We start from the raw sequence: 56,224 nt of genomic DNA, 5'->3' as shown, positions 1-56,224 counted from the left end.
GGGGCGGGTGGATCAAGAGCAAGAGCAAGAGCAAAAGCAAAAGCAAAAGCAAAAGCAAAAGCAAAAGCAAAAGCAAAAGCAAAAGCCGGACAGAGCCAACCCTTCAGCCCTTACTCTTTAACGTGCATGAACTCCTCCGCCCAACGGATGTATTCCTCCGGCTGGGTGTAGGTATGCGTCAGTTCGGTAGCGCTGAGATCTGCCGCCTGGGTAAATATCTGGCGCTGTTCGCGCAGGCTGTCGTACGTCGCCTTGATGGCGGCGAAGTAGGCGCCGTGGCCATCGATGACGACTCGCACGCCCAGCTCGGCGAGGCGTTTGTCGTCACGCAACAACGGATTGCCGTAGGTCACCAGCATCAGGGGCACGCTCAGGTGTTCGGCAATCTGCTCCAGGTGGTCGAAATCCTTTACCCCCACCATGCAGATGCCGTCCGCGCCGGCGGCCTGGTACTGCTTGGTGCGGCTGATGATTTCCTGGACCGGCAGGATGCCTGCATGGGTGCGGGCGATGATTGCCATTTCCGAGTCGCACCGGGCTTCCAGTGCCGCGCGAATCTTGCCGACTCCTTCGGCGACCGTGATCAGGTCCGTGGATTTTCGGCCAAATTGTGCTGGCAGCAAGGTGTCTTCGATGGTCAGTGCAGCCACGCCGGCACGTTCCAGCTCAACGATGGTGCGCATGACATTGAGCGCGTTGCCGTAACCGTGGTCGGCGTCGGCAATCACCGGCAATTGGGCAACGCGGCCGATACGGGTGGCCTGTTCGGCGAATTCGCTGAGGCTGATCAACGCAAAGTCCGGGGCGCCAAGGACCTGCAACGACGCGACCGAGCCACCAAGGATCCCCACCTCGAACCCGAGGTCAGCGGCGATGCGGGCCGACATCGGGTCGAAGACCGACGCGGTGTGATAGCAAGTGTTGGAGGCGAACAGTTGGCGAAAATTGCGGCGCAAATCTTGATGAGAAAGCCTGGACATATGAGTTCCACCAATGGAAATGGAAAGGCTTGAGCAAAAGTGTCAACGCCGAAGAAGTGGAAGGCTATCACGTGGGCCGGTCTGAAATGATGACGAATTTGCAGGTTTTCCGGCCAAGACATCAACTTTCTGGCGAGTCGGGGCTCTCCCGCATCGAAAAAAATGAAGCCCCCCTGGCGATCTGTCTTACGGCACAATTGTGCAATGACTGACGACCAGGCACTGATTTTTCCTATTTACCGCGTAGAGTGATTTTCTCGTGCAGGCAACCCGTTTGACCTTGATCTGCCACGCTCGAACCCAGGCACAGAAACTGGCGCGTTTTCCTGTGGACGAACCCCTGGAGATGGATTGGCAATCGGCGCGTGGCTCTCGGGGCGCTCGATTCTCGCCGGCAACGCGCCTGCTGTGTGCTCCAGAGTTACGTACACGACAGACCGCCGAGCTGTTCGGTACGCCCGTTGAAATCGTCGACGCCCTGCGCGATTGCGACTTTGGTCATTGGCGCGGCATGCGAATCAGCGACCTGCAAAAAAACCAGGGCGAACGACTTCAGGCCTGGCTTGCCGACCCGCGCTCGGCACCCCACGGTGGCGAGTCGGTGGCGCAAGTCGGCAAACGCGTCGCCGCCTGGTTGAAAACCCTGGAAGCGCAGCCTGGCCATGTACTTGCCGTGACCCATCCATTCGTCATGCGTGCCGCATTGATGCACGTACTGCAGGGGGCGGCCTTCAACCTGATCGATGTAGAGCCGCTGTCGACCATAGACCTGCAGTTCCACGGTTGCTGGCGGCTGCGGCTGTCGTGCAACGATAATGAGAGAATGCCTCGATGAAAAAACTGCTGGTCATCGGCATCGGCGCCGGCAACCCTGACTACATCACCCTGCAGGCCGTGAAGGCGCTGAATCGGGTCGATGTTTTTTTTATCATGGACAAGGGCCAGAGCAAGGATAAGCTGATCGACCTGCGCCGCGAGCTCTGCGAGCGCCATATCACCGATCCCCACTATCGTTTTGTCGAAGCCTCGAGCCCGGAACGCGAGCGTGGTGACGTCGACTACAGAACCAGCGTCGATGCGTTGAACCTGGCCAAGCAGCGAACCTTCGAGCGGTTGATCAATGAAGAACTGGCCGATGGCCAGTGCGGCGGTTTTCTGGTGTGGGGCGACCCGGCGTTGTACGACAGCACCATTCGCATCCTGCAGGCGATCCTGGTTTCAGGCACCTGTGCCTTCGAGTTCGAGGTGATTCCCGGCATCACCAGCGTCCAGGCGCTGGCCGCGCAGCACAAGGTGGCGCTTAACCAAATAGGCCGCTCGGTTGAAATCACCACCGGCCGGCGCTTGGCCGCGGGGCAGGTGAGTGATGCCGACAGCCTGGTGGTGATGCTCGACGCCCAGGATGCTTATCAACATGTGGAGGATCGACAGACAGAGATTTACTGGGGCGCCTACCTCGGGACGCCGGATGAAATCCTCATCAGCGGCAAGCTCGAGGAGGTAGCGCAGCAGATCGAGCGGGTGCGCAAGGCGGCCCGGCAGGCCAATGGCTGGATCATGGACACCTATCTATTGCGCAAGCCCTGAAGCACGCCTCGGGAGAGGCGCTTGTCCGTTTGCCCAAACCGTTCCCGATACACTGACGGTGGCAGGCCGACCACATTGCGAAATGCCACGCGAAAGCTTTCCACTGAACGATAACCACACAGCTGGGCGATTTGCTCGGTGTGCTGGTCGGTGCTTTCCAGCAATTCCCGGGCACGCCCCAGGCGTTCATGTTGCAACCAGGTCTTGGGCGACTGGCCGCTGGCTTCGGTGAAACGGCGCAGGAAGGTGCGCTCGCTCATGGCGGCTTCGCTGGCCAGGTCGCGAACCTCCAGCGGTTCGTGCAAACGCTCGCGTGCCCACTGCATAACGCGCGAAAGATCGCTGCGCGGCGTAGGACTGACCGGTGCCGGAATGAACTGTGCCTGGCCCCCGGTGCGTTGCGGTGACATCACCAGGCGCCGCGCCACCGAGTTGGCGACCTGGGTACCGAAGTCCCGAGCCACCAGGTGCAGGCAGGCGTCGATACCGGCTGCGCTGCCGGCCGAGGTGATCAGCTGACCCGAGTCGACATAGAGCACGTCTGGGTCCACCAGGATATTCGGGAAGCGCTCGGCCAGTTCCGCGGTGTAGCGCCAGTGAGTGGTGGCGCCGCGACCGTCGAGCAAACCGGTGGCGGCCAGTACGAACACCCCCGAGCAGATTGATAATAACCGCGCGCCCCGCGCATGGGCCTGGCGCAGGGCCGCCAGCAATGCCTCAGGCACGGCTGCATGACGATCGCGCCAGCCGGGAATGATCACGGTCCGGGCTTGCTCCAGCAGCTCCAGGCCGCCATCGGCCAGTACCCGGATGCCGCCCATGGCGCGCATCGGGCCGTGATCGACGGCCGCGATCTGATGGCTGTACCAAGGGAAATCGAACTCTGGCCGCGCCAGCCCGAAGATCTCCACGGCGATGCCGAATTCGAAGGTACACAGGCCGTCGTAGGCCAGAATCGCGACCAGCCCTGGGGAAGCATGCATTTGGCGGAAAATTCCCGGTGAGTGTCTTGTGCGCCACTTTAGCCCCTGGCGCCGCGTAGATAAAGTCTGTTCACACCCACCGACCTTCCGGAGCTCTGCCCATGACCAGCCTCGTGCGTGAAATACCAGCCGCCCCTTCAGCCATTGCCTTGATGCATTTCAGCAACCGCCTGACATTCGAAACCGACTGTTCCGACGTCTATGCCAGCCAACAGGCCGGTGAAGTCGATTTTGTCCTGGTGGATGTGCGTGGACCGTTGGCGTTCGACCGGGGGCATGTACCGGGCGCGATCAATATTCCCGGGCGTCTGCTCACCGCCGATAATTTGCGTGACTACCCCAAATCCAGCCTGTTCGTGGTCTATTGCGCCGGCCCCCACTGCAACGGCGCGAACAAGGCGGCGGTGAAACTGGCGGCGCTGGGTTACCCGGTCAAGGAAATGATCGGCGGCGTGACCGGGTGGCTGGACGAAGGGTTCGCGTTGAGTACGGCGAGTGCCGTTGTCGGTTGTGCGTGCTGACCCCCCTGTAGGAGCGAGCATGCTCGCGATACACCTGAGAACGCCGCGGGGTGTCAGGTACCCCGCGTCATCGTTGACGACCATCGCGAGCCTGCTCGCTCCTACGTGTCGGTGGCGACAGCGGATCGACGTCTCGGCAAACCTCGTCCTTTGTAGGAGCGAGGTGGTTTTCTATCGGACGTTGCACCGCTTTAGCGCATACCGGATTCGCTTGCGCGTCGCTGGCCACTTTCCATAAATATTTGTCGCCTGCAAATAATTTACCCTGTGAAGGCCGCTCTAGACTGCCGGCCACTTCGGTTTCCCGGCCACAAGCTACCAACCGAAAGTTGCCAATAAAAGTCTCCGCACACAGGAGTTATAAATGAAAAAGCTAGTGATGTTCGGTGCCCTGGCACTGTCGATGTTGTCCCTGACCGCCGTGGCCGCGGATACCAAGCCCATCCGCATCGGTATCGAGGCCGGTTACCCGCCGTTCTCGATGAAAACCCCTGACGGCAAACTCACCGGTTTCGACGTGGACATCGGCGACGCACTGTGCGAGCAGATGAACGTCAAGTGCACTTGGGTCGAGCAAGAGTTCGACGGCCTGATTCCTGCGCTGAAGGTCAAGAAAATCGACGCCATCCTCTCGTCCATGACCATCACCGACGACCGCAAGAAAAACGTCGACTTCACCATCAAGTACTACCACACCCCGGCGCGTTTCGTGATGAAGGAAGGTTCCGACGTCAAAGACCCGTTGACCGAGCTCAAGGGCAAGAAAGTCGGTGTCCTGCGTGCCAGTACCCATGACCGTTTTGCCACCGAAGTGCTGCAACCGGCAGGGATTATCCTGGTGCGCTACGGTTCCCAGCAGGAAGCGAACCTGGACATGGTGTCCGGTCGCGTCGACGCACTGCTGGCCGATTCGGTCAACCTCGACGACGGTTTCCTGAAGACCGACGCCGGTAAAGGTTTCGCTTTCGTGGGGCCTGAGTACAACGACCCGAAATACTTCGGCGGTGGCGCCGGGATTGCCGTGCGCAAGGGCGATACCGCCCTGGCCGAGCAGTTCAACAAAGCCATTACCGAGATCCGCGCCAACGGCAAGTACAAGCAAGTGCAGGACAAGTACTTCAAGTTTGACGTTTACGGCGAGTAATCGAGCCGTTCAAAAAATGGCCCCGTTGACGCGGAGGCCATTTTTTTATGCTCATGATTTATCCTGCCAATCACATTGCTCAATGTAGGAGCTGCCGCAGGCTGCGATCTTTTGATCTTGCTTTTAAAAAATCAAAATCAAAAGATCGCAGCCTGCGGCAGCTCCTACAGAGAATCGGAGTCTTCCCATGCAACGCATCGACCATTCACTGCCCTGGAGCCACCTGGGGACCGAGCGCACCCTCAGCGTGTTTCGATATGGCGCAGGCACCCGCAAAGTCTATATCCAGGCCAGCCTGCACGCTGATGAACTGCCAGGCATGCGCACGGCGTGGGAGCTCAAGCAGCGCCTGGCGGAACTGGAAAGCCAGGGTCAACTGCAAGGCCTGATCGAACTGGTGCCGGTGGCCAACCCCATCGGTCTCGATCAGCACCTGCAAGGTAGCCACATGGGTCGCTTCGAACTGGGCAGCGGCAAGAACTTCAACCGCTCGTTCGTCGAACTCAGCGCACCGGTAGCGCAGCGCGTGGGCGATCGCCTGGGCAGCGATGCCGAGGCTAACATCGCCCTGATTCGCCAGGCCATGGGCCAGGTACTCGACGATCTGCCGGCCCCGGCGTCGCAACTCGAAGCAATGCACCGCCTGTTGCTGCGCCACGCCTGCGACGCCGACATCACCCTCGATCTGCATTGCGACTTCGACGCGGCGATCCACCTCTACGCCTTGCCGCAACACTGGCCGCAGTGGCAATCGCTGGCGGCGCGCCTGAAAGCCGGGGTGGCGTTACTTTGCGAAGATTCCGGCGGCAGTTCCTTCGACGAATCCTGCTCTTCGCCCTGGTTACGCCTGGCCAGGGCTTTCCCCGAAGCCGCCATCCCACCGGCCAACCTGGCAACCACGCTGGAGCTTGGCAGCATGGGCGATACCCGGGTCGATCAGGCCCGGGCCAATTGCGAGGCGATCCTGGGCTTTCTCGCCGAGCAGGGTTTCATCAAGGGCACCTGGCCCGTGGCACCGAGCGAGTGCTGTGAGGGCATGCCGTTCGAAGGCACTCAATACCTGTTCGCACCGCATCACGGCGTGGTCAGCTTCCTGCGCGATGCCGGTGAATGGGTGGAGCAGGGCGATGCGCTGTTTGAAGTGGTCGACCCGCTGAACGACAAGCTCACTACCGTGCGCGCGGGCACCAGTGGCGTGTTGTTCGCGATCGATCGTGGTCGCTATACGCAACCCGGCACCTGGCAGGCGAAAGTGGCGGGGCGCGAGCCGATTCGGGTTGGGAAGTTGATTAACGATTGAGGGGAGATTCATTGCACGCCTCGTGATCGATGGATGCACAGGGTGAGAGGGGAGGCGCCCGGGTCTGGTGCAGTCCGATTCCGCAATCGTGCCACTGTTGGGAGTCGCTCCAACGAAGGTGCTAGGCTCTGTCCTGAATCCTGCGCACGGTGAAGGAAGGTTTATGCTGAAGTTTCTCGCTCTGTTCACGCTGCTGGCATCCGCCACTGTCCACGCTCAACCCGCCCTGCAAACCGATCTGCCCCTCAAGTACATGGAACAGGTCAACCGCGATTCCCGCGGGCAGCCGCTGGTGATTTTTCTCCACGGCTATGGCAGTAACGAGCAGGACCTGTTCGGCATCAAGGATGAGTTACCCAGCGAATACAACTACCTGTCGGTGCGGGCGCCGATGGTGATGCAAGAGGGAAGTTACCAATGGTTTCGCAAGAAAGGCGAAGGGGCCTACAACGGCGAGACAGATGACCTGAAGTCCAGCGGCCAGTTGCTGCTGGAGTTCATCGCACAGGCGACGAACAAATATCACACACAACCGCATAAGGTTTTCCTGGTGGGTTTCAGCCAGGGGGCGATCATGTCCTACGAAGTCGCCCTGCGGCATCCCGAGGCGGTGGGCGGGATTGCCGCGTTGAGCGGGCGGATCCTGCCGGTGCTGCGATCCGAACTCAAACCGGATGAAAAGCGCCAGTCGCTGGCGATTTTCATTGGCCATGGCACGGCGGACCAGCGCCTTCCCTTGGGTGATGGCAACGAAGCCAACAGCCTGTTGCAAAGCGTATCACTGGAGCCCGAGTTCCACGCTTACCAGGGTGTCGGCCACAGCATCAGTGCCGAAGAATTGCAGGACTTGAGCGCCTGGCTGCAGCGCCTCAACCCCTGAGGCTTATTTGCCGCTGACGATCTGCTTGATCAGGGTTTCGTGGGCTGCCATGTCGCCGGGGCGGGAGATGACCTGAATCACGGTCATGTGATTGCCCGATGCCGCCATCAACGTGGTGTTGAGGGTCGTGCCGCCGCCCTGGGTGGCGGTGCTGTCGACCTGGCGCACGCCCAGGCCTGTTGCCTTCAGGGTCAGGCTTTTTTCGCTGAGTTTGTTGTAGTCCGGCAGGGCTTTGTGTTGCGCCGAGTCGAAATCGGCCGCGGTGTCGTCGAGAAACTCGCCGTCGTTGTCCTTGACCTTGACCCCCTCGGGCAGGCTGTTTTGCGCAGCGATCACCACGGTCTTGGTGGTTTCATTGGCGTACATGGTGCCGCTGGCGCCCGTGGGGCTGGCTGGCAACGGGTTGGCAATGAAACCCTTGGGCAGGGTGAAGGTGAACTTGCCGTCGAGCATCGAGACCTTCTGTCCCTGCACCGTCTCTTTGGCGGGGGCCTTGGCCGCCTGCACAGTCAAAGCCCCCAGGCTGGCAGCCGCTGCCAGCAACAGGACAACGGCTTTTTTACTCAACAGTGACATTCGAAAACTCCAGGGATGGTCGCGCGGTGGGGGGCGATCATCCCATGGAGGTCGTGACGCATTCCAGTGCGGGCTAACGGACGGTCACTCACTCCAAAGAGCAGGCGCGCGCCTTGATCCTTCATTTTCATCACCTTCGAATGTCGTGAACGTCTTACCGGGCCTGGTTCTGCGGGAACAGATTGCGGCGAGTTTCTTCGTCGAATTCGGCCTTGAGCACCAGCTTCTCTTTCAGGCCCAGGGCTCGCTGGGCCGCCGGGCGGACGCTGATTTCGTCAAACAGACGCTTGACGTTGGGGTAGGCCGCCAAGCCGTTTTCGCCAAGGATGTACGGCGCATAGTTGGCCCAGCCCCACAGTGCCATGTCGGCGATGCTGTAGCTGTCGCCAGCCAGGTACTGATGGTCGGCCAGACGCTGGTCGAGTACGCGATAGTGGCGTTCGACTTCCTTGAGGTAGCGATTTTTCGCGTAGGGCAGGTCCTCTGGGGCGTGATGCAGGAAGTGCACGGCCTGGCCGGAGAACGGCGACAGGCCGGTGGCAATGAACATCAACCATGACAGCAACTCGGCGTTGCCGGCAGCGCTGCTGGGCAGGAAACGCTCATGCTTTTGCGCCAGGTGCAGCAGGATGGCCTGGGAGTCGAAAACCGTCGCGTCGCCATCGACCAGGGCCGGAACCTTGGCGTTCGGGTTGATCGCGAGGAAGGCTGGCAAGTGTTGCTCGCCCTTGAAGGTGTCAACGCCGATCAACTCATAGGGCGTTTGCAATTCTTCGAGCAGCAGGGCGACTTTCATCGGGTTCGGCGAAGGATGGAAAAAGAATTTCATGGTGTAGGCCTCAGTCGGGAGTGGTTTGGAACTGAGGCTGATGGTGGAGCAAACCTGTTCGATTGACGTACGAGGATGTTGCGCTACTCGTTCGAAATGGTTGAACGTGTTGCCAGAGGAGCGGGTTTCGCCAGCAACCGCCTGGTGACGCCGAGCATGGCCACGGAGACGGCCACGCCCACACCAAAACCCATCATGCCCATGCTGGGCAAGGTCAGCGTCACGACCAGGCAAAAAGCGGAAAATGAATACATCCCGGTGGCCGTTGCCCGCAGTAACGCGGCGGTAAACGCCGGGCCTCGGGTTTGCTGGGAGAACACCGCCATTACACTGCCCAGCACCGGGAACACGGCGAGCAGGCCGCTCCAGCGGTCGCCAACGGTGCTGGCGAGCCAGGTGACGGCCAGGGTCAGCAAGGCGCCGGCAATCATGCGCAGCAGCAATTTATCGGACTTTGGCGCCGGTCCTGAAACGATTGGCTGCACGGCCGGGAATAAGTGCGGCGCGGCCAGCAGTGCAGTGGCGGCGGCAATCACCGAGAGGGGGAGCGACGGCGGGAGCAACGACAGGACCACGGCAACCAAGGCCCATACCAGGAGCGAAATCGTTAATGCGAGCGGCCATTTTGCGCGTTGCGCGACCTGCGCATAGGTCACGCAGAAGGCAATCATCGCGAACATCGCCGACAGTGCGGCCATGGCCGACTGGGCGGCGAATGCCTGGCCTTGCTCGATGGCAAGGAACAACAGGATAGGCCCGACCACCACCGGCAACCCCGACAACCAACCCGCCACGCTTGGCCCCCAGCGTTTGCCCGCCAGGGAGATCAGTAGCAGAAAGCCAGGAATGACCAGCAATTTGAGCATCAACACGCGCAGTTCTCCGACCTGTGTATGGGCGGCAACGTTAGCATCTGGCGGGGTGATTTGCTCTATGGTTGAGCACTTTTTGTATACAAAATGGAGTGCCCGCTGGCTCCTACACGGAGGACGAGCCGTTCAGCCAATAAAGAAACCCGGTACGACGTGAATCGCACCGGGTGTTTTGCCAGGCGGCGGCGGATCTTCGTGGGTCCCCGCGCCGTCTGTTAAACGCTGTCGTCTTAAGCCCGTTCGAGCGCCAAGGCCACGCCCTGACCACCACCGATGCACAGGGTGGCGAGGCCTTTCTTGGCGTCACGCTTGATCATTTCATGCAGCAGGGTCACCAGGACACGGCAACCCGAGGCACCGATCGGGTGGCCGAGGGCGATAGCGCCGCCGTTGACGTTGACCTTGTTCAAGTCCCATTCCAGGTCCTTGGCCACGGCCAGCGATTGCGCGGCGAAGGCTTCGTTGGCTTCGATCAGCTCAAGCTGGTCGATAGACCAGCCGGCCTTGTCCAGGCAGCGGCGAGTGGCCGACACCGGGCCGATGCCCATGATTGCCGGGTCCACGCCCGCGTTGGCGTAAGCGGCGATTTTTGCCAGTACCGGCAGGCCCAGGGCCTTGGCTTTTTCGGCACTCATCAGGATCACGGCCGCAGCGCCGTCGTTGAGCGACGAAGCGTTGCCAGCGGTCACCGAACCGTCTTTCTTGAAGGCCGGCTTGAGCTTGCCCAGGGACTCGGCGGTGGTGCCGGCCCGTGGCTGCTCGTCGGTGGCGAAGGACAGCGGATCGCCCTTGCGCTGTGGGATCAGGATCGGGGTGATCTCATCGACGAAACGCCCGGCTTCGATGGCGGCCACGGCTTTCTGCTGGGAAGCGGCAGCGAAGGCATCCTGCTGCTCGCGGCTGATGTCGTACTTCTGCACCAGATTCTCAGCGGTGATGCCCATGTGGTAATCGTTGAACGCATCCCACAGGCCATCGCTGATCATGGTGTCGACGATTTGCGCGTTACCCATGCGCAGGCCGGTGCGGGCACCGGGCATGACGTAGTTGGCCAGGCTCATGTTTTCCTGGCCGCCAGCGATGATCACCTCGGCGTCGCCGCAGCGGATCGCCTGGGCACCCAGGTGCAGGGCCTTGAGGCCCGAGCCGCAGACCTTGTTCAGGGTCATGGCCGGTACGGCAAACGGCAGGCCCGCCTTGACGGACGCCTGGCGCGCGGGGTTTTGCCCGGCACCGGCGGTCAACACCTGGCCCATGATCACTTCATCGACTTCGGCCGGGTCCAGACCAGTTTGTGCCAGCAATTGACGGATCACCGCCGCGCCCAGGTCAACGGCGGAAACACTGGCCAGGGAACCCTGGAAACTGCCGATCGCGGTGCGTGTGGCGGCAACAATGACGACTTCTTGCATGGAATGATTCCTCACTGGTCAGCGAACAGCATTTCCGGAACGTGGTCCGGGACGATCAGTTTACCAGCGGTTTTGGCGACGATTTCTTCAACGCTGACGCCAGGTGCGCGTTCCTTGAGGACAAATGCGCCATTCTCGATTTCCAGGTAAGCCAGGTCGGTCAGCACGCGCTTGATGCAACCGGCGCCGGTCAGCGGCAGGCTGCATTGGGACAGCAGCTTGGACTCACCGTCCTTGGACGCGTGGGTCATGATGACGATGATGTTGTCTGCGCCAGCCACCAGGTCCATGGCGCCGCCCATGCCCTTGACCAGTTTGCCGGGGATCATCCACGAGGCGATGTTGCCTTGCACGTCGACCTCGAAGGCGCCCAGCACGGTCAGGTCAACGTGGCCACCGCGGATCATTGCGAAGGACTCGGCCGAGGAAAAGATCGAGGCGCCGATACGGGCGGTCACGGTTTGCTTGCCGGCGTTGATCATGTCGGCATCGATGGTTTCTTCAGTTGGAAAAGGACCCATGCCCAGCAGGCCGTTTTCCGACTGCAGCATGACTTCCATGCCTTCGGGGATGTAGTTGGCGACCAGCGTCGGAATGCCGATGCCCAGGTTCACGTAGAAGCCGTCCTGCATTTCGCGGGCGACGCGTTGAGCCATTTGTTCGCGGGAAAGTGCCATTGTCGTTATTCCTTCATTCGGTCCGGGGGCAGGGGATCACTTACGTACGGTGCGCTGTTCGATGCGCTTCTCGAACGTGCCGCAGATGATCCGGTCGACGTAGATGCCAGGGGTGTGGATCTGCGACGGCTCCAGCTCGCCGGGTTCGACGATTTCTTCGACTTCGACCACGGTGATCTTGCCGGCGGTGGCAGCCAGCGGGTTGAAGTTCTGGGCGGTGTGGCGATAGATCACATTACCGAAATGGTCGGCTTTCCAGCCTTTGACGATGGCGAAGTCACCGGTGATGGATTCTTCCATCAGGTACTTGCGGCCATGGAATTCGCGCACTTCCTTGCCGTCGGCGACGGGAGTGCCGACGCCGGTGGCGGTGAAGAAGGCCGGGATGCCGGCACCGCCTGCGCGCATTTTTTCAGCGAGGGTGCCTTGGGGGGTCAGGATGACTTCGATTTCGCCCTTGAGCAGTTGCTCCTCGAACAGCTTGTTTTCGCCAACGTAGGAGGCCACCACTTTGCTGATCTGGCGGTCGGTGAGCAGCACGCCGAGGCCGAATCCGTCGACGCCGCAGTTGTTGGAAACGACGGTGAGGTCGCGAGTGCCTTTGCGCTTGATCTCGTTGATCAGGTTCTCCGGGATCCCGCACAGGCCGAAGCCACCGGCGATCACGGTCATACCGTCTTCAAGACCGGCCAGGGCTTCCTCGTAGGAACTCACGCGCTTGTCGAAACCTGCCATATGCACCTCTTTTATTCTTTGTGGGCGGCTGGCTAGCCGAATGGGAATGAGTGTCGCGCGACAAGATTAATTTGTTAAGTTGATTTTTAATGTTGATTAATGGATAAAACTCAACAATCTAATGCGTTGGAGACAGTGACCATGACAGTCAAGCAGATCCGCGCCTTCCTGGCTGTGGCCCAAAGCCTCAGTTTTGCCGTGGCCTGCGAGCGCCTGCACCTGTCGCAATCGGCCTTGAGCCTGACCATCAAGGCACTGGAGGAGGGCCTGGGCGGGCGATTGTTCACCCGCAACACACGCAATGTGGCGTTGACCGCCGAAGGCGAAACCCTGGTGCCGCTGGCGCGCCGCCTGATCGCCGATTGGGACAATGCCGAGGATGAGTTGCGCCAGCGCTTCACCCTGCAGCGTGGTCGAGTGACCCTGGCGGCCATGCCCTCGTTTGCCGGCAACCTGCTGCCGCCGATCCTCAAGACATTCCGCGTCCGCTATCCGAAAGTCAATGTCACGGTCAACGACGTGATCAACGAGCAGGTGCTGGAAATGGTTCGCGACCGCCAGGTGGAACTCGGCGTGGCGTTCGAGCCGACCATGAGCTCATCGCTGCAATTCACGCCGCTTTACATGGATCGCTTCGTGGCAGTGGTGCCCCAAGACTCACCGCTGGTCGAGCTCGAGGAAATCGACTGGCAGACCTTGCTCAAGGAGCCGTTCATTACCTTGCAGCGCCCGTCGACGGTGCGGGTGATGCTGGAGGAGCATTTGCAGCCCCGGGGCATGAAGCTGCCGGTGGAGTTTGAAAGCCATCAACTGGCGACGGTCGGGCGGATGGTTGCCAGTGGGCTGGGCGTGAGCGTGGTTCCGGCCTTGTGCGTGGGGCAGATGCGTGAACTCGGAGCGCATTGCATTACCTTGCGCGACCCGGTATTGGAGCGGGCCATTGGCGTGCTGACCTTGCAGGGAGGGGAGCTGTCTGCGGCGGCGCAGGCGTTGTTTGATGTGCTCAAGGAAGAAAATCTCGGCCAACAACTTTCCCCTGGGCTGAACAAACCCCTGTAGGAGCTGCCGCAGGCTGCGATCTTTTGATCTTGTTTTCTGGCGGTGCTGAAATTGCTGAGGATCAAGATCAAAAGATCGCAGCCTGCGGCAGCTCCTACAAGGGGGAGGTGTTTTGTCAGGCGGAGAGGCGCTGTGCCAGTAACGGCAGCAACTGCTCGCACGACCCCTCGATTTTCAGGTCCAGCATGTCATCCGCCCGTGTCTTGCCCAGGTTGATCGCCAGCAGTGGCTTGCCCTGATCCACCACCGCCCGGCACAGGCGAAACGCCGAGTACGCCATCAGCGACGAGCCAACCACCAGCAACCCGGCGGCCTTTTCCACCGTGGCCAGCGCTTTCGCCGCCGTGTGCTGCGCAACGTTCTCACCGAAGAAAACCACGTCCGGCTTCAACCGTTCGCCATTGCAATGCGGGCAGAGCGGAACCTGGAAGCGTGCCTCGAAGCCCGGGTCGAGCAAGGTGTCGCCGTCCGGCGCCTGCACTGCGTCCACGCCTGCGAGGTAGGGGTTCTGGGTTTCCATCAACTGCTGGATCGAATCGCGCTCGCTACGTCTTGCGCAGTCCAGGCACAGTACCCGGTGCAGGCTGCCGTGAAGTTCGATCACATCATGGCTGCCAGCCTGGTCGTGCAGGGTATCGACGTTCTGCGTGATCAAGCCGCCAATCCGTCCCGTGCTTTGCAAGCGGGCCAGGGTGTCGTGGGCCACGTTCGGTTGCGCCTGGCGCACCCGCGGCCAGCCAAGCATCGCCCGCGCCCAATAGCGCCGTCGGGATTCGGGCGCCGAGAGAAACTCCTGATACATCATGGGCTGGCGGCCACGGCGTACGCCCTGATTGTCTCGGTAGTCCGGAATGCCCGACGGGGTACTGATACCGGCACCGGTCAGGACCGCGAACGGCTCGTCGGCCATGAGCTGTTGGAGCTGGTCGAGTTGTTCCTGGAACTGGCTATCGAGCATCTCAATACCCCGCAAACCTGTAGGAGCGAGCACGCTCGCGATGGACGTCAACGATAACACTGGCGGCCTGACGCCCCGCGGTGTTTCGTCTTCAATCGTCGGAACGCCGCCCGGAACATGCTCGCTCCCACAGAAGGGGGGCTATTTACGTGCTTCGAGGATCAGGTTGAACGGCGTCTCCGTGGCCCGTCGGAATGTGCTGAACCCCGCCTCGCTGAACACCTTGCGCAACCGGGCTTCACCTGCTTGTGCGCCAAGGCCCAGGCCGACTTCCTGGGACAGCGAATTGGGCGTGCAGATGAAGGTGGAGGCGGCATAGAACAGCCGGCCGACCGGGGTGATGTTGTCGTCCAGCGAGTCGTTGGCGAACGGCTCCACGAGCAATACCGTGCCATCCGGCTTCAATGACTCGTACGCGTGCTTGGCCGCGCCCACCGGGTCGCCCATGTCGTGCAGGCAGTCGAAGTAGCAGACCAGGTCATAGTCGTTGCCGGGATAGCTCTTGGCCGTACCCTGGAAGAACCGTGCCCGGCCGGACACGCCACCTTCTTCGGCGCGCTGGGTGGCAACGGTGACGGACGGCGCGTGGTAATCGAAACCAACGAACCGCGAGTTCGGGTAGGCCTGGGCCATGATCACCGTCGACGCACCATGACCGCAGCCAATGTCAGCGACTTTGGCGCCTTCCTCCAGTTTGGCCACCACGCCGTCCAGGGCCGGTAACCACTCGGCGATCAGGTGCGCCTTGTAGCCGGGCCGGAAGAAACGTTCGGTGCCGCTGAACATGCATGGGTGGTGATCGCCCCACGCCAGGGCACCATCGCCGCGCATGGCCTTGACCAGTTTGTCCTTGTCATGAAAAAACGATGCAACTACGCCGATGCCACCCGCCACGTAGACCGGCGAGTCTTCCACGGCCAGTGCCAGGGCTTGTTCTTCGGGCAGGCGGAATTGACCGTCGCTGTGTTCCATATAGCCGGAAGCTGCGTGGGCGCTGAGCCATTCGCGCACCAGGCGAGGGTTGCAGCCGGTCTTCTCGGCGAGTGCTTCGGGCTTGACTGGCTGGCTGTCGGCCATGGCCCGGTACAGGCCGAGCTCTTCACCAAGGATGACGTTGGCCAGCATCGCCGCGCCGCCCATGTCGCCTACCAGTTTGCCCATGAAATCGTTGAGTTTGGCCTCGTCCATCACGTGTGCTCCTTTTGCAGGATCAGAGTCCAGTGGCGGTGTTTATCGAGGCGTTCGCCCCTGGGCGGTGGTCGTGGAATGGACAGGACGATCAACTCGTCCTGTGTGGATTAAGTTTAGTTCTCAGGGGCTGTGGCGCCGTCCCAAGCGACGAAAACCAATGTCCCTGATCGACGCGGCCCCTTGTGGGAGCGAGCCTGCTCGCGAAGGCGGTGAATCAGTCAAAATCTCTTGGACTGACAGATCGCCTTCGCGAGCAGGCTCGCTCCCACAGGGAGGGTATTTGGCAGTCCCTATGCATGTATCCCAATGTATCCAGACTGCTTCTCGATACAGTCCCCGCCAATTCAAGGCCACCCCCGAACACAGACCAGATACAAACCTGCGCTGAACTGTGAGGACCATTCGCTCCTGACTCCGATGGGGATCATCATGACAACGCTTGTGCCTCAACCCACTCTCAACGCCGCGCCGGTCGATCGCCTGCGAGTCGATCGCTACACCAACGGCATCATTGGCCCGAGCCAGCCGATGCTCGGCCCGCTGGCCGACGGCGGCACCCTGGTCACCGGGACGCCGCCAGGTTGCTGGGGGCCGATGATCACGCCCGCTTTCGAAGGTGGCCATGAAGTGACACAACCGGTGGCCATCGCCGGGGCGCAAATCGGCGATGCCGTGGCGATCAAGATCAACAGCATGCGCGTCACGTCGCTGGCCACTTCCTCCGGGGTCATGAGCTTTGTCGAGGGGCGCTACAACGGCGATCCGTTCGTCTCCAAGTTCTGCTCCAAATGTGGCACCGAGCACCCGGCCAGCCATGTCGAAGGTATCGGCGAGGACGCGATTCGCTGCAACCACTGTGACGCCGAGGTCAGCGCATTTCGCTTCAGCCATGGCTATGTGATCGTCTTTGACGCACAGAATCAGGTCAGCCTGACGGTCAACCAGGACATCGCCAACCGACTGGCCGGCAATGCCTCTGAGATGTCGGCGCTGCCGGAGTTCGCCGCACAGCATTCAATCCTGTCCCTGGCCCGCGCCGATATCCCCGGGGTTGCCGCGCCTATGCGGCCGTTCCTCGGAAACATCGGCACCCTGCCGTCCCGAGACATTCCCGACTCGCACAACTGTGCCGACTTCGGCCAGTACCTGATCAATGCGCCGCACCGTTTCGGCATGACCCGCGAAGAGCTGCACGCGGCCAAGACCGACGGCCACATGGACACCAATTCGGTCCGCGAAGGCTGTGTGTTGATCTGCCCGGTGAAAGTGCCGGGGGCCGGGGTTTACATGGGCGACATGCATGCGCAGCAGGGCAACGGCGAGATCGCCGGCCACGCAACCGACTGTTCCGGGGAAACCGAGGTGGTGGTGCAAGTGGTGAAAAACCTGACGCTGGAAGGGCCGATCCTTCTGCAAAACCTTGATGATCTGCCACCGATGGCGCGGCCGATGGATGCCGGACAGCGCGCGAAAGTCCGGGAGCTGGGAGAGCGTTGGGGCCAGCACGAGATCGAACAGAGTGGCCCGATCACCTTCATCGGCAGCGGCGAGAACCTCAACCTGGCGGTGGAAAACGGCTTGACCCGCGCCGCCACCGTCACCGGCCTGCCTTATGACGAAGTGCTCAATCGCGCCACCATCACCGGCTCCATCGACATCAGTCGCCTGCCAGGCACTGTGCGCGTGACCTTCCTGTGCCCGATGGATGTGCTCGATCGCATGGGCATCGGTCATCTGGTGCGCGAGAAGTACGACCTGGCGTGATGCCTGGATGCGGGTTTGTACCAGAGTGTGTACAGACCCGCTGGCGATACAAGCCTTGCTGTTTTCGGTCGACCCGCCACACAGGCCCGATACATCCCTTCGATTAACTGTGATGACATTCTGACAACCCTTGGGATCGACATCATGCAAACCCCTGTCACATCAGCACAGGCCAGCGTCGGGCTCGGCCTGCGTCGCGGTTTGATCAAAGACCTGCTGGCCGCCCCGGCCGGCCATTTCGACTTTCTTGAACTCGCGCCGGAAAACTGGATCGGCATCGGCGGCGCCCATGGCCTGGCGTTGCGAACCCTGGCCGAGCGCTACCCGTTATCCTGCCACGGCTTGTCCCTGTCCCTGGGCGGGCCATCGCCGCTGGATGTCGAATTCCTGCGAGAGGTGCGGGTCTTCCTCGATCACCACGACGTGCCGCTGTACAGCGAGCACTTGAGCTACTGCAGCGACGACGGTCACCTGTATGACCTGTTGCCGTTGCCCTTTACCGAAGAGGCGGTGCATCACGTCGCCGCGCGCATCCGTCAGGCCCAGGACATTCTCGGCCGCCGCCTGGCGGTGGAAAACGTCTCCTACTACGCCGCACCGCAGCAGGACATGGACGAGGTCACGTTCACCAACGCCGTGCTGCGCGAAGCCGATTGCGACCTGTTGCTGGACGTCAACAACGTATACGTCAACTCGATCAACCATGGTTTCGACCCGCGTACGTTCCTGGCCGGGATCGATACGAATCGTGTGGTGGCCATGCACATCGCCGGGCATTTCGATGAGTCCGACACCTTGAAAATCGACACCCATGGCGCTTCGGTGAAACCGGCGGTGTGGTCGTTGCTGGCCCAGGCCTATTCCCGATTTGGCGCGCAACCGACTTTGCTCGAGCGCGATTTCAACTTTCCGGCGTTTTGCGAACTGGTCGCCGAGTTGCAGACCATTCGCCGGTTGCAAACCGAGGGGGTCAACCGTGGTTAAGCGTACCCTGCACGAGCAACAAAACAGTCTGGGGCGCTACGTGCGCGACCCCGAGCGTTACGCGCCACCGCCGGAAATGGACCCGGCGCGGGCCCAGGTATATCGCGACCTGGTGTTCGCCAACATGTCGTCATTGATCGGCGGCACCTTTCCGGTATTGGTGAAGATTCTCGGCGACACGCAATGGCGGGCACTGGTGCGGATTTTCCTGCGCGACTACCGCGCCCACACGCCGAAATTCGGCGAAATCGCCCAGGAGTTTGTCGAGTTTCTGGCCTCTGAGCCTGCGGCGCTGGCGGCTGGCCCCTGGCCGCCGTTCATGGTCGAACTGGCGCACTACGAATGGGTGGAAATGGTCCTGCAACAATCCGAAGCCGAGCCGTTGCGCGGTGGCGATGTCGATGGGCTGCTGGATTGTCCGTTGCAGGTTTCGCCATTGGCCTGGCCCCTGGCGTATGCCTGGCCAGTGCAGTTGGTCGGGCCGCATTATCAGCCTGATGCGCCGCCGGATCAGCCGACATTGCTGCTGGTGCGTCGGGACCCGGATTTCAGTGTGAAGTTTTCTGAATTGAGCCCATTGGCGTTTCGGTTGTTGCAGCGTATCGAGGAATTTCCCGGGCAGACCGGACGTGCGCAGTTGCTGGGATTGGCGGCGGAGGCGGGGATGACGGAATCGACGGTGTTTATGGACAGTGGGCTGGGGTTGTTGCGGCAGATGCACGGGGAGGGCGTCGTAGGCGTCGTTGCTTGATGATCGTTCCCACGCTCTGCGTGGGCAGGCATCCCGTGACGCTCCGTGTCACCATTGCGCAGGACACAAGCCTTGTGTTGTTAGCGGAACGCGGAGCGTCCCTGGCGGCATTCCCGCGCAGAGCGTGGGAACGATCGTTTAGCCACGCAACTTGAGCTCTGCACATAACCCGCCACCCTCGCGATTGCTCAAGGTCAACGATCCCCCGATCGCCAATGCCAGCTGTTGCGCGATGGCCAATCCCAACCCGGTACCGCCAGTGCTGCGGTTGCGCGAATTTTCCACGCGGTAGAACGGCTGCATGACCTGGGCCAGTTCCGCTTCGGCGATGCCCGGGCCACGGTCCATGACCTTCACCGACACGCTGCCATCGGCTTTCTTCTCAACCAGCAATTCCGCAGCGCCAGCGAATTTGAGTGCATTGTCTGTCAGGTTCACCAGCACCCGGCGCAGAGCGTGGGGGCGGGTGTCGATGACGCTGGCGCTTTTGCCGCTCAGCTGCACTTGCTTGCCCATGTCCTGGTAATCGAACACCAGGCTGTCGAGGAACGAGTCCAGGTCGGTGCGTCGACTTTCTTCGGTGGCGCCGTGGACGCTGCGGGCGTACGCCACGCCTTCTCGCACCAGATGTTCCATCTCGCCCAGGTCGTTCCACAGCTTGTCTTTCTCCACCGAGTCGTCCATGAATTCGGCGCGCAGTTTCATCCGCGTGATCGGTGTTTGCAGGTCGTGGGAGATCGCCGCCAACAGTTGCATGCGTTCCTTCAGGTAGGCGGCGATGCGTGCCTGCATGGCATTGAAGGCCTTGGCGGCATGGGCTACTTCGGTCGGGCCTTTTTCGTCCAGCAGGACCGGGTGGGTGTTGGGGTCGAGGGTGTCCACGGCTTCAGCGAGACGGGTAAGGGGGCGGATGGCAATCCGTACGGCCAGCCAGGTGCAGGCAATCATCAGCGCCAATTGCCCGAGCAGCACCATGGGCAGCCAGGGCGACAGCGGCACCATCGAGGGCCGCACATCGATGGTCAACGGGCTGCCGTCGGACAGTTTGAGGTGCACCTGGAAGTGCTTCGCAGGCCCTGGAATATCGCTGAAGGTCATCGGGTAGTCCTTGCCGATGGAATTCTTGATCGAGGTCATGGCAATCGGCGCCTCGGGCATGTCCGTGTCCATGGCGGTGCCGGGTGAGCCTTCATTGAGCAGATAGCGGTAATTGCGCCGATCCAGTTGCTGCAGCCAACTCGCACGCTCTTGCGCCGGCAGGCGGTCGAGGATGGCGATAGAGGTCGAGACGTCGGTTTCCAGGTTACCGAGCATGGTGTTTTTCGAGCTTTCATAGCGCTCGTAGTACTGCGCACCGAAGGACAGCGCCTGGGCGAGGATCAGACCGATCAGAAAAATCAGCGACAGTCGCGAAGCCAGGGTGCGGGGCCAGCGCAGCGACAGGTTCATGCTGGCGCACCGACGATTTCCACCGGCAGGGAAAACACGTAGCCCTCGCTGCGTACGGTCTTGATGTAGGCCGGCTCGCGGGCGTCGTCCAGCAGGCGCTGGCGCAGGCGACTGACCAACAGGTCGATGGAACGATCGAACAGGTCGGCGTCGCGGCCCTGGGTCAGGTTGAGCAACTGGTCGCGATTGAGCACCCGTTGCGGATGATCGAGGAACACCCGCAGCAACCGATACTCGGCACCGCTGAGGGCGACCATGGTGCCGTCGCCATCGAGCAGGTGCCGGGCGGACGTGTCCAGGCGCCAGCGACCGAAGGCCAGCAAGCGGCTGGATTCGGTCACCACCAGGTTCGGTGGCAACATGCGCGTGCGGCGTAATACGGCGTTGATCCGCGCCAGCAGTTCACGGGCGGCGAAGGGCTTGACCAGATAGTCGTCGGCGCCCATTTCCAGGCCGATGATGCGGTCGGTTTCGTCGTTGCGCGCGGTGAGCATCAGCACCGGGGTGGCCTTGTGTTTGCCAGCGCGCAACTCGCGGCAGAGCATCAGGCCGTCGTCGCCCGGCATCATGATGTCCAGCACGATCAGGTCCACTGGCGTGGATTCAAGGAAGCTGCGCATCTGCCGGCCATCGGCCACGACCGTGGTGCGCAGGCCGTTTTTCTTCAGGTAGTTGCCCACCAGCTCGCGTATCTCGCGGTCATCGTCAACGATGAGAATGTGATCGACGTGCTCCATGGGGACTTGCCTCTGTCAGTGGGGGATATCGCACAGTCTATCGAGCCTTGGCCCGCTCGCCCGCCGCCCTTTGTATTGCAGTGTATCTGGCCTGCCAACGGATACACACCGACGCAAAAACAGCCAATTCCGGTGGTTTTGTATCCCTCTGTATCCCGCAGCCACCCAGATACGTACCGATTTACACGCGCCGGTTCCCGACACATACGGGATACCTCGCAGGCTTCTAATAGGTTCCATCGAGGCAAACCCAAGCGCCTCTACCCACAAACGATGAACCTTGAGGAACCACCATGAACACCAAAGCCATCTACGCCGCTTGCCTGTTTGCCGCCCTGAACATCTGCACCTTGTCGGCCCGCGCCGAAGCTGACGTTACCCCGATGAGCTACAGCTATGGCACGCACCTGGACATCCAGAAAGTGTTGTCGCTGAAACAGGATGCCGCGCCTTCCTGCGGTGTGGTGAATGCCCAGCTGACCTACCTGGATTCCCAGAGCAAGACCCAGGTACTGGACTACCGCAAATTGGCTGACAACTGCAATTCGGACAACTGAGTCCGGCGAACACCCTTAGCGCATCCAATTCAGCCAGGAGTACATCATGAACAACGTCACCCGCTTCTTGACCGCCATTGCTTTCTCCGTTGCCGGCGCCGCGGCCCATGCCAACGCCGCTGTAGAACAAAACGCTTGCGGCGCCAGCACCTGCTTTCAGCTGACGCCGGTCGCCGGGAAGGGCGGTGATGCCTTGCTCGCCGAAAACGGTTCCAGCCGAACGCCGCAGGGCAAGTTGCTGGATAGCCAGACGGTCTGAGCACACCGACTCACTCTGTAGGAGCTGCCGCAGGCTGCGATCTTTTGATCTTGCTTTTTAACAACCAAAAGATCGCAGCCTCGTTTCACTCGTCAGCTCCTACAGACGCCGCCCATGCCTCCCCACATATCAAAAAGGTGATCCCATGTTACTCATCGCTTTCCTGGGCGGCATATTGACCGTCCTCAGCCCGTGCATCCTGCCGGTCGTTCCCTTCCTGTTCGCCGGGGCCGACCGTACGCGCTCCTCGATCCTGCTGACCCTGGGTGGCATGGCCCTGACGTTTGCCCTGATCTCCAGCCTGGCAGTCGTCAGCAGTGAATGGGTGATCCAGGCCAGCAACACCGGCCGCCATGTGGCGCTGATCGTGATGGTGCTGTTCGCCCTGTCGCTGATTTCCGCACGGGTCGGCGACTGGTTGGCGCGTCCATTCGTGGCGCTGGGCAATCGCATCGACCCCAACAGCCGCACACTGTCCGGCCCGCTGAGTTCGATCATGATTGGTGTCGCTACCGGCCTGCTCTGGGCGCCCTGCGCCGGGCCGATCCTCGGGGTAATTCTCACCAGCGCCATGCTGCAGGGCGCGAACGCCGGGACCAGTCTGTTGCTGGTGGCCTACGGCCTGGGTAGCGCATTGTCGTTGGGCACCTTGATCTTCGCTGGTCGTGGCCTGGTCAATCGCCTGAAACCATCGATCCCGGTCACAGGCTGGTTGCGTCGTGGTGCCGGTGTGGCGGTGCTGGCCGGTGCGGCGGTGATTGCCACCGGAGCAAACGATGTGCTGCTGGCCAACACCTCGTCGCAAGGTATCAGCAGCGTCGAGAAAGGCTTGTTGGAAACCGTGCCGAAAGTCGTCGATTACTTCGTCAGCAAGGTCAAGGCCGAGACCATGGACAATGCCCAGGGCGCGATGCCGTCGCTGGCTGGTGCGGTGGAGTGGATCAACTCGCCAGCGCTGACCAACGAATCGCTCAAGGGCAAAGTGGTGCTGGTGGACTTCTGGACGTTCGACTGCATCAACTGCAAGCACACCCTGCCGTACGTCAAGGACTGGGCGAAGAAGTATGAGAAAGACGGCCTGGTGGTGATCGGTGTGCACACCCCGGAGTACGGGTTCGAACGCATCATCGACAACGTCCGGGACAAGGTGAAGGAATACGGCATCACCTACCCGGTAGCGATCGACAACAACTATGCGATCTGGCGCAACTTCGACAACCAGTACTGGCCTGCCCACTACCTGATCGATGCCAAGGGCCAGGTGCGGTACACGCACTTTGGTGAAGGTAGTTATGACACTCAGGAGAAGATGATCCAGCAATTGCTTGAAGAGGCGAAGACCGCTGTTCCAGCGGCTTGAAGTCAAAAGATCGCAGCCTGCGGCAGCTCCTACAGTGAACGCATACTCTGCAGGAGCTGCCGCAGGCTGCGATCTTTTTGCGATATCAATGGCTCACCTCACCGTGAGCCATTGATCGATTGCCCTGACTACGCCGCCACGCCGCCGGCGGCGCGCCATACTCCCGGCGAAACGCGCGACTGAACGCCGTGTCGGTCTGGTAACCCACCTCTTCGGCGATGCGCATCAACGAGCTGTTACTGCTGCGTAACAGATTGGCCGCCAGCAACATGCGCCATTGCGTCAGGTACTGCATCGGCGTGACCCCCACCAGTTGCGCAAAACGCTCCGCCAGGACCGATCTTGAGGTGCCGGCGGTGCGCGCCAGTTCATCCAGCGTCCAGGCGTGGCAGGGTTTCTTGTGCAAGGCGTTGAGGGCCGCGCCGACGATCCGGTCGCTTACGCCGGCCAGCCACCCGGTCCGCCCCTCGCCGTGTTCGTGCATGTACAGGCGCAGTACTTCGATGAAGAGCACCTCGGCCAGTTTCGCCAGCACGCCTTCGCCGCCAGGCCTTGGCGATCGCGCTTCCGCCAGGGCATAACGCACCGAAGATTCCAGCCAGATGCCGGCGTTCGAACCGCGCACATTGACCCTGACCACCGGCGGCAGACCTGCCAGCAACATGCCGGCCAAACGCGTGTCGCAGGCCAGGTAGCCGCACACCAGGCGCGTCACTGCACCACCACCGCCATAACTCAACTGCCGCGGGCGCCGCGCCAGCACCTCGTCGAGCCGCGCACCGCTGGCGGGCGTCAAACCCGGTCGGGAACTCATGCGATGGGCGTGGCCCTGGGGGAATATCACCACGTCCCCGGGGTTGAGCAGCAGCGCAGGATCATCGCCCAGTTCGACGTAGCACTCGCCTTCGGTAATCAAGTGGAAGATCACCACCCGTTCGGCACCGGGTTCCAGGAACGGTGCCGCCGTGTCGGCGCTCGGCGACTGATAGCACCAGGGGGCGGTGAACCTGGCGTTGATGAAAATCGCGCCGACCAGGCGGACGACGCGCAGGGTCTGTGACAGGGCATCCATGAGCGTTTTCCCGTGTGGGGGTTTCTGATTGTGAGCGCGTCACGGCCCAAGGTGTATTCTCCGGACGATCGGGCAGTGTTCGCCGACGATCGGACAGGACGCCGATCAGCGTCAGAGCGATAGTTTGCCCACAGGGCCATCTGGCCCTGTCATCAATAAGAAAAGTGAGGTTGCCATGCCCAAGTTCGTCATTGAACGCGAGATTCCAGGCGCCGGAGCACTGTCAGAAAGGGATTTGAAAGCCGTCTCGCAAAAGTCCTGCAAGGTGCTGCGCGAGTTGCCAGAGGTGCAATGGCTGCAGAGTTATGTCACAGGCGACAAACTGTATTGCGTGTACATCGCGCCAAACGAGGAGCTCATCAGGGAGCATGCCCGGCAGGGCGGTTTCCCGGCCAATCGCATTTCCCAGGTCATGAACATCATCGATCCCACGACGGCTGAGTGAGCGTGTGCCCGATCCTGTTCCAAACCAGAGATTGCCTCCATGAGTACACCCATTGATCTTACTGCCTTGAAAACCCGTCAAATGGCCGCTTGGGCCAGTGGCGACTACGCCGTGATCGGCACTACCTTGCAGATCGTCGGCGAGCAATTGGCCGAGGCTTGCGACCTGTTGTGCGATGAACAGGTGCTGGACGTTGCCGCCGGTAATGGCAATGCGACCCTGGCCGCCGCGCGTCGCGGTTGCCGGGTGGTGTCCACCGACTATGTGGCTGCATTGCTCGAGCGTGGCGAAGACCGTGCCCGTGCCGAACGCCTGAACGTGACCTTCCAGGTGGCTGACGCCGAAGCGTTGCCTTTCGCTGATGCCAGTTTCGATGCCGTGCTTTCAACCTTCGGTGTGATGTTCGCGCCGGACCAGGCCAAGGCCGCTTCGGAGCTGGCGCGAGTGTGTCGCCCCGGTGGCCGGATCGGCCTGGCCAACTGGACGCCGGAAGGTTTCGTCGGCCAGATGTTCAAGACCCTGGGCCGGCACATGCCGCCACCGCCCGGCGCGCAACCGCCTTCGCAGTGGGGCACGGAAGCCTGGCTGCACAAGCACTTCGACGAGCGCGAATTCCTGTTGCAGGTGACTCGCCGGACCTTCAACTTCCGCTATCGCTCGGCCGAGCACTTCATCGATACCTTCCGCAGCTGGTACGGTCCGATCCACAAGGCCTTCGCGGCGCTACCCCCTGATGGCGCCAAGGCCCTGGAAGACGACCTGACCGAACTGCTCAACCGCCTGAACCGGGCGGGCGACAGGTCGATGGTGGTGCCCAGTGAATACCTGGAGGTGGTCATCACCAGGCGTTGAGGCTCGGCCAATACATCGGGCGGCTATTCATCCAGCCGCTCGGTGTACACCACCCACACGCTGCAGGGCATTTTGTATAGCAGATGCTCCACCGTACTGCCGATCAGGCGCCCCATGCCACGATGGCCGAGACGGCCCATGACGATCACGTCGACGTCGAAGGTATCGGCATAGCGGCTCAGGACCTTGGCTGGATTACCCATGATCATGTGCCGTTGCGGTTCGGCGATGCCATTGCGTTGGGCCAATTCGTTGAAGGCCTCCAGCTGTGCGTCATACAGTGTCTTGTTGTGGGTCGAGGAAAAAAACGCCGAGCCGTTGTCAAAGCCGAATTCGTCCGAACTGATGGACGAAAGGTCATAGGCGTAGACCACATCGAGCTCGGCATTGCAGGCAGTCGCCAGTTTCGTGGCCTCGTGCAGGATGCGGTCGTTGAAAGTCTTGTAGTGATCATCACGATGAAAGGGGTCGACGGCTGCGACCACTTTGCGCGGTAGCGCGTTGACCGCATGGCTGACGAAGTGTAACGGCACCGGACACTCACGCAGCAAATGCACATCCAGTGGGGTGAAGATCAGCCGCGATAGCAACGACTGGTGCTCCAGCGCCTTGATCAGCACGTCCATCGGCTGTTCCTTGAGGTGAATCAGGATTTCCTCCAGCGGGTTTTGCACCCACGTTACTTCCGTTGTGACGGTTACGCCGATTTTGCGCAGGGGCCGGGCTTGGTCTTCCAGCCACTGACGGTGGCGATCGACGTAACCCAGGCGCATCTGTTCCAGCGCTTTTTCATTGACCATGCCAGCCGTGGCGAGGCCTTCCAGATAGTCGAAGGCCACGATGTGCAACGCCGCGCCCTCTGCCTTGGCCAGCGCGGCCGCCCGGTCGAAAGCAGGGCTGTGTTCCATCAGCGGCGAAGTCACCAGCATGAAGCGAGATTGACCAGACATGACAAACCTCCCGTGGGGTTGAGACGACGGTTGTTTGGCTTGGCTTCAATCCTTGAGTATTGACCATGATGGGTGGGGGTGTAGCACTGTAGGAGCGAGCATGCTCGCGAAAAAACCGAGAGCACCGCGGGGTGTCAGGTTCCCCGCGTCATCGTTGACTTCCATCGCGAGCAGGCTCGCTGCCACAGAAGATCGGGTACAGCAGCGAGCGTATCTACACAACCACCGCCCCCCGCGCCTCAAGTAGCTCACGCAACACCGAGCGATGACAATGCGCTTCGTCCTCGCAATAACACCCAACGGCCAGGGACGTGTGATGCGAAAGAGCCGCCAGCAGATCAAGCAACTGGCTGGGGGCAGGGTGGTTCATTTCGGCCTTGAACTGGCGCCTGAACGCATTCCAGGCCTTCTCGTCTTCAGCGACCTGGGCCTGGTGTACCAGCTCCGGGCTGGGCGAAAGCAGCGGCTGCCACACGTCGTAGAAATCCCGGCTGGCAAACTCCGCCTTGGGTACACCGCGGGGTGGACGGCGCACGGTGCCCAGGCGCAGGCCCTCGCCGGGTTTTCGCGGGGAGCCGAGCCGTACGATATGAATAGGCATGGCGCTACTTGAGCCGCGATTCGTCGAGCCACTCAAGCGCCGTACGCCACAAGCAGATACCCAGGAAGTACGCCGACATCAACAGCCAAAGCCCCATGACCATGGGGTTGATCACCGGGTGGTTGACCACCAGCGACAGGCTGCACAGCAGCCAGATCGCCGTCACGGCAATGTTGATCGGCATGAAGCGGCGCACGCGAAACGGATGCAGGAATTTCATCCGGGTGAGCGTCAACAGGGCCAGGCCGATCACGGTGAGGAAGGTGATCCAGGGTGACGGCGCGATGATGTACAGGCACAGGGCAACCACGTTCCAGGCGGCGGGGAAGCCCTGGAAGTAGTTGTCCTTGCTTTTCATGTTGACGTTGCAGAAACAGAACAGCGACGACACCAGGATCAGCGACACGGTCAGCAGCAGTGTGTAGTCCGGCAACGGGATGTAGCGATAGATGAACAGTGCCGGAATGAATACGTAGGTCAGGTAGTCGATCACCAGGTCGAGAATCGAGCCGTCGAAACTCGGCAGCACCGACTGTACGTTGACCCTGCGCGCCAGCGCGCCGTCCAGGCCATCGACGATCAAGGCCACACCCAGCCACAGCAGGCAACTGGTGGGCTGGTTTTCGAGCAGGGCGAGGGTGGCGAGGAAGGCGGTGACCACGCCGGTGGCGGTAAAACCATGGGCGCCCCAGGCTTTAAGCCTGGCGATGTGTAGGGTCGATATCACGGGGGCGTTCTCCAGAAAGTGAAGCAAGCCAGTCAACGCCCTCATCTGGCGGGCGGCGGCAAACCGGGTTGGGTTGCAAGTATCGACCGGGTATCCGGGAATAAGGTTCACCACCCATGAATCTTAGCTGCGCCGTAAAAAAATACAGCGGATAAACCGGTAATGTGTCAGCCAGACGGTGGTAGCACATTTACGCGCGAGGGCTATCGTTGTCTGACTGGATCACTCCCATCGATGAGGACGTCGTCATGAACACCAGCGATCTGCTCGAACAATTATTGCGGGCCGGCCAGGGCTCGATGGCGCAACGGGGCGGCGGTGGGGCGTCGGCTCAAGGTGGCTTGGGTGACTTGGGCGGATTGCTCGGCGGCCTGTTGGGCGGTGGTGGCGCCAGCCGTTCGGGCGCTGGCGGCATGGGTGGCCTGGGTGGCTTGCTCGGTGGCTTGTTGGGCGCAGGATCGTCAATGGGCCGCGCGCCGCAATCGCGCTCCGCCGGTGGTACCAATTATGCAGCGCTGGCTTCGCTGGGGATGATGGCATTCCAGGCGTTTCAGGCCTGGCAACGCAGTCAGGCCACGCAGCAACAACAGGCGCCGCAGCAGGCGATGCGTACGGTGGACATGCTGACGGGTCCGGAAGTCGAGGAACACAGCCACGCGATCCTGCGGGCGATGATCGCGGCGGCCAAAGCCGATGGCCGCTTCGACGACGCCGAGACACAAATGATCAATGCCGAAATCGCCCGGCACACCGATGATCCGCAATTGCAGCAGTGGCTTGATGACGAAGCCGCCAAACCGCTTGACCCTGCCGAGGTGGCACAATCGGCAACCGACCCCGGCATCGCCGCCGAGATGTACCTGGCCAGCGTGATGCTGGTGGATGATCAGCAGGATGCCGAGCGCAATTATCTGGATGAACTGGCGGCTGCCTTGAATATCGATCCGGATTTGCAGGTACATCTGGAACAGCAGGCCAAGGGCACAGCCTGAAGGCCTCTGTAGGAGCTGCCGCAGGCTGCGATCTGTTGATCTTCAGCGATCTTTCAGGCGCAAAAATCAAAAGATCGCAGCCTGCGGCAGCTCCTACAGAGAGCGAGGTCGGTGGATCAGGAGGGCGGTGGTTCGGGCACCAGGAAGGTCACGCCAAAGCGCTCCGCCACCTCAAATATCCGCGGAAGATCCTCGGGTACCTTGAACCGGTCCATCGCCGTAAAAAAAAGCCCGCCTCGCGGATCGGAGACCACGCCGATCATCTTTGCCGTGGGGCTGACGTTCCTGTAGGCATGAATCGCCCCGGCTGGAATATGCACATAGCCTCCGGCCGAGACGGTGGTGGAGGTGCCTTCGACGGTCACTTCGACCTGACCGTCGACCACGTAGAACGCTTCGTCCCATGGGTGAAAGTGCGGGGGCGGGCCGCCACCTTGAACGCCTTCCTGGATATGCATTTCAAACGGTTTGCTGAGATCACCGCCAGCCAGGACAGTGATCTTTTCGCCAACGACATTGACCGATGCCGGTGGGGACTGGAGGACGTGAACCGTGCGCATGATGGCTCTCCGCAGATGAGGCAGCATCCGCCGATTGTAGGCGCTTGAACGCTGGCCGGCAGCCGCGGTACGGGGCCGTCCGTCCGGGCAATTTCGACGGCGATGGAATTTTTTTCGCCAAGGCTCGCTCTGCTGAGAGAGGGACGTGCTGATTCAGCGCCCTGCAGCGAACCGCGGGTGAGCCATGAACAAAAATCTCGATGACTACAACCGCATGCGCGATTTTTCGGCGACGTCGGAACCTGTCGCCGTCAAACCCAAGGGCAGAAAAAAAACCAAGGATCATGCCTTGCAGTTCTGCATCCAGAAGCACGATGCTTCGCGCCTGCATTACGACTTTCGCCTGGAACTCGACGGTGCGCTCAAGAGTTGGGCGGTGCCCAAGGGACCGTCGCTGGACCCCAAGGTCAAGCGTTTGGCGGTACATGTCGAAGATCATCCGCTTGATTACGCCACCTTTGAAGGCAGTATTCCCGAAGGTCACTACGGTGCGGGGGATGTCATCGTCTGGGACCGTGGCGTGTGGATTCCTCAGGAGGATCCGGCGAAGGCCTATGCCAAGGGCCGGCTCAAGTTCGAACTGCAAGGCGAGAAGCTCGGCGGCCTGTGGAACCTGGTGCGCACGCACATGCCGGGCAAGCAGGAGCAGTGGTTCCTGATCAAGCACCAGGACGGTGCCGCCCGGCCGGAAAGTGATTACGACGTGGTGGTCGCCGAACCCGACAGCGTGCTCAGCGAACGAACGATCCTGGGCAAAAAAACCAAGGCGACCAAGGCAACCCAAGCCAAGGCCATCAAGCCGCCGGCGGCGCCAACGCGCAAAGAAACGTCCAAGCAAAAGTCCGTGCCACTCACGGGCGCGCGCAAAGCCAGGCTACCGGACCAGATCAAGCCGGAGCTGGCGACGCTGGTGGAAAAGGCCCCGGGCGGACAGTGGAGTTATGAAGTCAAGTTCGACGGCTACCGGATCATGGCGCGTATCGACCATGACGAGGTCAAGCTTTTCACTCGCAACGGTCATGACTGGACCCACAAGCTGCCCGACCAGGCCAAGGCGCTGGCGGCGCTGGGCCTGGAATCGGCCTGGCTCGACGGTGAAATGGTGGTGACCGACGAGCAAGGCGTACCGGACTTCCAGGCCTTGCAAAACGCCTTCGAAGCGGGCCGCAGTGGGAATATCCTCTACTACCTGTTTGATTTGCCCTATCTCAATGGCGTGGACCTGCGCGAGGTGCCTGTCGAGGAGCGCAGGGCGGCGCTCTCGACTGTACTCAAAACCAGCAAAGACCCATTGCTGCGCTTCTCCGACGCCTTTGGCGAAGACCCGGAAGCCCTGCTCAATAGCGCCTGCCAGATGCAAATGGAAGGCCTGATCGGCAAACGCCTGGGTTCGCCCTATGTATCCCGGCGCAGCAGTGACTGGGTCAAACTCAAATGCAAGCATCGACAGGAATTCGTCATCGTTGGCTTCACCGACCCCAAAGGTTCACGCAGTGCCTTCGGTGCATTGCTCTTGGGGTTGCACGACCGCGACAGCGGTGAATTGCGCTACGCAGGCAAGGTCGGCACCGGGTTCACCGAGGCAACGCTCAACAGCATTCATCAACAACTCATACCCTTGCAGACGAAAAAAGCCGCCGTGGTCAACCCGCCCAGCGGTGCCGAGTTCAAGGCTGTGCATTGGCTCAAACCCAGCCTGCTGGCGGAAGTGGCCTTTGCCGAAATGACCAAGGACGGTTCGGTGCGCCATGCGGTGTTCCATGGCCTGCGCGATGACAAGCCCGCCAAAGACATTACCGAGGAGCGACCGACTGCCGTGAAAACTGCCCCCGCGAAAAAAGCCGCCGCCAAACCGACGGCCTCGAAGAAGAAAGCCGAACCAGCACCCTCGCAAATCGGTCTTGAGCAGGGCAAGGTCCGCATCACCCACCCCGACCGGGTGATCGACGCCAGCACGGGCGCGACCAAAGTGCAGCTGGCGCAGTACTACGCCAGTGTTGCCGAATGGATTCTGCCTCAGCTCAAGGATCGGCCTGTGGCGCTGGTACGCGCGCCAGATGGCATCGCTGGCGAACTGTTTTTCCAGAAAAACGCCGAACGCCTGGCGATTCCCGGCATCACCACCCTCGACCAGCAACTCACAGGCCAGCCGATGATGGTGATCAACAACGCCGAAGCCTTGATTGGTGCGGTGCAGATGAGCACGGTCGAGCTGCACACCTGGAACGCCACCACCGACAACCTCGACAAACCCGACCGCTTCGTCCTCGACCTCGACCCGGACCCGGCGCTGCCATGGAAGCGCATGGTCGAGGCCACTCAGTTGACCCTGACGGTGCTCGACGAACTGGGACTCAAGGCGTTCCTCAAGACCAGCGGCGGCAAGGGTATCCACCTGGTGGTGCCGCTGACTCGCAAGCATGGCTGGGATGAGGTCAAGGACTTCAGCCACGCCATTGTCAGCCACATGGCCAAGATGCTGCCGGAGCGTTTTTCTGCCGTTTCGGGGCCGAAGAACCGGGTGGGGCGGATCTTCATCGACTACTTGCGTAATGGCTTGGGCGCCACCACGATCTGCGCCTACGCCGTGCGTACCCGCGAAGGGCTGCCAGTGTCGATGCCGATTTTTCGAGAAGAAGTCCCAACGCTCAAGGGCGGCAACCAGTGGAACATCCACAACGCGCATGAACGCCTGGCCGAAGTGGGCGATGAGCCCTGGGCGGACCTGAAGAAAACCCGGCAGACGATTACAGCCGAGATGCGACGGCGAGTGGGGATGAAGTAGGCGCTGCCGCAGGCTGCGATCTTTTGATGTTGTTTTTTATAATCAAAAGATCGCAGCCTGCGGCAGCGCCTACAGGAGGTGCGTTATTTTATGAAGGCCTGGAAGTCGCTACCCAACTTGTCGATCGCCGCCTTGAAATCCTGCGCGGTGATTTTCTGGCTTTCGTTTGACAGCTGTTTGCCGAACACCTTGCGCACCACCTTGGCCACGGTCTGGTTGCTTTTCGCGTCAATGAACTCCGCTTCGATAAACAGTTCGGTGTCCTGGTCCCGATGACCCGTAGCGGCCTGTGTAGCACCAACGACGGCGGCGATGGGCACTACCTCATACCATTTCATCCCTTCGTTGGAAGCGCTCACACCGGTGATGGCGGCGCGCATGACCAGGGTTTTCGCTCCCTTGGGTGCGGCGCTTGGACTGGAAACCACGCGGTACTTCTGCCCCAGTGTCGACTTGGCTTTGCTGGTCATGTAGTTCTGGATGTCATTGAGAGTCTGCTGGTTGACCCGCTCGTTGGGCTTGGGGGCCGGGTAGAGCTCCAGGCGGTTGAACGCCACCGTGTCATAGGCGTCGGGGTTCCACGAAGGGCTGACCCAGCGCATCGCCGTGCCACCGCTGGGCGTTTCGACTTCCTGAAGGTTGTTGTAGTTGGACAGGTAGCCGGAATACTGCTCCCGCTCGGTGACTTTCGAGGTACAACCGCCGAGCAGGAGCCCGGCCAGGGCAGTGCCGACGAGCAATTTTCGGGTCAGGTTCATAGTGCTGTGTGCTCCTTGGGTAATTCGTCTAAGCGTAGTCAGATAATCAGAAACGCCAAGTCATGTTCCCGGTCACGGCTTGAATCCAGGTATTGTCGAATTGACCGGAAATTCTATTGCCAGACAGGTCCTTGCTCTGATCAACCGGCATGTCGCCCATCCAGACCATGGCCCAACTGAGGTTGACGTCGGTGTCTTTGTTCAGCGCATAGGTGGCGCCCGTCGCAATGCGCCAGGATTCGGCCATGGGCACGATCACCGAACGCTTGCTGTCGGACACGGCACTGCTGTCGTAAGCCACGCCGACGTTCCACAGCCATTGCTCGGTGGCCTGGTATTGCGCGCCGAGTGACAGGTGCCAGGTGTCCTTGAAACCGGCGTCGATGTTGGTGGATCGGGCATCGTTTGCCGAGGTGTCGACCTGGACACCGATATCGCCGAATTCCGACCAGTCCTGCCAATTGACCGAGGCCAGCAGCGCCCATTGCCGGTCCAGTTGCTGGAACAGGCTCAGGGTCACGGTTTGCGGCACGGTGATATCAAGTTTGGTGTTGGTACCATCCAGTCGTTGCAGTAGCGGGCCGTTTCCCTTGATGTCCAGGCCGTCCTCGAACTCAAGGTCAACCTTGCTGGTGTAGGTCAGGCCGATGCGGGTACCAGGTTGTGGGGCGTAGATCACCCCGACGTTGGCGCCGAAGCCCCAATCCTTGTCCTTGTATTTGAACTGGCCGTCGCCGCGTTCGGTGAAGCCGAAGGGCGACCGGTCAATGGCGGTCTGGGCCTGGAGCATGCCGTACATGGCTTTGACGCCGACACCCACCGACCACTGATCGTTGAAGCGGTAGGCCACGCTGGGCACCAGCGACAGGCCGAGCAGGCTGGAATTCTGCGAAAAGTAGCGGCCCGACCAGTCATTGTCGTAATTGACCGCCAACCCGAAGTCGCCGTACTGGCCGAAGCCTACACTCCAGTGGTCGTCCAGTTCATGGCTGACGAAAAAACTGCCTCCGGGCAACGGATCAAGGGCGTTGCCACTGCCACTGCCGGAGACGTTGGTGCTGTCGTCGCGATCGAACGAGATATCGCCGTAGAGCACTTGCAAGCCGGCAGTGATCTGCGTGCCTGGCAAATAGCTCATGCCCGCCGGATTGCTGGCAATCGTCGAGGGGCCTTGGGCCCGGGCGGCGGCACCGGCGTTGGCCAGGCCGACGTTATCGGTGGCGACTTCGTAAAGCATGATGCCGCCAGCCTGTACCTGCTGGCAGCACAGAGCGAGCAATGAGACGGCGGGTAGGGCGCAATTTTTCAGCTGCATGGGGTCACCTTTGTGCATTCCCATTACGGACACCGGTGGCTGTCGCCATCGACCGGTGTCAACTCCCCTGAGAGCAGTCAACTGACTGCCATGAAATTTGTTTCCCACGCGAAAGAGCGTAGGTAGGTCTCGAGAAATATCCAGTAATTAGTGAGTTAAAACCGATAGTTCAGGCTAAGGCTCAAGGAGCGTTTCCAGGGTGCTCAACGCGCTCTGTCGCATCGCTTCGAATCGAGGCGGCGAGCAGGTCTCGCCGCCTCGAGACCATTACTTGCCGGCAGCGGCTGCCAGCAACGGCGCCATCTGTTCGTCAGTCAGTGCCACTTGGACCTGCATGGTCATCAGGTCGCTCCATTGCAGTACCCATTTCTGGATCGATGCGGGATCGTCGGCCTCGGCCACGCCAAAACCGGCTTCGCCGCCGACAGCGTGCCAGCGTCCGAGCATCTTGACGCCTTCCGGTGGCGCACCACCGGTCTTGAGAAAGCGTTCGATCGCACTGTTGCGATTGGTCGTACTGATTTTCCAGCTAACGATGAACAACATCTGCCACCTCCTTCCAGGGATTGGCACCTGCCTGTCTTCGCGCACCGGGTTGGCGCCGGGACCTCGGTCACGTTTGCCCTGCCAGTGTCATCCTGTCTGGCCTGAAACGACTGCTCCCTGCAGAAGGCATAGCAGCGCCGCGCACTTTGCGTACGACCGCCGATCCTCTTTTACAGGGGCTGTATGGTCGCTGTCTCAGCGCTGAAACAGGCGATCAGGCGTCACGCAACAGGTCGTTGGCGTTGAGCAACTCGAAGGCGATTTGCGGACGCTTCTCCATGGCCCGGCGAATCGCCGCCGGGATCGCTGCCCGGGTCTTGCGGCACAGTCCTGGCAGTTCGTCGATGTGAATGCCGATACCGCGCATGGTCCGCACTTCATTGAAACCGGGAGCGATGGCCACGCGAATGCCCAATTGCTCGAACATCCGCCGTTGCAGGTGCTCGAGGTCCTGGAGGCTTTGCAGGTTTTCCAGGCGTTCGACCAGGCGCTTTTCCTCCGCGCGGGTCAGGAACAGGATGCGCACGTCCGCACCCGGTGTTTCCAGCAGCGGGTCACGCCCGCAGTCGCAGGCGCCGGGCGGGCAGGGTTGGCGGATCGGGGCAGAGGTGGTCATGGGATTCAATCATAGAGCGCAGTGATCGAATTTGCCCATAGTCTTTGGGACTGACGTAGATCTAGATGTGGGAGCGGGCTTGCTCGCGAAGGCGGTGTGTCAGTCAACTAAACAGTGGCTGACACTCCGCCTTCGCGAGCAAGCCCGCTCCCACAGGGGTTAGTGTGAAACCCGCTTATCTCATTTCAGTACCAGCATCCGATAAACCCCGGCCTCGGCTTCGATGCCGTGGGTGTCATGGGTGAACCCCGGGAAGGACCTGTCGAAGGCTTCCAGTGCCTTGAGATAGGCCAGCAGCGGCCCGTCGGCAGCGCCGGCGTTCTCACCCGGCATCAGCAAGGGAATGCCCGGCGGATACGGCACGATGCCGGTGGCGGCAATACGCCCGGCGGCTTGTTCCAGGGTGACCAGTTCGATGTCGTTGCGCACCAGTTTCTCGTAGGCCTCCACCGGGCTGAAGACGGCTTGCGGCAGAGTGCCGAACGCCTGGGCCATGGCCGAGGTGGTCTTGTGCAACTTCATGGCGGCGAAGATTTCGTCCGCCAGGTCCTTCAGGCCCATGCCGGCGTAACGGGTCTGGTTACCGGCCAGCAGGTCGGGCAGGCACAGCTCCAGTTCGACGTTGTCGTCATAGTCGCGCTTGAAGTCCAGCAGCGCGTTGACCAGCGTGCCCCATTTGCCCTTGGTGATGCCGATGGAGAACAGGAACAGGATAGTGAAGTCGGTGGTTTTCTCGACGACGATACCCTGGCGTCCGAGGTACGCCGTCAGCACACAGGCCGGGATGCCCGTGGCCAGCAGGTTGCCGTCGTCACCCATGCCGGGGCTGAGCACCGAGACCTTGATCGGGTCGAGCATGCAGTAGCCTTCCTCGATGTCGCCAAAGCCGTGCCACACCTCGTTGGGGTGCAGGACCCAGCATTTGGGCTCGGTCTTGAGCAGCAGCGGATCGACTTCGTGGAACGGCACCGTGGCATTGCCCACTTGCACGGTGGGTGGCTGCCAGCAGGTGAAGAACCAGTCGTCCTTGCTCGACATCTCGTGGTGCATGCGTGAGATGACCTGGCGGAACGACACGGCTTCTTCGATGGATTCGCTGGTGAGGATCTGCCCGCTGGGCGCTTCCATCATCGCCGAGCTGACGTCGCAGGAGGCCATGATCGCGTAGTTGGGCGAGGTCGAGGCGTGCATCATGTACGACTCGTTGAAGCGTCCGTGTTCGATCGGGTTACGGCCATTGCGCACGTGAATCATCGAGGCCTGCGACAGGGCCGCCAGCAACTTGTGGGTCGACTGGGTGGCGAATACGGTCGGCTTCGAAGCATCGTGGTCGTCCGGGCTGCCGTGCATGGCGTGGCGGTCGCGGTACAGCGGGTTGAAGCGCGCATAACCGTACCAGGCTTCGTCGAAATGCAGGCGGTCGACACTCTGGCCCAGCAGTTCTTCGACGCGGGTGACGTTGTAGGTCAGGCCGTCGTAGGTGGAGTTGGTGATGATCGCGTGGACCGGCGTCGGGTCGATACCTTCCTTGACCAGTGGGTTGTTGGCGATGGCCGCTTTCACGCCCTCGCTGCTCAGGGTTTGCGGGAGGATCGGGCCGATGATGCCGTAGCGGTTACGCGTTGGCACCAGATAGGTCGGCAGCGCCCCCGAAAGGGTCATCGCATGCTCGGCGGACTTGTGGCAATTGCGGTCGCACAGGGCGATCTGGTTACGCGTGACGCTGGCCATGAGGATCACGCGGTTGGACATCGACGAACCGTTGGTCACGTAGTACGTGCGATGGGCGCCGAACACCTTGGCCGCATAGCGCTCGCCCTGGCCAATGGGGCCACTGTGATCGAGCAGTGAACCGAGTTCACCGACCGAGATCGACAGGTCGGAACGCAACAGGTTTTCCCCGAAAAACTCGTAGAACGCCCGACCCGCCGTGCTTTTCAGAAACGCCGTGCCACCGGCATGACCGGGGGTGTGCCAGGAATATTCATAGGACCGGGCAAACTTCACCAGCGCGCCGAACATGGGCGGCAGGGCGGCCTGGCGATAGCGTTCGATGGCCGCCAGGATACGTCCGCTGAGGAAGCGGCTGGTGTCCTCCGGTAGCCAGATGAAGTCGTCGGCGTGTTGCATGACCAGGAGCGGAATGCTCGAGGCGGTCGTGCGGTCGCTGATCAGGAACACCGGCACGCGCGTGTTGCGCTCGCGCAGCTTGACCAGCAACTTGATGCAGTCTTCGTGACCTTCGCTGGTGTCCATTTCCCAGCTGATCAGCACGCATTGAACGGCCGGGTCCGACCGCAGGATCGACGCGGCATCGCTGAGGCTTTCCGAGGCCAGTACGCTGACGCCACGTCCCTCTACGTCACTGACCAATTGAGTCAGGGCGCGACCAAACACCGTGCGCTTGTCCGCTGGGTTGCTGACCACCAGCGCGAGCATCCCGAGTGAGTGTTTATATTCCGTCATGCGTGAATCTCCAGAGTGGCTTTTTTCAGGCTATTCACCGGCACCGGTTGGCCAGTGATGTGCTGCGCGCTGACGGTTTGTGTCGGCACGCTGTTGTTGAGTGCTTCAAGGCGAATCAGACGGTTGTTGACGAAGCCGAACAGGGTGTAGCCGAAAATGGTCGCCACGCCGCCGAGCATCAGCGCCTGTTCGCCGGAACTGTAGAGCGCCAGGTAGCTGTAGGCCGCCGCCACCCAGGCAATGATGTTGGTAGCCAGCGCCTTGCCGGCCGGTACGTTGGAGACCTTTTGCATGGTCATCAACGCGGCCATGGAGAGGATGTACGGCACCAGGTTGGTGACCACCGCGAGGTTGACCAGCGTGTCGAACTGTTTACTGAGGTCCGGGCTGATGGTGAGGAAACCCAGGGCCGTCTGCGCCGCCAGCAGCACCAGCATGCCGACGATGGGCGTCCCGGCCTTGTTGGCCTTGGCGAAGATCGACAGGAAGTAACCGGTGTCCGCCGAGCTCTTGTAGACCTGGGCAATGGTGAACTGCCAACCCAGCAGCGAGCCGATGCAGGCCAGTACCATCGCGGCCATCACAATGTCGCCAACCAGTGGGGTGAACATCTTCGCGAAGACCAGGCCGAACGGTGCGGTAGAGGCGGCCAGTTCCGGGTTATCGACGATGCCGGCAATCACGTTGGTGGAAACGATGTAGATCACTGCCGCACCCAGGGTGCCGCCGAGCACCGCGATCGGTACGTTCTTCTCGGGGTTTTCCACCGCATCGGTGTTGGCGCACGCTGACTCAAGGCCCAGGAATGCCCACAAGGTGATCGCCACCGAGGCACCCGCGGCGTCGTACCAGGCCATGTTGTGCGGGTTCCAGCCGGCGGCATACACGCTGCTGTCGAACCAGAACCAGCCAACGGTGGACACCAGCACCACCGGTGCAATCACGCCCCATACAGTGACGGAACCAATGCGGCCGGTAATGCGCGCACCGCCAAAGTTGGCGAACGTGGTGATCCACAGTAATGCGATGGTCGCCAGGCCCACTTGCAGTGAGTCCAGTTCAATGTGGAACAATTCCTGGATGTAGCCGACCGCGGTAATGCTGATCGCCACGTTGGCAATCAGCAACGAGAGACCATAGGTGTAGTTGGTGATGTAGTTACCGGCCTTGCCGAAGGTGTACTCGGCATATCCCCCCATGCCGCCGGTTTTTCGACTGAGCATCCCGCATCGCGCAAACGCGTAGGCCAATGCCAGTGAGCCGGTGGCTGTAATCAACCAGGAAAGAATTGATATCGATCCGACTTCCGCCAGTTTCGACGGTAGTAGCACAATGCCTGAGCCCAACATGTTGACCGCAGTCAACATCGTCAGTTGCCCCACACTCATTTTCTTTGCGACTGACATTCCGTTGCCTCATTAGTTGGCGGTGAGAGCTTATCTATAGCAAAGTTTTGAAATGTCGCAAGAAAATGACTTTCGGTTACTGACGCAAGTCAATCAATTGCATAGAAGGCATTATGCTGGCCCCCAGATTTCTCGCATGTTGCCAGAATCGCTTTATTTTCAGGCGGTTAGGTGGAATGCAAATGCGCAATGTCTGGGTCGCGCTGATCTCTTTCAGCGTTGCGGGTCTTACAGTTTCTGCCCAGGCCAGGGAACTGAAGCCCGGTGATACTTATATGTGCAGTTGGGGCGCGGGGACGGCGGCAAGAGCCCAGGAACTCAAGTTGTCCGGGGTTTCGCTGTATGCGGCACGGCAAAAAATCCAGGCGTACAAGTTTGCCAAGCCATGGATGCGGATGATGGCAATGGGCATTACCGAACAAACTTATGACAGCCCGACACGGCTCAAGCCTGCCGCGGTCCGGCAGAGTTTTTATGATGATTGTGTGAAGTACAAGTTGGCGAGTAAGCGCGAGCATGCTCGCGAAAAACTTTAGAGCGGCGCGGGGTGTCAAGCTCCCCGCGTAATCGTGGACCTTCATCGCGAGCCTGCTCGCGCCTGCAAAGTTTGCGTGTTGCAGGAGGGCCTTTGTCGGATCGGGCGCTGGGTCGGGCACCGCCGTCTATATTAAATGCCTGGCACCAAGCCGGAAGACTGATTCACCTGACATTGCATAAACCTCAATTCAATCAGGAGATCATCATGACCCAGCTCGACAAAGTCCTGTACACCGCAAAAACCCATACCACCGGCGGCCGGGACGGCGCCTCGCGCAGTTCCGACGGCATCCTGGACATCAAGCTGTCGTCCCCGGGCGCAGGCGGCGGTGGCACCAATCCGGAGCAGTTGTTCGCCGCCGGTTGGTCAGCCTGCTTCATTGGCGCGATGGGCGTGGCTGCCAAAGAACTGAAAGTGGCACTGCCCAAGGACGTGGCGGTGGATGCCGAAGTGGACCTGGGTACCAATGAAGGCGGCTATCTTCTGCAGGCCCGGCTGAATGTGAGCCTGCCGGGACTGGATCGCGAAACCGCACAGAAACTGGTCGACACCGGCCACAAGTATTGCCCGTACTCCAAGGCCACCCGCAACAACATCAACGTGACATTGAAGTTGGTCTGACTTGAAATAAACCAACGCGCTTGGCGACAGTGTGGAGAAGCAGTGTCGCCAAGACGCAGTCAATATTAAATACTCAATAATGGGTTGTTACTGTTGCGATGTTTCATATATGCCTAGAGGCTAAGTTGATCCGCAGGCACAAGAATTTTTTCTGTGCCCGGGATGCTTGAAATCGACAAACCCTGAAAATAGTATGACTGTTTATGGGCGGGCGGCGTCAACCAGCCCTCTAGCAATTGACTCCACTTTTTATTCCATGACAACTAGTGGATCCAATTACAAGTGTCGACGCTCATGTAATCCAACGAGCTCAGCTGTCATGGGCCTCAACGGGTTAGTTGGTGGCAGATCATCCATGTCGGTGGCGCCCGACGCCGCTACCGCTTGTCGGTGCTGTGGTTAAAAAATGAACATTTGCGCGCTGTAGGCCTCTGATCCTGCAGCACGGCATCCATGGCCGGCTCTCGCAATCGAAAAAAAGAAGCGGAAATAGAACCTCAAATGCAGTTAATGCAGATGGGGATTTTTTTACCCGAAAATTGAGAGGTAGTCACTAAGATGTCATCAACTCCCTGACTGAACCAATAGGATATCGATAATAATCTATTGGTCGGTTTTCCTGTATGAGCAAGGTCGAACAGAAAAAACTGCTGCTTGACCGATCTGTACTGTCGAACAAGGTGGAGAGATTCCCGTGGCAATAAATACAATGATGAGCCTGATCGAACATAAAGAATTCATGGAGTTTTTGCGGCTGGGCGTTGTGTATGTTCATTTGCTCGCCTGTTGTGTGGCGATAGGTTTGGTGTTCACCAGTGATATTGCAATGGTCAGGGATATATTGAAGCGTACAGTGTTCACTGAACATGACAATGCGCACATGGAAAGTCTTCAGAAGTCTGTTGTGGTTGCGTTGATCTGTCTATGGGTGACAGGCACTGCCATCATCGGCATCGACTACCTCGACAAAGGCCTCGAGTACTTCATGAATCCGAAGCTTCAGGCCAAGGTGATCATTGTCGTGCTGCTGACCTATAACGGCGTTCTGCTGCACCGACTGGTATTGCCGGCCCTGCAAAAGGCAGGCTCCTTGCTCGACCTCGGATTCAGCGCCCGAATGCTTGCCCTGTTTTGTGGGGCACTATCGGCGGTGTCGTGGCTGTACGCCGCCATGCTCGGCGTCGGCCGTCCTTTGGCCTGGAAATACTCGCTCTCCGACCTGTTGATGGCGTACCCGGTTCTGATCATGCTCGGTTTCTTGACGATGCTGGCGCTGACTCAGCGAGCCAAGCGCCACAACACGACCGTCACGCCGCAATGGGCGGCAGCCGGCATGCAATGACTGGGTGACGCGCGAACGCCGGGTTCGTTGGCGCTGAAGTGAAGACGGTCCTGGCGGCAGGTTTTGCGAAGTAACGTCGCCAGGACCTGAAAGCATTCGGTGGCCCAGGCCAAGTGGCACCACTCTGACAGGGCGCTCGCGCAGCGCCAAGGGGCAGGCCTTGGGCCTGCTGTGCATCGGGATGATGCTGGCGGGCGTCATCAGGCTCAAACGGGTGCAATCAAACCGAGGCTCTATCTTCGTTGACAGGCAGGCTTGCCGATAGAGGTGGCCTTGAGCATGTGTGTTTTTCGCCGCTGTGCACCTGCAACGACAGGGGCTAGACTGCCGCGATAAAACCAAAATAACGACGTGACCTGCCTTGTATGAAAATCCACCCGTTACCCCCTCTCAATAGCCTGGTCGCGTTTGAAGCGGCAGCGCGCCATTTGAGTTTTACCCTGACGGCACATTCCTACGCATTCTGTTAACAGTGTTTATCCGCCAGGACGCTGTTTGGCGCCCGGGCAATCCCCTAGCATCGTCTCTACCGAAGGAACCCGGACCAAGGGTTCCAGAGGTACTCATCCACCCTGAACGAGACGGTGAACCCCATGAAAAGAATCGCGATTTTCCTTGCACTCAGTTGCATCGGTGCCCAGGCCTTTGCCGAAGAAAGCCATGCCAGAATTTCGGCCAATAAGCCACCGATCGAGACCTACACCTACGGTTCGAGACTGGACATCAAGAAGGTCATTTCCCTGACCGATGTCGCGCCAGAGTGTGGTCCGGTTTCGGCGCAGATGACCTACGAAGATTCCCAGGGCCTGCGCCATGTCATGCAGTATCAAGTCATGGGCACTGGGTGCTCGAACGGTTGAGTACGGCGGTGACGGTGGAGGGTCGACACTCCATCCTCAGATGTTTGCAGGGCGTTTTGATGAACGGGCAATTTTGTCATCGTCAGCCAGCAACCCGGGCAGGTAGTCCTTGAGAAACTCCACCCAGGTTTTTATTTTTGCATCGACGAATTTTCGTGAAGGGTAGATGGCAAACAGGTTCAACTCTTCAAAATGGTACTGCGGCAGTACCCGAACCAGGGTGCCTGCCTTGAGGCCGGCCACGGCGGACGCGATCGGCTGGATGCCAATGCCCATGCCGCGGGTGATGGCGACGGTCATGGCATCGGCGGTATTGACGTGAAACGGCGACACCGGTGTGTTGACGGCCTCCACGCCTTCGGGCCCTTCGAATACCCAGTGCTCGGCCGGCATCACCGTGTTGACGATTCTCAGGCAATCATGTGTGCCAAGCGAACCCGGCGTGTCGGGTACTCCGCGTTTTTCCAGGTAGGTGGGCGATGCGCAGAGAATGCTGTAGGTGATGCCCAGCCGCTGGGCGACGAAGCCTGAGTCGGGCAGGTCGCGCGCCAGCACGATCGACATGTCATAACCTTCTTCCAGTAGATCGGGCAGCCGATTGGTCAAGGCCAGGTCAAACAGGACCGAGGGGTGTGTCTCGCGGTATTTGGCAATGGCGTCGATCACGTAGTGGTTGCCGATGGCCGACATCGCGTGAATCTTCAGGCGGCCCACGGGGGTGACCTGTGCGGTGCCTGCTTCCTCCTCCGCATCTCGCAGTTCTTCCAGAATCTTCTCGCAGCGTTCCAGATAGCGCGTGCCGGCTTCGGTCAAGGCCAGGCGCCGGGTGGTACGGTTGATCAGGCGGGTTTGCAGGCGGGCCTCGAGACTGGAGACCGCCTTGGAAACGTTGGTCGTGGTGGTGTCCAGCAAATGCGCGGCTGCGGTAAAGCTGCCGCTCTGGGCGACCGCCAGGAAAAATCGCATGCTCTGGAATACATCCATCGTTGTCGCCTCATGGGTCAACTGGAAAAAAAGGACGGCACATGACCGTCCCCTCGAGGCCTGTCATTGTTTGCGTGGGATGAACCCCGGTACTCCGGTTTCCACCACGGAATTGAAGCGTATCCGCGTTGTGATCTCCTGGCGAATTTCCAGCATGGCCCTGTGGGGCAGGGTGGTGATATCGAAGTTTTCCTGGATATGGTCGGGTGTCGCCGAGGTGGTCAGGAACGCGACACCGCGCTGTACCGCCCAGGCCAGTGCGACCTGGGCCGGGGTTCTTTGCAAGTGCCGGGCGATGCCCAGGATCACTTCGTCCTCCAGCACGTTCGGTTCCATGCCGTGGCCCAGCGGCGCGAAGGCCAGGAGGATGATCCCGTGTTCCTTGCAGTACTCCAGCAATTCCCATTCCGGCAGGTACGGGTGGGATTCGACTTGCACCACCGCGGGTTTGATTCGCGCCACGGCGACGATTTCTTTCAGCGCCTGCAAGGTGATGTCCGACAGGCCGATGGACCTGCAACGACCTTGATCGACCAGTTGCTCAAGGGCCCGCCAGGTGTCGATCAGGGTTACACCGGAGTCGTAGAGGACATGGCCGAAGGGATCCCTGGGGTCCTGGTCGTCCCCGGCCTGGAACGCGAAGGGCGTGTGGATCAGATAGCAATCGATGTAATCCACCTGCAGCCGTCGGCAACTGGCTTCAAAGGCCGGCAACACCCGCTCGGGGCGGTGGTTGGTGTTCCACAGCTTGGTGGTGATGAACAGGTCTTCGCGCCGGGCCTTGCCCGCGTCCATGAAAGCTTGCAGGGCAACGCCGACCGATTCCTCGTTGCGATAACGCTCGGCGCAATCGAAATGACGGAACCCGGTTTCCAGCGCGTGGGTGATCGCCTGGGTGGTGACGCCGAGGTCTTTGAACAGGGTGCCGAACCCCACGGCGGGCATCTGCCCCGAACCGTGATTGAGGGCAAACCGGGTATCTCGCAGTTCATCGTGAAAGGCTTCGTAGGACATGTCTTGACTCCAATTACCGAGGCCGCAGCCTCTACTGATACGAATGTTGTGGTGCCTGGCGGCTGGCCAACCGTTGTTCGAACACGCCGACGGAGTTGCCGCCGAGGGCTACAAACAGCTGCACGGTGTCGAGGTACTGCGCGGTCTTGACGCGGATCTGGCTCAGCAGCGCCTGTTGGTAGGCACGCTCGGCTTCGAGCACCTGGAGCGTGCTGTTCTCGCCCTGGGCGTAGGCTTGGCGGTTCAGACGCAAGCTGGTGTCGGCCGCTTGCAATGCATCCTCCTGGGCGCGAAATTCCTGCGCGTCGTGGTTGATTGCTTGCAGCGTATCCGCAACCTGGCCGAACGAGCTGATGACGGTCTGCTGGTAGCCAGCGAGCGTGGCGTTGTAACCCTCGACGGCGGCCTGTTGTTCCGCCTTGAGGGTGCCACCGTTGAAGATCGGCCCGGCGATTCCCGCCGCGAACCCCCAGAGTGCGGCGCCGCCATTGCCTGATGCGGCCTGGGCCAGGGAGGCGGACAACGTCACCCGCGGATAGAGATTGGCGGTCGCCACGCCGACCGCGGCGCTGGCGATGTGCAGCTCGGCCTCGGCCTGGCGCACGTCCGGACGGTCGTGGGCCATTTCCGAGGGCAGGCTGACCGGCACGTTCGACGGCAAGGCAAATTCGTCGAGGTCAAAGTCCGGCGCAATCCAGTCAGCCGGGCCATTGCCCGTCAGGATCGACAGCGCATGGCGCGCAGCATCCCGTTGCTGGGCCAGGGGCGGCAACAACGTGCGGTCCTGGGCAAGCCGGGTCTCTGCCAGCGACACGTCGACCTGGGTGGTGCTGCCGCTGGCATGGGCCGCGCGCACCAGTTCGAGGTTGCGGGTGTCGTTGTCCAGCAAAGTCTCCACGGCCTGCATCTGCGCATTGGCAGAAGCCACCAGCAACGCCTGGCTGGCGACCTCACCGGTCAGGGTCAGGTACGCGGCTTCGTAACGATGCTTTTGCAAGTCGCTAAAGGCTTGCTGCTGTTCGACGAGCCGCTTGTTGCCACCGAAGACATCGAGGTCGAAACCGACCCGTGGCCCGATCGCATAGAAGTTCGAGACCGAGGGCTCCTTGGCGTTATGCACCCGTTGGCGACCCGCTGCCGCAGCGAAGTCGACCTGCGGATACAGCGCACCTCGTGCCGCAGCCACCGATTGTGATGCCTGCCGTATCGTTGCATCGGCAGCGACCAGCTCCAGATTGCCGTCGATGGCCCGGCGTACCAGTTGGTCGAGCTTGGGCGAGCCAAAGGCGGACCACCATTGCCCGGTGACCTTGTTGCCCAGGGCAATGCGCTGCAACCCCCCATGGCCAAGGCGCTGCTCGGCCTGTTGATCGTAGTGCTGCGACTGGCTCGTCGGCGGGGCCTTGAAGTCAGGGCCGACGGTACAGGCAGAGAGCAAGACCATTGCCGACACTGCCGCGATTTTCGTTGGGAACAGATGACAGGATTTCATTGCACAGACTCCACGAAAATTAGTTGGCCGGTATCGGTTTGCGCAGAAAGACCACCAGCGGGCTGACCACCAGCATCGCCACCAACAGGAGCTTGAACTGGCCGATAACGGCGATGAACGCGGCCTGGTGGGTGATCATGTGGTTAAGCCCTTCGAGTGCCGGCAACGACATCGACGCCGTGCCCCCATGCGCGGCAGCGCGATAGGACGTCACATTGGCGGCCAGTGCCAGGTGCATCGCCTGGGTATTGTTGAAGAAGAAAATCTGCACAATCGCTACGCCCAGGGTGCTGCCGTAGACCCGCGAAAGATTGAACAGGCCGGTCCCCTCCGCCCGAAGTGCGGGGTCAAGGGTGCTGAACGCGACCTTGGTCAGTGCCGGCATCAGCAGGCCGATGCCGATGCCCTGGATGGCCCCGGCAACCGCCACCGGCGACCAGTCCATCAAGGGCGAATAGTCGAGCATCAGTCCGTTGGCAAAGATCACCAGGGCCACGCCTGCCGCCACGAACAGCCGGCGATCGAAACGCTCGGGCACCCAGCCCATTAGCACAAACGCACCCACCAGCCCGATGCCACGCGGGATGGTCAGGGCACCGGTGGTGTCTGGCGGGTAGCCGAGAATTTCATCGAGCATCGGCGAGGTCAGCGCCATGGTCGACAGCAGCACGAAACCCACGGCGAAAAAGATCAGCGTCGACAGCACGAAATTGCGATCACGGAACAGGCGCTTGTTGAGGAAATGCGTCTTGCTGGTCAATACGTGCACCATGAACAAGTACAACCCCAATCCACAGGCCAGTGCCTCGATCCAGATTTCCGGCGAATCGAACCAGTCCAGGCGTTCGCCGCGGTCGAGCAGCATCTGCAGGCCGATCAAGGCCAGGGTGAAACTGCCGAAACCGAAGAAGTCGAAAGAAGGCGCTTTCTCGGGTTTTTTCTCGGCCAGTAGCAGGGCCACGACCAAAAAGATGTACGCCGACAACGGTAGGCTGATGTAGAAGATCGGGCGCCAATCGAAATGCTCGGCGATCCAGCCACCGATGCTCGGGCCGCTGACGATGCCCAGGAGCACGATGGCGGTCCAGGTCGCACCAAATTTCATGCGCTTCTCGGGCGCCAATGTCTCCATGGCAATTGCCATCGACAGGGGCGCCAGCACGCCACTGGCCAGGCCCTGGATGATCCGCGCACCGATAAATTGCAGCGGCGTCGTGGCCACCGTCGCGAGCAGCAAGCCGAGGACGAAGACAGCCAGCGCGGCTTGATAGACAAGCTTCAGGCCAAGACGCCCGGCAAGCCACTGGGCAATCGGCAGGGTAATGGCGCTCGCCGCGAGGTACGCCGTGAAAATCCATCCGGCCTGGTCGTCAGTCATCGACAGGGTGCCTTGAATCAGCCGCAGCACCGCATTGGGCAGCGGCAGGTTGGCGGACTGCATGTAAGTGGCGAGCAGCACCGCCAATCGAAGCGAGTGCGCACGGCCCGGATCCGCGGATGTCTGTGCGTGGGCGTTCATCAGAAGTTACCTGCGGTCAGCAGCGACTTGAGCGGGTGCCACCATGGCGTGCGATGTCCGGTATCGACCTCGACCGTGGCACTGGTGCCGGAAAACAGTGGCAGGGCAGGGTCCGCGTCATCCAGTTCGAGGCGAACCGGTACCCGCTGGACCACCTTGACCCAGTTACCGGTGGCGTTTTCCGGCGGCAGCAGGGCGAAGTCCGACCCGGCGCCGGGGCTCATGCTCGTCACGTGGGCCTTGAACACGTGCCCGGGGTAAGTGTCGATGCTGATGCGCGCTTCCTGACCCGCACGCATGTGCGTGACCTGGGTTTCCCGGAAGTTGGCCTCGACCCAGATCTCATGGTCGCTGATCAACGCGAAGGCTGGCGCACCGCTGTTGAGGTAGTTGCCTACCTGCAGGTCGTCGACCTTGGCGACAACGCCGTCGGCCGGCGCATAGACCGTGGCGTAGGAAAGGTACAGCTGCGCTTCATCGAGCTGCGCCTTGGCTTCACGCACCGAAGGGTGACTGTCGGCCTCGATGTTCGGGTTGCCGTCCAGGGCGACGACGGTGCTGGCGATCTGTTGTTCGATCGAGGCGATGCGTTGCCGCGCGATCTTCAGGTCGGTTTCCGCGCGCTCATAAATGGCCCGGGAAACGAAGTCGGTCGCAACCAGCGCTTTCTTGCGGGCGAATTCCTTCTGGTCGAAGTCCGCCGACTCTTTGGCCGATTGCAGTTCAGCCAGCTGTTGACGGTAGCTGGCCTTGAGTCCGTCGATGCGCAGCCGCGCGACACTCAGTTGCGCTTGAGCACGATCGATCGCGATCTGCAAGGGCTTGGGGTCGAGGCGAAACAGCACTTGGCCTTTGTTGACCTTCTGGTTGTCCTGGACGGCGATGTCCACGACCTGCCCGGAAATCCGTGCATTGACCGAGGCCTTGGCCACCCGGGCGTAGGCGTTATCGGTGGTGACGAAGGGTTCGCCAGCCACGTAGTAGGCATAGCCAACGACAGCGAGAAGGGCAGGCAGGCCCACCATGAGCCAGGGCCGCAGCTTCTCCTTAAGGGGTTTGTTGATCGGCGATTGGGCCTCATAGGCCTGCGAAGCCGTGATGTCGATGGATTGAGTCATGATCGAATGCACCTTTAACCGGGAAGGCGGGCCTGCAGCAATCGCCTGGCACCGACGTCAATGAATGTTGTGGTAAAGCAAACCCGCAGGTGCTTGGGAGGATCGCTCCGGCACCGCTGTTTCGTCGCTGCAACACCCGGTTTGAGCTGCGCTTGAACAAACATGGATCAAGGAATTTGTGGTTCCTTATTTTTGTGCGATGGTGTAAAAATATCCGCTCATCCAACTTCCTGCAAGGATTTTATGCGACATGGCACAAAATAAAGTGACAGCGGGCAAGGGCCGCGGCCGCCCCCGCGCGTATGACCCGCAGACAGCGTTGCAACAAGCGCTCGGTGTGTTCTGGAGCACTGGCTATTCGGGCGCATCCCTGGACAGCATCGCCACCGCGGCCGGGATGAATCGACCCAGCCTGTATGCGGCCTTTGGTGACAAACATGCGCTGTACATCAAGGCGCTCGAGCAGTACTGGGAGTTTGCCGCCGCCGACATGCAGGCCGCGCTGGCCGACAACCAACTGACGTTGCGCCAGGCGCTGATGCGTTTCTACGAGGGACAGTTGTCGATCTACTTTTCGGGCGACGGTCAGCCACGTGGCTGCTTTGCGATTGGCACGGCGACCACCGAGGCTGTCGAGGATCCGCAGATCCGAGAGGTGCTCAGTGATCGCCTGAGCAGGTTGGATGCCGATCTGGAGGCGCGCCTGCGTACGGCCATTGCATCTGGCGAATTAAAGGATGATGTCGATGCAGGAGCACTGGCTGTGCTCGCTTCATCGCTGCTGCACAGCATTTCGATCCGTGCGCGAGCCGGCAAGTCGCGTGAGGAGTTGACGGCGCTCGCACGCAATGCGGTCGGTGTGATCTGCGGTGAGTGAAGGGCTCGACGATATACTGGCGCCACAATTGGACGTGGTTTTTTGCGGCATCAACCCAGGCATGACTGCCGCGGTCCAGGGTCATCATTTTGCCGGTCGGGGCAATCGTTTTTGGCGCACATTGCACCTCGCCGGTTTTACGTCACAACAACTGCAGCCAGAGCAAGACCAGGACATTCTGCGCCATGGCTGTGGTTTGACGGCCGTGGTCCAGCGGCCGACGGCGCGGGCGGACCAGCTGTCGGTCCATGAGTTTGTCGCAGCCGCGTCGGCTTTCGAACAAAAGATCGCCGTTTTTGCGCCACGTTGCGTGGCATTTCTCGGTAAGGCGGCGTACTGCGCCTTGTCCGATCAGCGCGACGTCGCCTGGGGACCACAGCCAAAGACATTCGGCAATTCCGCGGTCTGGGTCCTTCCCAATCCCAGCGGGCGAAATCGTGCCTTTTCCCTTGAGCAATTGGTCGCTGTGTACAGTCAACTGTATGTGGCAGTAGGCGCGCCCTGTTTTAACGCCAGGGGACAGAAAAGCCCCAGTGTGCGCCAAGGACGCGCCTGACGCCGTTTTTCCGGCCCCGAATATCGCTCGCCCAGACCCGTTCCGTGGCCCTTTGTGGCAGTGGTCGGCTGTCCGATAGGAGGCGATCAACGCAACACTCCACGGCATCTTCGTTGCATTGTTTTATTTGTGCGATGGGTGATTTGACGGCGTTTTTACAAGAGGCCATTGCATGCATAAACACTTGCTGACTCTGACGATTCACTTAGGCTGCTTGCGGCGTTTTTTTGACGTTATCTGCCGCCGATTTATATTTCTATTTATTATTGTGACGTGCTATTGACGTACTGGCTATCTGCTTATAGGCTCCATTTAGCCTGATTTAGATTTCCTCAATCGACTCATCCCAAACCCTCAGCGCAGGGAGGCGGTTATATGCGGACGACAGTTTTCATTAAGTTGATTGTGTTATTTGCGACTCTGAATGGAGTAGCCGTTGCCACTGCCCAAGCAGCCAATTTGCCCTATGAAATTAGTCGCATAAGTAGCGCTTGCGAGGGTGCAAGGACTCAGGCAGCCGTGGCCTCGACCGAGGCTGCGACTGTGGCGTCGACGAACCTTGGTACAGCCCATGGTGGCTCTTCGCTAGATGCCAAAAGTGCCAAAATTTCCAGCGCTGATAATGGATCCAAGTCGGGGGTAAATGCTTCCGTCAATAGTTCAGCGTGCGACGGTTTAATGACGGAAGTTGCCAAGCAGCCGTTCGTGATTGACTCAGTCCAGGACAAAGGGCTGTCGGGTGATTCGGCGTTTCACAACACTCAACCCAATGCAGTCCCGGTCTCTGCGGTTGTTTGGTTATTCTCTTCCGCCCTATTAGGTTTCATCGTTGTCGCCAATCGGCGCAAGATTTAAGTGTCAGTTTTGCGAAATAGTTTTTCTTGTGGGTGCTACAGGCCTAAAGAGGACGCTGATTGTAACGGTTGATCCTCATTAGATGAGCTAACCAGGCGGAGGAATCCAGATGCTGCGTTTAATGTTACCTGCACTGTGTGCGCTGGCTATTGTGCCCGGCGTGGCCCGTGCCGCCGAAGACAACTCCTATCTCCTGAACGCTGGAGACAAGGTTGAAGTGTCCATTTGGGGCGAACCAGCGGAAAAAATAGAGCGCGTAGATGTGCTGCCCAATGGCTACGTCACTCTGAAGCTGGCGGGGCCGGTCAAGGTCAAAGGGCTTGATACGGCTCAAGCTGAAAAGATAATCACTGAAAAGCTCACGAAATATTATCCAGATCCGGTGGTCAGCGTTGTGGTCACCGAGGCCAAGGGCAATGTCGTCTATGTCCAGGGCAAGGTACTCAAGCCCGGCAAGGTGCAGATGAACGGTGAGACCGATGTACTGCAAGCCTTGAGCGAGGCCGGTGGGTTGGACAAGTTCGCTGACAAGGACGAAATCAAGCTCTTGCGGCGCGAAGGGAAAAAACAGAAAGTACTGCTCGTCAACTACGACGATCTGATCGCCGGACGTGACATGTCCACTAACTTTGAACTTCAGGCCGGCGATACGCTGGTCGTTCCCTGACATTGCGCGATGCATTAAGGATTAACTTGCGTTCATTGCAAACAACCGGAGTGGTGATGGCAATATTGACTTTGCCATGTTCCGGCATGACCTACGCCGGCACCTGGCAGTCGGCAGTTGCGCTGCCCATGACAGTCGAGCACGACAGCAATCCATTGCTCTTGACGAGTGACGAGAAAGCGATCACGCGAACGATCATTGCCCCCGATTACACGCTGGTGGGTAATTTTGATCGGGACCAGTGGAAGTTTGGCCTCGGTGTCAATGTGGAGCGCTCGTCCGATACCGACGTCGTGTCCAATCGAGAAGACCCGAGGCTGTCGTTTGGCTGGCAGCGTGAGACCGAAAAGGGTGGCTATGGACTCACGGCGAGATACATCGAGAGTTCGACGCTTTCCACTGAAGTCCAGCAAACCGGTGTCACAGACTCGACCGATGGTACGCAAAAGCTCTCGAATATCGGCGGTAACTGGCGCTCCGCGGTGACCGAGCGCAGCACCCTGGTCGACGAAATCGACCTCACCCATGTCGAATACGACACCGCCTCGCTGACCAACTACGACGAGCTGACCAACCGTCTGAGCTGGCTTTATCAATGGAATGAGCGCGTCGAACTGTTCACCCGATTCGAAGCGACGCGTTATGAGCCCAAGGACGACACCAGCACCCTCGGCTCCTCGAACAGCTACACCCCGGTGGTCGGCGTGAACTACCAGATCTCCGAGCGATTTACGGGATCTGTGTACGGCGGTATGAACAAGGTATCCAATAGCAAAAGTGGTCCCACTGGCCAGGGTGGCGTGAGCCTGCGTTACACCGGTGAGCGTGTCGAGACCAGTGCCGAAGCCAGTCGCAGCACGATCGCCAACGGGGAGAACGGCCTGGTCGAGTCCGATGAGCTTCGGGGTAATTGGAGTTATCTGCTCGACGAGACCAGTCGTGTCGGTGTTGATGGCTCCTGGCAAAAAACCAAAGGGGACGCGCCCAGCACCTTTCGCACATATGGCGCGTTTGTGAGTCGCGAGCTCTCGCCTTTTTGGCTTGCACGCCTATCCTTCACCTACAAAGAGCGCGAGCGAGACGGCTTGCCAAATGCCGATGCCAACATCATAGGGATGACCTTGATCTATAGTCACCCCGACTTCTGACCTTCAGCAGCGTGGTATTTATGTCCTCTGAATACGAAATGTCGGTCAACGACTACATTGCAGTAATCAAGCACCGGGCCTGGCTGTTGATTGTGACGGGGGCCGTGATAATCGGGGCGGCTGTATTGGTGGCGACCTCCATGCCACCGATCTATCAGTCGTCCGGAACTATCCTGGTGGAATCTCAGCAGATTTCGCCGGACCTGGTGGCGGGGAACAACAATACCTTTGCTGACGAGCGCATCGAAGTCATCCGCCAGCGTGTGATGACCCGTGAGCACTTGGAGGCGATCATCAACAAGTACAATCTTTTCGAAACGGGCAGCCGGCGCCTGACCCTGACCGAAAAGATCGAAGAGATGCGCAATGCGATTTCCGTCGCCCTGGTCAGTGCGGCGGTGAAGGGGCGAGGCGAGGTAACGATTGCCTTTCGCCTTGCCTTCGAGCACAGGGAGCCAGAAGTCGCGAACGAAGTGGCCAACGAACTGGTGACGCTGTTCCTCAATGAGAACATCAAGCAGCGCACCGAGCGCGCCAGTGAAACCACGGAGTTCCTGACCCAGGAGGCGAACAAGCTGCGCACTGAGCTGGAAGTGCTGGAGAACAAGCTGGCTGACTTCAAGCAGGCCCATGGCAACGCGCTGCCTGAGCATCAGGAACTGCGCATGAACATGTTGTCGCGCTCTGAACTCGAACTCAAGGATATCGACCGTGACTACAAGGCGGCCAACGAGGAGTTGCGCTTCCAGGACCTGGAACTGTCGGCGGCCCATGCCGGTCTGTCGACCAAGGCGGGCACAGCAGGTGCGGCCGCTGAACCGGTAGAGGATCTGGCGAGCCTCAAGGCCGAGTACGCCCGGCTGCTGACGATCTACACCGAAGCCCACCCGGATGTTCGGACGATCAAACGCAAGATCGCCGCCATGCAGGCCAGTCAAGGTCGCGGCGGTTCCGTCACGCCGGTCAGCCTGGACGTTGCCAGGGTCCAGGCGCGCATTGCCGCCTCGGAACAACGCATGCGATCGCTGGCCGCGCAGAAGCAGCAGTTGCTGGACAAGATCGCGACCCTGGAAAGCCAGATTCTCGAGGCGCCGCAAGTGGAACGTGGCTTGGTCACGCTGATGCGCGACCATGAAAACGCACGCAAGAAATACGAAGAAATCCGCACCAAGGAGATGAGTGCGAAGATTACCGAAAGCCTGGAGCAGGAAAACAAAGCCGAGCGTTTTGTGCTGCTCGAAGCGCCGCTGATGCCGGAAAAACCGGTACGGCCGAACCGCAAGAAAGTCGTGGCCCTTGGCTTTGTCCTTGCGCCGGTAGGGGCGGGTGCACTGGTGATGCTGCTGGAGATGCTGAGCCAGCGCGTACGGGGTGTCGACGCGCTGACCAGTGTGTTGGGCAGGCGCGTACTGGTTGCCATTCCCTACATTCATACCCAGGCGGAACTGGCTCGTCGCAAACAGTGGCGAACGATACTGGTGCTCTGTGGCGTCTTGATGATCGTGGTCTCTCTGGTGCTCCTGCACTTCTTCTACATGCCACTGGATTTGCTGATGTTCAAGGCTCTGGCGCGGTTTGAATAAGGAATATTGCGATGGAAATTATTAAGCCACCTCTGGGTAAGGGCGAACAATCGCCTTCGTCAGGCTTGGTGCTCTCTTCATCCGGACAGCCTGCACCGCTCAATGCGCTCAGTTACGTACAAACCAAGGTTGTACCGTTGCGGGCCGAGCACCTGGAGCGCCATCGCATTGTCGCCTACAACAAGAATTCGAACATGGGCTGGGCGTTCGATCTTCTGCGTACCCAGGTCCTCAAGGCGATGGAGGAAAATGGTTGGCGCACGCTGGCCATTACCTCGCCGACGCCGGAGGCGGGCAAGTCGGTGTTGGCGATCAACCTGGCAATGAGTATCGCGCACCACACCACCAAGACGGCGCTGCTGGTGGATTTCGATCTGCGTTGTCCCAAGGTCGGTAGCTACCTGGGGCTGCCGATGGAAAAATCGCTCAATGAATTCCTGACCAACGAAGCAGAGCTGCAAGAGGTCCTGGTCAATCCGACCTTGCCGCGTTTTGTGGTCCTGCCGACGCGCGAACCGATTCCGCTCTCCACCGAGGTGTTGTCTTCGCCGGTGGTGGGCGATTTGATCGTTGATCTGCGCGAACGCTACAACTCTCGTGTTGTGATCTTCGATTTGCCGCCGGTGCTGAGTTCGGATGATGTGATAACTATCCTGCCCAAGTTCGACTGCGTCTTGCTGGTGGTTGCCAATGGCATGAATACCAAGAAAGAGATCGAGGAGAGTCTGCATCATCTGGGCAGGGCGAACCTGATTGGTACGGTGCTGAACAAGTCGGGGCCGGCGAAACGGCCTTACTAGGAATTGCCGCACGGCTCGCAGTTGTCCCCGATCAACTGTGGGAGCGAGCCTGCTCGCGAAGGCGGCCTGACGGCCGACCTATTGTTTGTTGACTGTGTACATATCCATTGCTGCGGTAACGGCTGGATTTCGCTTTTACCGTAGGAGCCAGGCTTGCCGGCGAAGGCGTCCAGGCGGCCAATGGGGATTTTGTGACTGAGTACATATCCATTTCTGCGGTAACGGCCACTTATGGTTTCGCCCTTACGGCGAGTCACTTGGAAGAGCCCCAAGTAACCAAGGGCTCTTGCCCCTGGCGTTCGGTGCCTCGCTAAGGCTCGGCATGCCCTCGCTCCGGTCCTGCTCCGTGGGTCGCCGCGATGGGCCATCCCTGGCCCAGCGCGGCTAAACCGGCATCCTTGCCGGTTTACCCACTGCGCAGAACCGGAACGAAGCCTCTCGATATAGGTTGTCCGTTCCTTTCCTCTTCCATACTTCGGTGTCTGGAAGTCAGTTTTGATCAGGGAAGGAACATGCACCTGTGGGCTACGAATATGCCTCTCAAGCACGTGATGATTACCCCCTCACTTTCGAGCCCCCAGGTGCGCTTGCGCC

56 protein-coding genes are annotated in these 56,224 nt (G+C 60.3%); 28 read left to right on the top strand and 28 right to left on the bottom strand.

Features of this window, described 5'->3' with window-relative positions:
- Positions 1–110 precede the first annotated feature (110 nt).
- Complete coding sequence (locus CGA21_RS03260) at positions 111–980, bottom strand: oxaloacetate decarboxylase (protein ID WP_110753048.1); 870 nt, start codon at positions 978–980, stop codon at positions 111–113.
- Between the two features lie 259 nt (positions 981–1,239).
- Between CGA21_RS03260 and CGA21_RS03255 the strand changes: the two genes are divergently transcribed.
- Entirely contained in the window at positions 1,240–1,815 is a 576-nt protein-coding gene (locus CGA21_RS03255; RefSeq protein WP_110753044.1) for a histidine phosphatase family protein, read from the top strand.
- Positions 1,812–2,567, top strand: coding sequence for a precorrin-6A synthase (deacetylating) (cobF, locus tag CGA21_RS03250; protein WP_188263510.1), 756 nt, complete (start codon positions 1,812–1,814; stop codon positions 2,565–2,567). Before CGA21_RS03255 ends, cobF begins: the two co-directional genes overlap by 4 nt.
- On the opposite strand, the gene ftrA is transcribed toward cobF, so the two are convergent.
- Positions 2,546–3,550, bottom strand: coding sequence for a transcriptional regulator FtrA (gene ftrA / locus CGA21_RS03245; protein WP_110753040.1), 1,005 nt, complete (start codon positions 3,548–3,550; stop codon positions 2,546–2,548). The two genes, cobF and ftrA, sit on opposite strands and share 22 nt — an antisense overlap.
- Positions 3,551–3,651: 101 nt before the next feature.
- On the opposite strand from ftrA, the gene CGA21_RS03240 reads away from it, so the two are divergent.
- The 4 genes from CGA21_RS03240 (at position 3,652) to CGA21_RS03225 (ending at position 7,395) form a co-directional block, all read left to right on the top strand.
- On the top strand, positions 3,652–4,071 hold the full coding sequence (locus tag CGA21_RS03240; RefSeq protein WP_188263509.1) for a rhodanese-like domain-containing protein: 420 nt from the start codon (positions 3,652–3,654) through the stop codon (positions 4,069–4,071).
- 364 nt (positions 4,072–4,435) lie between these two features.
- Complete coding sequence (locus tag CGA21_RS03235) at positions 4,436–5,215, top strand: ABC transporter substrate-binding protein (RefSeq protein WP_020800005.1); 780 nt, start codon at positions 4,436–4,438, stop codon at positions 5,213–5,215.
- Between the two features lie 187 nt (positions 5,216–5,402).
- Complete coding sequence (locus tag CGA21_RS03230; protein ID WP_188263508.1) at positions 5,403–6,515, top strand: succinylglutamate desuccinylase/aspartoacylase family protein; 1,113 nt, start codon at positions 5,403–5,405, stop codon at positions 6,513–6,515.
- A 163-nt stretch (positions 6,516–6,678) separates the two neighbouring features.
- Complete coding sequence (locus CGA21_RS03225) at positions 6,679–7,395, top strand: alpha/beta hydrolase (protein ID WP_110753034.1); 717 nt, start codon at positions 6,679–6,681, stop codon at positions 7,393–7,395.
- Positions 7,396–7,398: 3 nt separating this feature from the next.
- On the opposite strand, the gene CGA21_RS03220 is transcribed toward CGA21_RS03225, so the two are convergent.
- The 6 genes from CGA21_RS03220 to CGA21_RS03195 all read right to left on the bottom strand — a co-directional run bounded on the left by CGA21_RS03220 (position 7,399) and on the right by CGA21_RS03195 (position 12,496).
- On the bottom strand, positions 7,399–7,971 hold the full coding sequence (locus CGA21_RS03220; protein ID WP_179054372.1) for a hypothetical protein: 573 nt from the start codon (positions 7,969–7,971) through the stop codon (positions 7,399–7,401).
- Positions 7,972–8,125: 154 nt separating this feature from the next.
- Positions 8,126–8,800, bottom strand: a complete 675-nt coding sequence (locus tag CGA21_RS03215; RefSeq protein ID WP_188263507.1) for a glutathione S-transferase family protein — start codon at positions 8,798–8,800, stop codon at positions 8,126–8,128.
- 83 nt (positions 8,801–8,883) lie between these two features.
- Entirely contained in the window at positions 8,884–9,672 is a 789-nt protein-coding gene (locus CGA21_RS03210) for a hypothetical protein (RefSeq protein WP_110753028.1), read from the bottom strand.
- A 230-nt stretch (positions 9,673–9,902) separates the two neighbouring features.
- Positions 9,903–11,084, bottom strand: a complete 1,182-nt coding sequence (locus CGA21_RS03205) for an acetyl-CoA C-acetyltransferase (RefSeq protein WP_188263506.1) — start codon at positions 11,082–11,084, stop codon at positions 9,903–9,905.
- Between the two features lie 11 nt (positions 11,085–11,095).
- The gene (locus CGA21_RS03200; protein ID WP_110753024.1) at positions 11,096–11,761 is read right to left on the bottom strand and encodes a CoA transferase subunit B; all 666 of its coding nucleotides are present in this window, start codon (positions 11,759–11,761) and stop codon (positions 11,096–11,098) included.
- Positions 11,762–11,797: 36 nt separating this feature from the next.
- Positions 11,798–12,496, bottom strand: coding sequence for a CoA transferase subunit A (locus CGA21_RS03195; RefSeq protein WP_020800013.1), 699 nt, complete (start codon positions 12,494–12,496; stop codon positions 11,798–11,800).
- Positions 12,497–12,637: 141 nt separating this feature from the next.
- On the opposite strand from CGA21_RS03195, the gene CGA21_RS03190 reads away from it, so the two are divergent.
- Positions 12,638–13,555, top strand: a complete 918-nt coding sequence (locus CGA21_RS03190) for a LysR family transcriptional regulator (RefSeq protein ID WP_188263505.1) — start codon at positions 12,638–12,640, stop codon at positions 13,553–13,555.
- 115 nt (positions 13,556–13,670) lie between these two features.
- Here the strand turns inward: CGA21_RS03190 and CGA21_RS03185 are convergent, their stop codons facing one another.
- Together CGA21_RS03185 and CGA21_RS03180 are read right to left on the bottom strand one after the other, a co-directional pair.
- The gene (locus tag CGA21_RS03185) at positions 13,671–14,513 is read right to left on the bottom strand and encodes an NAD-dependent protein deacetylase (RefSeq protein WP_188263504.1); all 843 of its coding nucleotides are present in this window, start codon (positions 14,511–14,513) and stop codon (positions 13,671–13,673) included.
- 141 nt (positions 14,514–14,654) lie between these two features.
- On the bottom strand, positions 14,655–15,701 hold the full coding sequence (locus tag CGA21_RS03180; protein ID WP_033042194.1) for a class I SAM-dependent methyltransferase: 1,047 nt from the start codon (positions 15,699–15,701) through the stop codon (positions 14,655–14,657).
- A 432-nt stretch (positions 15,702–16,133) separates the two neighbouring features.
- Between CGA21_RS03180 and CGA21_RS03175 the strand changes: the two genes are divergently transcribed.
- From CGA21_RS03175 to CGA21_RS03165, 3 genes are all read left to right on the top strand, one after another.
- Positions 16,134–17,468 (top strand): acetamidase/formamidase family protein, encoded by a 1,335-nt coding sequence (locus CGA21_RS03175; protein ID WP_052024732.1) that lies wholly within the window; start codon positions 16,134–16,136, stop codon positions 17,466–17,468.
- A 144-nt stretch (positions 17,469–17,612) separates the two neighbouring features.
- A complete protein-coding gene (locus tag CGA21_RS03170) occupies positions 17,613–18,452 on the top strand; it encodes a DUF692 domain-containing protein (protein ID WP_110753019.1) in 840 nt (279 codons plus the stop codon).
- The gene (locus CGA21_RS03165) at positions 18,445–19,203 is read left to right on the top strand and encodes a DUF2063 domain-containing protein (RefSeq protein ID WP_110753017.1); all 759 of its coding nucleotides are present in this window, start codon (positions 18,445–18,447) and stop codon (positions 19,201–19,203) included. The genes CGA21_RS03170 and CGA21_RS03165 overlap by 8 nt, the downstream gene beginning before the upstream one ends.
- A gap of 138 nt (positions 19,204–19,341) precedes the next feature.
- On the opposite strand, the gene CGA21_RS03160 is transcribed toward CGA21_RS03165, so the two are convergent.
- Both CGA21_RS03160 and CGA21_RS03155 read right to left on the bottom strand, forming a co-directional pair.
- Complete coding sequence (locus tag CGA21_RS03160) at positions 19,342–20,652, bottom strand: ATP-binding protein (protein ID WP_110753015.1); 1,311 nt, start codon at positions 20,650–20,652, stop codon at positions 19,342–19,344.
- The gene (locus CGA21_RS03155) at positions 20,649–21,389 is read right to left on the bottom strand and encodes a response regulator (RefSeq protein ID WP_008063067.1); all 741 of its coding nucleotides are present in this window, start codon (positions 21,387–21,389) and stop codon (positions 20,649–20,651) included. The genes CGA21_RS03160 and CGA21_RS03155 overlap by 4 nt, the downstream gene beginning before the upstream one ends.
- Before the next feature lie 293 nt (positions 21,390–21,682).
- Between CGA21_RS03155 and CGA21_RS03150 the strand changes: the two genes are divergently transcribed.
- The 3 genes from CGA21_RS03150 to CGA21_RS03140 all read left to right on the top strand — a co-directional run bounded on the left by CGA21_RS03150 (position 21,683) and on the right by CGA21_RS03140 (position 23,565).
- Complete coding sequence (locus CGA21_RS03150; RefSeq protein WP_110753013.1) at positions 21,683–21,946, top strand: DUF2790 domain-containing protein; 264 nt, start codon at positions 21,683–21,685, stop codon at positions 21,944–21,946.
- 46 nt (positions 21,947–21,992) lie between these two features.
- Positions 21,993–22,205 (top strand): hypothetical protein, encoded by a 213-nt coding sequence (locus tag CGA21_RS03145; RefSeq protein WP_110753011.1) that lies wholly within the window; start codon positions 21,993–21,995, stop codon positions 22,203–22,205.
- A gap of 145 nt (positions 22,206–22,350) precedes the next feature.
- A complete protein-coding gene (locus CGA21_RS03140) occupies positions 22,351–23,565 on the top strand; it encodes a cytochrome c biogenesis protein DipZ (RefSeq protein ID WP_188263503.1) in 1,215 nt (404 codons plus the stop codon).
- Positions 23,566–23,650: 85 nt separating this feature from the next.
- On the opposite strand, the gene CGA21_RS03135 is transcribed toward CGA21_RS03140, so the two are convergent.
- A complete protein-coding gene (locus CGA21_RS03135) occupies positions 23,651–24,637 on the bottom strand; it encodes an AraC family transcriptional regulator (RefSeq protein WP_188263502.1) in 987 nt (328 codons plus the stop codon).
- 175 nt (positions 24,638–24,812) lie between these two features.
- Between CGA21_RS03135 and CGA21_RS03130 the strand changes: the two genes are divergently transcribed.
- On the top strand, positions 24,813–25,082 hold the full coding sequence (locus CGA21_RS03130) for a DUF4242 domain-containing protein (RefSeq protein WP_110753005.1): 270 nt from the start codon (positions 24,813–24,815) through the stop codon (positions 25,080–25,082).
- Positions 25,083–25,121: 39 nt separating this feature from the next.
- Positions 25,122–25,934, top strand: coding sequence for a class I SAM-dependent methyltransferase (locus CGA21_RS03125; RefSeq protein ID WP_110753003.1), 813 nt, complete (start codon positions 25,122–25,124; stop codon positions 25,932–25,934).
- A 23-nt stretch (positions 25,935–25,957) separates the two neighbouring features.
- Here CGA21_RS03125 and CGA21_RS03120 read toward each other — a convergent pair whose 3' ends face one another.
- The 3 genes from CGA21_RS03120 to pcsA form a co-directional block, all read right to left on the bottom strand.
- On the bottom strand, positions 25,958–26,884 hold the full coding sequence (locus CGA21_RS03120) for a universal stress protein (RefSeq protein WP_188263501.1): 927 nt from the start codon (positions 26,882–26,884) through the stop codon (positions 25,958–25,960).
- Between the two features lie 214 nt (positions 26,885–27,098).
- On the bottom strand, positions 27,099–27,485 hold the full coding sequence (locus CGA21_RS03115; RefSeq protein WP_188263500.1) for a DUF488 domain-containing protein: 387 nt from the start codon (positions 27,483–27,485) through the stop codon (positions 27,099–27,101).
- A gap of 4 nt (positions 27,486–27,489) precedes the next feature.
- Positions 27,490–28,212 carry a phosphatidylcholine synthase gene (gene pcsA / locus CGA21_RS03110; protein WP_110752997.1) on the bottom strand — a complete coding sequence of 241 codons (723 nt, stop codon included), beginning with the start codon at positions 28,210–28,212 and terminating at the stop codon, positions 27,490–27,492.
- 248 nt (positions 28,213–28,460) lie between these two features.
- Here pcsA and CGA21_RS03105 point away from each other — a divergent pair, with 248 nt between their 5' ends.
- Positions 28,461–29,204: a tellurite resistance TerB family protein gene (locus CGA21_RS03105; RefSeq protein ID WP_188263499.1), complete on the top strand. Its 744-nt coding sequence runs from the start codon at positions 28,461–28,463 to the stop codon at positions 29,202–29,204.
- A 116-nt stretch (positions 29,205–29,320) separates the two neighbouring features.
- Here the strand turns inward: CGA21_RS03105 and CGA21_RS03100 are convergent, their stop codons facing one another.
- Complete coding sequence (locus CGA21_RS03100; protein WP_188263498.1) at positions 29,321–29,764, bottom strand: cupin domain-containing protein; 444 nt, start codon at positions 29,762–29,764, stop codon at positions 29,321–29,323.
- 184 nt (positions 29,765–29,948) lie between these two features.
- On the opposite strand from CGA21_RS03100, the gene ligD reads away from it, so the two are divergent.
- Positions 29,949–32,549: a DNA ligase D gene (gene ligD, locus CGA21_RS03095; RefSeq protein ID WP_188263497.1), complete on the top strand. Its 2,601-nt coding sequence runs from the start codon at positions 29,949–29,951 to the stop codon at positions 32,547–32,549.
- Positions 32,550–32,632: 83 nt separating this feature from the next.
- On the opposite strand, the gene CGA21_RS03090 is transcribed toward ligD, so the two are convergent.
- The 6 genes from CGA21_RS03090 to potE all read right to left on the bottom strand — a co-directional run bounded on the left by CGA21_RS03090 (position 32,633) and on the right by potE (position 39,656).
- The gene (locus tag CGA21_RS03090; protein ID WP_110752989.1) at positions 32,633–33,307 is read right to left on the bottom strand and encodes a DUF3313 domain-containing protein; all 675 of its coding nucleotides are present in this window, start codon (positions 33,305–33,307) and stop codon (positions 32,633–32,635) included.
- A 46-nt stretch (positions 33,308–33,353) separates the two neighbouring features.
- A complete protein-coding gene (locus CGA21_RS03085) occupies positions 33,354–34,622 on the bottom strand; it encodes an OmpP1/FadL family transporter (protein ID WP_110752987.1) in 1,269 nt (422 codons plus the stop codon).
- Positions 34,623–34,889: 267 nt separating this feature from the next.
- Positions 34,890–35,168, bottom strand: a complete 279-nt coding sequence (locus tag CGA21_RS03080; RefSeq protein WP_110752985.1) for a DUF3303 domain-containing protein — start codon at positions 35,166–35,168, stop codon at positions 34,890–34,892.
- 214 nt (positions 35,169–35,382) lie between these two features.
- Complete coding sequence (locus tag CGA21_RS03075) at positions 35,383–35,784, bottom strand: hypothetical protein (protein ID WP_110752983.1); 402 nt, start codon at positions 35,782–35,784, stop codon at positions 35,383–35,385.
- 180 nt (positions 35,785–35,964) lie between these two features.
- Positions 35,965–38,250: an Orn/Lys/Arg decarboxylase N-terminal domain-containing protein gene (locus CGA21_RS03070; RefSeq protein WP_110752981.1), complete on the bottom strand. Its 2,286-nt coding sequence runs from the start codon at positions 38,248–38,250 to the stop codon at positions 35,965–35,967.
- Positions 38,247–39,656: a putrescine-ornithine antiporter gene (gene potE, locus CGA21_RS03065; protein ID WP_033039173.1), complete on the bottom strand. Its 1,410-nt coding sequence runs from the start codon at positions 39,654–39,656 to the stop codon at positions 38,247–38,249. Before potE ends, CGA21_RS03070 begins: the two co-directional genes overlap by 4 nt.
- 182 nt (positions 39,657–39,838) lie before the next feature.
- Between potE and CGA21_RS03060 the strand changes: the two genes are divergently transcribed.
- From CGA21_RS03060 to CGA21_RS03045, 4 genes are all read left to right on the top strand, one after another.
- Positions 39,839–40,192 (top strand): hypothetical protein, encoded by a 354-nt coding sequence (locus CGA21_RS03060; RefSeq protein ID WP_110753147.1) that lies wholly within the window; start codon positions 39,839–39,841, stop codon positions 40,190–40,192.
- A gap of 206 nt (positions 40,193–40,398) precedes the next feature.
- Complete coding sequence (locus CGA21_RS03055; RefSeq protein ID WP_033039169.1) at positions 40,399–40,815, top strand: organic hydroperoxide resistance protein; 417 nt, start codon at positions 40,399–40,401, stop codon at positions 40,813–40,815.
- A 694-nt stretch (positions 40,816–41,509) separates the two neighbouring features.
- Positions 41,510–42,157 carry a hypothetical protein gene (locus tag CGA21_RS03050; RefSeq protein ID WP_110752979.1) on the top strand — a complete coding sequence of 216 codons (648 nt, stop codon included), beginning with the start codon at positions 41,510–41,512 and terminating at the stop codon, positions 42,155–42,157.
- A gap of 593 nt (positions 42,158–42,750) precedes the next feature.
- Positions 42,751–43,017, top strand: coding sequence for a DUF2790 domain-containing protein (locus tag CGA21_RS03045; RefSeq protein ID WP_110752963.1), 267 nt, complete (start codon positions 42,751–42,753; stop codon positions 43,015–43,017).
- 36 nt (positions 43,018–43,053) lie between these two features.
- On the opposite strand, the gene CGA21_RS03040 is transcribed toward CGA21_RS03045, so the two are convergent.
- From CGA21_RS03040 to CGA21_RS03020, 5 genes are all read right to left on the bottom strand, one after another.
- Positions 43,054–44,001, bottom strand: a complete 948-nt coding sequence (locus CGA21_RS03040; protein ID WP_188263496.1) for a LysR family transcriptional regulator — start codon at positions 43,999–44,001, stop codon at positions 43,054–43,056.
- A 63-nt stretch (positions 44,002–44,064) separates the two neighbouring features.
- The gene (locus CGA21_RS03035) at positions 44,065–45,015 is read right to left on the bottom strand and encodes an aldo/keto reductase (protein ID WP_188263495.1); all 951 of its coding nucleotides are present in this window, start codon (positions 45,013–45,015) and stop codon (positions 44,065–44,067) included.
- Between the two features lie 31 nt (positions 45,016–45,046).
- Positions 45,047–46,507: an efflux transporter outer membrane subunit gene (locus CGA21_RS03030; RefSeq protein ID WP_110752957.1), complete on the bottom strand. Its 1,461-nt coding sequence runs from the start codon at positions 46,505–46,507 to the stop codon at positions 45,047–45,049.
- A 19-nt stretch (positions 46,508–46,526) separates the two neighbouring features.
- Complete coding sequence (locus CGA21_RS03025; RefSeq protein ID WP_188263494.1) at positions 46,527–48,026, bottom strand: DHA2 family efflux MFS transporter permease subunit; 1,500 nt, start codon at positions 48,024–48,026, stop codon at positions 46,527–46,529.
- Positions 48,026–49,144 (bottom strand): HlyD family secretion protein, encoded by a 1,119-nt coding sequence (locus CGA21_RS03020; protein ID WP_188263493.1) that lies wholly within the window; start codon positions 49,142–49,144, stop codon positions 48,026–48,028. Before CGA21_RS03020 ends, CGA21_RS03025 begins: the two co-directional genes overlap by 1 nt.
- A gap of 250 nt (positions 49,145–49,394) precedes the next feature.
- On the opposite strand from CGA21_RS03020, the gene CGA21_RS03015 reads away from it, so the two are divergent.
- The 7 genes from CGA21_RS03015 (at position 49,395) to CGA21_RS02985 (ending at position 55,630) form a co-directional block, all read left to right on the top strand.
- Complete coding sequence (locus CGA21_RS03015) at positions 49,395–50,021, top strand: TetR/AcrR family transcriptional regulator (protein ID WP_110752951.1); 627 nt, start codon at positions 49,395–49,397, stop codon at positions 50,019–50,021.
- Complete coding sequence (gene mug / locus CGA21_RS03010; RefSeq protein ID WP_188263492.1) at positions 50,014–50,577, top strand: G/U mismatch-specific DNA glycosylase; 564 nt, start codon at positions 50,014–50,016, stop codon at positions 50,575–50,577. The genes CGA21_RS03015 and mug overlap by 8 nt, the downstream gene beginning before the upstream one ends.
- 375 nt (positions 50,578–50,952) lie before the next feature.
- Complete coding sequence (locus CGA21_RS03005; RefSeq protein ID WP_110752947.1) at positions 50,953–51,432, top strand: hypothetical protein; 480 nt, start codon at positions 50,953–50,955, stop codon at positions 51,430–51,432.
- 109 nt (positions 51,433–51,541) lie between these two features.
- Positions 51,542–52,099: a polysaccharide biosynthesis/export family protein gene (locus CGA21_RS03000; protein ID WP_110752945.1), complete on the top strand. Its 558-nt coding sequence runs from the start codon at positions 51,542–51,544 to the stop codon at positions 52,097–52,099.
- A gap of 56 nt (positions 52,100–52,155) precedes the next feature.
- Positions 52,156–53,247, top strand: a complete 1,092-nt coding sequence (locus CGA21_RS02995) for a hypothetical protein (RefSeq protein ID WP_188263679.1) — start codon at positions 52,156–52,158, stop codon at positions 53,245–53,247.
- A gap of 20 nt (positions 53,248–53,267) precedes the next feature.
- Positions 53,268–54,830 carry a GumC family protein gene (locus CGA21_RS02990; protein ID WP_188263491.1) on the top strand — a complete coding sequence of 521 codons (1,563 nt, stop codon included), beginning with the start codon at positions 53,268–53,270 and terminating at the stop codon, positions 54,828–54,830.
- Positions 54,831–54,841: 11 nt separating this feature from the next.
- Positions 54,842–55,630 (top strand): CpsD/CapB family tyrosine-protein kinase, encoded by a 789-nt coding sequence (locus CGA21_RS02985; RefSeq protein WP_020798147.1) that lies wholly within the window; start codon positions 54,842–54,844, stop codon positions 55,628–55,630.
- Positions 55,631–56,224 lie beyond the last annotated feature (594 nt).

It is taken from the genome of Pseudomonas sp. PSB11 (genome assembly GCF_014596605.1).
Lineage (GTDB): Bacteria > Pseudomonadota > Gammaproteobacteria > Pseudomonadales > Pseudomonadaceae > Aquipseudomonas > Aquipseudomonas umsongensis.
This window is presented reverse-complemented; position numbering and strand designations above follow the sequence as displayed.

Coding starts and splice junctions, on each gene's coding strand:
- CGA21_RS03215 (WP_188263507.1), bottom strand. CDS start 8,800: ATGAAATTCTTTTTCCATCCTTCGCCGAACCCGATGAAAGTCGCCCTG.
- potE (WP_033039173.1), bottom strand. CDS start 39,656: ATGTCAGTCGCAAAGAAAATGAGTGTGGGGCAACTGACGATGTTGACT.
- CGA21_RS03145 (WP_110753011.1), top strand. CDS start 21,993: ATGAACAACGTCACCCGCTTCTTGACCGCCATTGCTTTCTCCGTTGCC.
- CGA21_RS03200 (WP_110753024.1), bottom strand. CDS start 11,761: ATGGCACTTTCCCGCGAACAAATGGCTCAACGCGTCGCCCGCGAAATG.
- CGA21_RS03150 (WP_110753013.1), top strand. CDS start 21,683: ATGAACACCAAAGCCATCTACGCCGCTTGCCTGTTTGCCGCCCTGAAC.
- CGA21_RS03240 (WP_188263509.1), top strand. CDS start 3,652: ATGACCAGCCTCGTGCGTGAAATACCAGCCGCCCCTTCAGCCATTGCC.
- cobF (WP_188263510.1), top strand. CDS start 1,812: ATGAAAAAACTGCTGGTCATCGGCATCGGCGCCGGCAACCCTGACTAC.
- CGA21_RS03090 (WP_110752989.1), bottom strand. CDS start 33,307: ATGAACCTGACCCGAAAATTGCTCGTCGGCACTGCCCTGGCCGGGCTC.
- CGA21_RS03180 (WP_033042194.1), bottom strand. CDS start 15,701: ATGGACGAGGCCAAACTCAACGATTTCATGGGCAAACTGGTAGGCGAC.
- CGA21_RS03085 (WP_110752987.1), bottom strand. CDS start 34,622: ATGCAGCTGAAAAATTGCGCCCTACCCGCCGTCTCATTGCTCGCTCTG.
- CGA21_RS03000 (WP_110752945.1), top strand. CDS start 51,542: ATGCTGCGTTTAATGTTACCTGCACTGTGTGCGCTGGCTATTGTGCCC.
- CGA21_RS03155 (WP_008063067.1), bottom strand. CDS start 21,389: ATGGAGCACGTCGATCACATTCTCATCGTTGACGATGACCGCGAGATA.
- CGA21_RS03175 (WP_052024732.1), top strand. CDS start 16,134: ATGACAACGCTTGTGCCTCAACCCACTCTCAACGCCGCGCCGGTCGAT.
- CGA21_RS03225 (WP_110753034.1), top strand. CDS start 6,679: ATGCTGAAGTTTCTCGCTCTGTTCACGCTGCTGGCATCCGCCACTGTC.
- CGA21_RS03135 (WP_188263502.1), bottom strand. CDS start 24,637: ATGGATGCCCTGTCACAGACCCTGCGCGTCGTCCGCCTGGTCGGCGCG.
- CGA21_RS03080 (WP_110752985.1), bottom strand. CDS start 35,168: ATGTTGTTCATCGTTAGCTGGAAAATCAGTACGACCAATCGCAACAGT.
- ftrA (WP_110753040.1), bottom strand. CDS start 3,550: ATGCATGCTTCCCCAGGGCTGGTCGCGATTCTGGCCTACGACGGCCTG.
- CGA21_RS02995 (WP_188263679.1), top strand. CDS start 52,156: ATGGCAATATTGACTTTGCCATGTTCCGGCATGACCTACGCCGGCACC.
- CGA21_RS03185 (WP_188263504.1), bottom strand. CDS start 14,513: ATGCTCGATAGCCAGTTCCAGGAACAACTCGACCAGCTCCAACAGCTC.
- CGA21_RS03105 (WP_188263499.1), top strand. CDS start 28,461: ATGAACACCAGCGATCTGCTCGAACAATTATTGCGGGCCGGCCAGGGC.
- CGA21_RS03005 (WP_110752947.1), top strand. CDS start 50,953: ATGCGGACGACAGTTTTCATTAAGTTGATTGTGTTATTTGCGACTCTG.
- CGA21_RS03115 (WP_188263500.1), bottom strand. CDS start 27,485: ATGCCTATTCATATCGTACGGCTCGGCTCCCCGCGAAAACCCGGCGAG.
- CGA21_RS03195 (WP_020800013.1), bottom strand. CDS start 12,496: ATGGCAGGTTTCGACAAGCGCGTGAGTTCCTACGAGGAAGCCCTGGCC.
- CGA21_RS03235 (WP_020800005.1), top strand. CDS start 4,436: ATGAAAAAGCTAGTGATGTTCGGTGCCCTGGCACTGTCGATGTTGTCC.
- CGA21_RS03075 (WP_110752983.1), bottom strand. CDS start 35,784: ATGACCACCTCTGCCCCGATCCGCCAACCCTGCCCGCCCGGCGCCTGC.
- CGA21_RS03045 (WP_110752963.1), top strand. CDS start 42,751: ATGAAAAGAATCGCGATTTTCCTTGCACTCAGTTGCATCGGTGCCCAG.
- CGA21_RS03100 (WP_188263498.1), bottom strand. CDS start 29,764: ATGCGCACGGTTCACGTCCTCCAGTCCCCACCGGCATCGGTCAATGTC.
- CGA21_RS03035 (WP_188263495.1), bottom strand. CDS start 45,015: ATGTCCTACGAAGCCTTTCACGATGAACTGCGAGATACCCGGTTTGCC.
- CGA21_RS03055 (WP_033039169.1), top strand. CDS start 40,399: ATGACCCAGCTCGACAAAGTCCTGTACACCGCAAAAACCCATACCACC.
- CGA21_RS03015 (WP_110752951.1), top strand. CDS start 49,395: ATGGCACAAAATAAAGTGACAGCGGGCAAGGGCCGCGGCCGCCCCCGC.
- CGA21_RS03170 (WP_110753019.1), top strand. CDS start 17,613: ATGCAAACCCCTGTCACATCAGCACAGGCCAGCGTCGGGCTCGGCCTG.
- CGA21_RS03140 (WP_188263503.1), top strand. CDS start 22,351: ATGTTACTCATCGCTTTCCTGGGCGGCATATTGACCGTCCTCAGCCCG.
- CGA21_RS03020 (WP_188263493.1), bottom strand. CDS start 49,144: ATGACTCAATCCATCGACATCACGGCTTCGCAGGCCTATGAGGCCCAA.
- CGA21_RS03220 (WP_179054372.1), bottom strand. CDS start 7,971: ATGTCACTGTTGAGTAAAAAAGCCGTTGTCCTGTTGCTGGCAGCGGCT.
- CGA21_RS03230 (WP_188263508.1), top strand. CDS start 5,403: ATGCAACGCATCGACCATTCACTGCCCTGGAGCCACCTGGGGACCGAG.
- CGA21_RS03260 (WP_110753048.1), bottom strand. CDS start 980: ATGTCCAGGCTTTCTCATCAAGATTTGCGCCGCAATTTTCGCCAACTG.
- CGA21_RS03025 (WP_188263494.1), bottom strand. CDS start 48,026: ATGAACGCCCACGCACAGACATCCGCGGATCCGGGCCGTGCGCACTCG.
- CGA21_RS03070 (WP_110752981.1), bottom strand. CDS start 38,250: ATGACGGAATATAAACACTCACTCGGGATGCTCGCGCTGGTGGTCAGC.
- CGA21_RS03125 (WP_110753003.1), top strand. CDS start 25,122: ATGAGTACACCCATTGATCTTACTGCCTTGAAAACCCGTCAAATGGCC.
- CGA21_RS03120 (WP_188263501.1), bottom strand. CDS start 26,884: ATGTCTGGTCAATCTCGCTTCATGCTGGTGACTTCGCCGCTGATGGAA.
- CGA21_RS02985 (WP_020798147.1), top strand. CDS start 54,842: ATGGAAATTATTAAGCCACCTCTGGGTAAGGGCGAACAATCGCCTTCG.
- ligD (WP_188263497.1), top strand. CDS start 29,949: ATGAACAAAAATCTCGATGACTACAACCGCATGCGCGATTTTTCGGCG.
- CGA21_RS03130 (WP_110753005.1), top strand. CDS start 24,813: ATGCCCAAGTTCGTCATTGAACGCGAGATTCCAGGCGCCGGAGCACTG.
- CGA21_RS03160 (WP_110753015.1), bottom strand. CDS start 20,652: ATGAACCTGTCGCTGCGCTGGCCCCGCACCCTGGCTTCGCGACTGTCG.
- CGA21_RS03040 (WP_188263496.1), bottom strand. CDS start 44,001: ATGGATGTATTCCAGAGCATGCGATTTTTCCTGGCGGTCGCCCAGAGC.
- CGA21_RS03190 (WP_188263505.1), top strand. CDS start 12,638: ATGACAGTCAAGCAGATCCGCGCCTTCCTGGCTGTGGCCCAAAGCCTC.
- CGA21_RS03060 (WP_110753147.1), top strand. CDS start 39,839: ATGCGCAATGTCTGGGTCGCGCTGATCTCTTTCAGCGTTGCGGGTCTT.
- CGA21_RS03030 (WP_110752957.1), bottom strand. CDS start 46,507: ATGAAATCCTGTCATCTGTTCCCAACGAAAATCGCGGCAGTGTCGGCA.
- CGA21_RS03205 (WP_188263506.1), bottom strand. CDS start 11,084: ATGCAAGAAGTCGTCATTGTTGCCGCCACACGCACCGCGATCGGCAGT.
- CGA21_RS02990 (WP_188263491.1), top strand. CDS start 53,268: ATGTCCTCTGAATACGAAATGTCGGTCAACGACTACATTGCAGTAATC.